Consider the following 57,671-nt stretch of genomic DNA (forward strand, 5'->3'; position numbering starts at 1 on the left):
TAATTTCTGATTCAACCACTTGGCGGCCAGCGTTTCAGCGATAAAGCTGAGCTGTGTTTGAGTGGCGATGGTGTTCCCTTCGACACCATCATGCCGTGTCTGAAATTCTGACCAGAAGGCATTGGGATCACAGGCCTCATAAACGACCATTGACATGTGATTCAGCAAAGTGGCAACGAGCGGGTCAGCTCCGGGAGCATCGGCTAAAGTGGCAGGTTTGCCAGAAGTCCGGGGTAATGGTGACGAATTGATTATCGATTGCCTGATTAACAGGATGACACCGTCATCGTCATAAAAGATGTTCTGACCCGGCAAGTCTGAGTCAGCAAAGATAATGCGAATATTCCGGTGTATATGGTGCGGAAATAAATCTGACTGTTCTATTAACCAGAAGGCTCTGCCAATGGCTGTCTTGACAGCACTGATGTGCGCAGGCGTGGCAAAAGCCGACCCTGGCCGATCTATCGACAGAGTGATTTTAAACGAATCGGTATCAACAGTGGCCGAGTAAAACCAGCCATCGCTGGTCTCAAGCCACTGTCTTTCGGGAGGACGATTGGTAGGATTCGTATCAGTTTGATTGGCAGGCATACGTGAAGCTCTCCGGAACTAACAGGTAATTCAGGACTGGGCTGATTCCATTACGTTGCGGCGTCGGCGCTCAGGAGTGGGACATACAACGCACCGTGCGCCGCTTGTGTCGTTGTTATCAGCTAGCGCTTATCGTAGTCAAAGGTTGAGGAGTCGTCAGGTTTTGTATCATTCCCTGGCTGGCTGACGACATAAACGATGGGCTCCCGTCACTGCGATTGCCTGACAGGGCACTGAGGTCTTGCACCAGACGCTGGAAGTGCCGGTTCAGCTCTGTGTCGTTCAGGCTTGCCACCCCTTTCTGCTCACTCTTTACCATATCCGCGTCATTGTCGTTTTTCCCGCCTCCGGCCAGGCTGCTCAGGTAATTCACCAGCCGTTGTCCCCTGCGGATGATCCTGTTCAGAAAGCTGAGGGCTCCGTGATCTCCACCGCGACTGTCGTCTACGGCCAGTGCGCTCTGGTTGCTGTTGATCACCGCCATGGGGCTCAGGCTGACTTGTCCTCCTTTAAAGTGCAGGCTGGACAGTACGTCCGTTTTCACCAGCGCCAGCGTCTGGTTAGTGTGGGTGTTGATGATCCTGACGGTCTGGCTCCCGAGGGGCAGGGAGCTGTTGCTGTGGGCGAGGTGGCTGCTGTTGTTGCTCTGCTGCTCGTCACACTGACTGAAATCCACCTGCTCCGCGGTCAGGTCGGTAAAGAACAGTGCAGTGCTGTTATGGCCAGACAGCAGGCGTAAATCCGCCTTTGACCCGGACGACAGGAGGACATAATGCTTGCCATGGCCGTCTATTGTTCGGGCCGGTCTGCATGCCCGCAGGTCATAGACGTCATGGCCAACCCCACCGGCCAGGGGGCGGGTCCAGTCCACGATGGCTTGCCACAGGCTGCTGTTGCCGGGTGCTTCCAGCCTTCGGTTGTCACATCGATCGCTCCGTGTCCAGTTTGCCAGCACGTTTGGCCTTGCGGCTGTGTTTCCGGACGTCCCCAGCAGCAGCAGGTCATTACCGCCCCGCCCCGGGAAAGACCACTGCCGTGCATTGGCACTCACATACAGGACGTTATTACGGTCATTGCCCCTTGCTCTGTTGCCTGTGGCAGACGAGCTGATCACGGCGGGTATAAATGGCAATGGACGGTAACGGCTGTCGGGTTTCGGCCCTCTCACCTGAACACTGCCGGGTTCCCAGCCACACTGCCCTGTGCCAGTAATAAACACTCGTCGCATTATATGTATAGGGTTTAATGGCTCCAGCGTCAGTCTAATGCCGTCCATAGCCCGGTGTGTGACGATTTTTACTGGCCGGTCTTGCTCTTGCTGGATGTACAGGGGATTGCTGGCTGTGGCGTGGATGAATCGAAGGCGATCCGTCCGGTTGCCCACCGTTAATGGCATCACCACTCCCTGATCAGAGAGCATCACTCGTGCCGCCAGGTCGAATAATGGCAGCTCAAGGTCAATGAACGCCAGCGTCGTCGGTTGCAGGAAGTGGTTGTTCATTTTGGCCCAGACTTCCTGGATCTCGATCTCAGCGTCGCCTGTCGTAAACCGGGTAGACAGGACCAGTCTCTCGTCTCGGCGAGTGGCACGGAAGAGGAAGGCCGGTAAATTCAGTTCTATGCGGGTTTGTGCCTGGTCATGAACAGCGGTTTTTTCTCCAGCAAGTCCGGGATGGAGGATGATTCGGGCAAAAAACGACAGGTCGGTCTCATCCAGTTGAATCACATCCGAACCACCCTGGCCCTCCACCACGACCCCAAACCGTTGGCGATTGCCCTCCTTGACAAAGGCTACCTGGTGCTCGCGGTAGTAAGTGTCCAGCTGCAACGCTTTCAGGCTGATCCGGTCGGCTCCGGATGTCCCTGACAGCAGCAGGCCCTCAGCCATCACGGCCACCCTGTCAAAGGTGCCCAGGGACTGATAGCCCATGGGGTTGATCTGGTAAAGCATTTGGTGGTTTGGGCTATAAACAACCGTAGCCGTAGGCTGAAGGAACCAGAAATTTCGGGAGATGTTTTTTTTCCAGACGCCGGTGGTTTGTCCAATCAGTTGCTGAAGACCATGCTCCTTGTCAGGCAGGCCGAACAACAGTCTCTGTTGACCAGAATGCCTGCCCCAGTACTCCACCCAGGCCACCTGGGTTGAGGTATAGCCGGGGCGAAGTTTGAGAGCGATCAGTCTGGTGTCGGCCCGCCGTCGAACGCCCATTGGCACGGATCTCAAAGCCCGGTTGAAATCCAGCCAGGTCCGGTAGCTTGGGTCACCGGAGGCTTTTCTGGGCCCCATCAGGCTGAGGTCCAGCGCCACCAGGGCCAGATGTTTCCGATTGGCCAGGTATTCAGCCTGCGGGGTCCGAATTTGCCATGCCTTGGCACCGGGTTTCCACTGGTAGTGTCCTCGCAATTCGATGCCGTCCGGCAAGGTGTAACGGCAGGGAATGGAGAGCAGGGCATTAAACTCGCTGGGTATCCCGGTCAGAACGGCACCAGCCTTCCCGCAAAAGGGATGACCTTTGGTACCCTGATCAGGCCGGGTAAAAAACTGGAAGGCCTGCTTTTTGCGGGTATCTGAGAGGGCGAGCAGCTGACCGTCTTCATTGACATTGACCATAATCTGGAATCGGTCGCGGGTTTTAGCCGCCAGCAGGGTGTCATCGTCCGGTAAGTACCAGAAATCCAGTTCCCTTAAGGGGCTTAACAGGGTGTGGTTGGTGACCGGTGTTGTCAGGGGCAGTGGCAACAGACCCACCGTTGCTGAGAACTCCTGCCGGGCCTGTGCCACCTTAGTGCGCAACTGTCCCTTGAGGTCACTGATGAACACCTGGGCACTGGCGTTGGTCCAGGCCGTGTCGGGGTGGTCCAGGGTTACTTTGGCGAAGACCAGATTGACCAGTTTGCTCAGATCCAGGCTCGTCATCGCCACGCCGGATCGTGGGGTGAACTGGCGCACACTCAGGGTATCGTTAGACTTGGCGACGGTCTGCCCGGTGGCCTTGACTTGCCAGTGCGCAAAGGATTTTGATTCCACCGGCAGGATTTTGCTGACCAACCGGGTGTTGTCCCAGGTCTTGTCCGGTATCCATAGCTGGAAGCCACTGTGGGTATCGGCCAGGAGACTGCCGGAGTGCGCCTGCACACGGGAAAAGACCCGGTGGCTGGCCATCTCTGCCACCGTCCGCTGCTCGCCCGCCGGGCGGATCACCTGCAAACCGGAGCTCAGCCGCTGGATGCCCGCAGGGCGATTTACGTCGGTGCTCAGGTAATACAGGTTGCCGGAATGCTGACTGAATAAAAGGTAGTAGATCTGCTGGCCCACTACCTTGTGCACTGGCAGGTGGTTCTTGTGCAGTTGCTTCTGGACAGGCTCACTGATCTGCAGAAGACTGCTGCCGTCGTCCCCATAGATCAGCCGACCGCCGTCCAGCAGGCTGCTCAGGAAGGCAATATAGGTTTGGGTGGACCCGTCATAAAAACCGGCCCGCAGGATACGTCGACTGTCGTAACTGTCGACGACCTGAAAGGGAATCAGCCCTTTGTCTGTTGCCGCTATGGGGGTAGCGCTGAGCTGGCTATCCAGAGCCTCTGCCGCAATCACACGGTGAGCCAGCTGACCGGATCGGGTGGCCGTCAACAGGTAATAATAGGGGGCCTCAAACACCAGCAATTGGGAGTCATCTTTGCCCGGCACTGTCCTTGATACCTTGCGACCAAACACGGCGCCCTGCTCGCTGGCGTCAAACTCACGAAAATGCCGGATGCCCTGGTTCAGGGCACTGGCGTTCCTGAATAACACCTGACTGTTGACGGAGTCAAAAAAATAGTAGCCGATGGTCGGGTTCCCCTGTACCGGTTGTAACCGGTCATTGGGGACGATGAGCTGGATTTCCTTATGGTGACGGGTATCGTACCAGAGCTTCACCCGGTCTAGCTTATCCCAATCAGTTTTGGCCAGTCCCAGCTTGTTGGGGAAACAGGAATAGGGTGTTTCAAGATATTCTTCGGCCTTTTTTTGACAGTACTTCTGGTATTCCAACCATTGCGGGTTCAGCTTAGACACGCTTCCGGGTGTTACATCACGGAAACCGATCACCACCCGCCCGTGAGGTCTGATCCACTGCACTGGCGCCCCGTCCATGCAGCGTGCAAGGAACGAAGTGTTGCATTGCTTCAGTTCCAACGGCAGAAACCGGCTGGCAGCGGTGTTATGGGCCGTCATTCTGAGCAGTTTCTGTGCCCTTGGCCCGCTGTTATTCAGTTCGCTATTGTCGTATAAGCGGTGAATCACTTTGCGATCCACTTCGCGATCCACTTCGCGATCTGGTGGCAGCCACTCAAATCGTGCGTTAGCATTCTGGACTATTACTCTGTAGGGGGCGTCCGGTGTCGGGGCAGGAAACTGGAAACGGGTCTCACCCAGTGTGAGTGTCCAGGTTTTTTTGTTCTGGTCCAGCCTGGATGAACAGCGTTGCTTCCAGCCGCCCCCGGCAAGGCAGCTATAGGGGAGCGGCCCATTGTAGTTCAATACCCAGGTAGAGGCCGTCTTGCCACGGGGGTGAATGCGGATGAAGTGACCACCGTTGGACATCAGGAGGTAGGTGTTGCCAGCCCCTTCAGGGCTGTACAGGTCGTAACTCAGCAGCCGGGTGAATTCGGCAGAGATCTTGCTAAAGACGATGATGTAATTTCTTTTATCTAAATCCAGGCGGCTGCGTGAGGAAAGGTACTTGAAGTCGCCCGCACGGGTGAACATCTGGCCAATGTATTTATCTGTGTGGACGATTGTACGTTTAGAACTAAAGTGTTCCCCGCGATATTGGGTGAGCCTGATGTTTTTCACCTTTTTCTGGTATAACCGTTGCAGCTTGTCATTGCCGACGGCATCCAGAAATTTCGCTCCGGGAGAACGGCTGTCTGGCGCACTCCCTCGAGAGGTCTGGTCAAATTGGTCGTATAAGAGCTTGACCTGCCACTCGGGCACAGAAGGCATTAAAATCATCTTTTTGTCGGCCATCTGATCCAGGTTGTGGAACACCCCGTTTCTGCATTGGTACCCGATTAAACGCGACTCTGTCCGGCACAATGTCTTCAGGGCATCCTCGATCAGGTTAAAGGGAACCTTGGAGTACTCCAACCGGTTGATGTCGCTGGCGCATTCATGGACGGGGCCGTTCTTTACATAGGTCGTATCCTTACACTTGGCCCAGTCGTTTTTTTTCCCGGCGATGAAGGTTTGCGAGAATGAGAAGCCGCCCCCGAAGGTCAGGGTCCGGTTCACCAGGTCGATGGACTTGATGTTCAGGGTCAGGAGATTTTTGCCATCCCCGCTCATCAGAGCATTGAGGGTCTGGTTTTTGGCCAGGAAGCTTGTGGGGTCCAGTTGGGCGTGAATCGGGTTAAAGATGTGGACCGCCTTACCCGAGGCGTCCCGTAATTTTTTATAGATCAGCTTGTTTAACTTCCTTTGATAATGTCGATTAAAAATACCCCTGACGAAGTGCATGATACCGTCAATGATGAACCCGGCAGGTCCGGCCAAATCTGAAAGGATGGAGACAGCGGTATCCACCGACTCGAAGATCACCCTGGATTCCATGAGTTTCTTGACTTCAGGGTCTTTTTCTTTCTCATATTCCATCACGGTCAGGGTGAGACTGCCTGCTGACACGCCGAGACCCAGAACGGGTAAAAAATGTCCAGCTTTTTTACCCAGCACCTTGGCCCTTTTCAGCCCCCCGGACAACTTGCCCGAATGGGTACCGGGTAGCTTTGGCGCGGTCTGGCTGGAAGAAAATGGCTGCTTGAAGGTTGGGGTGAACAGCTTGAGCCCCTTTACCCCAAGAGAGGTCAGGTCAGCCCCTTCCAATGTCACTGCGGCATAAAAAAGTGTCTGGCGCCCGATATGAATCTGCCGTTCGGTGTCCGTCATATTCTGGGTCGGAGTGTTTTTGTAATGATGTCCCACGGGGGCAATCCCGGCGATCAGGTCGTGAAGACCTATAAAAGACCTGAGTCTTTCCAGACCGCCGGTGGCTGTTTTTTTCCCTTTGACCTGCGATGGTGATGGACGACCGGCATTCTGGAGAAAGCCCTGAAAGCGCTTAAAGGCTGCGGACGTAAAGTGGATGTTCTTTCGGGCCAGGGTATCGGGCTCCATAAAGTCCATGCGCCAGCCCTGGCCATCCCGACGGAGGGTATCCAGCATGGGAAGGATGTTATCGGGGAGTGAGTGCCGGGTTTTAAGGCCTTTGAGGGTGGTGTCAAAATCCAGCAGTCGCTGCCTGAATTCGCTTCGTTCCCTGGCGACAGCGGATAGACTGTTCACCGTATCTGTCTGGGGCTCCGCGGGCACTGAAAGGCGGCTGGACGGCAAATTCCGGAGGGCTTTTGAACCCGTTGGCCGGGGTGGTATCAGCACTTTGGTTTCGCCGGGAAACAGCCAGTACTCAGGTCGTCCGGTGGCCGGGGAGCGCAGCACCAGGGCTCCTATTGCCGGGCGGTCCTTTGGCATCAGGCGCTTGGTATCCCTCACCAGTCTTTTGAAAACAGAATTGCTGTGGCTCTGGGGCTCGATCACCAGCTTGCCCACCAGGGGCTTGCCGTTAGCAGGCGCGCGGGCGATGAAGGTTTTCAGGGCATTCAGGACGTTGATTCCACTGGAATGGTTGCTACCGGGAAGATCACTGACGGTCAGGCTGCTGATGTGGCTGTCAGCGGTGAAATCTTTGACCAGTGTCGTCAATGCCCGGGTGATCAGTCTGGCTGGCTGGCCTATCACAGTGACCTGGTTGCCGTCTCCCCCGGCAATGGCCGACTGCACCCGGCCCTCGGGAGTGAGCAGCACATAACCGTAAGAGGGAGTGGCTTTCAGCAACAGGGGCTGGCCACTCAGAGTCCCGGCTTTTATTTGTTGTTGGGCCCGGGTAAACGAGGCGTTGTCCAGGGCAATGACGTAGTGCTTGCCCCGGGTGCGTGCCAGGTCTGCCTTGCCTTCCTTGCGACGGAGGTCTGTGTAAAATATCTGAAGCCGCGAGAGCGTCGAATCGTTGGCAGTATCAAGCAGGGCGATATCGGTGGTGCGGTCCCGGATATAGAGTTGGGTGTTAGCGTCGGACAGTAACCGGAGGGCACTGGCCAGCTCTCTAAGTCGGGCTTCACAACCGCCGGTATCGGCTGATCTTCGACGCCTGCTACAGGAGCCCGATGGCAGGTTTGTGAAAACGCTGATGTTGTTGAAATCATTTTTGTATATCGCGTTAAGCGCGGCGACATCCTTTATCTTTGTAAGATCGAGGGGGAAGATATCGTATGACGTTGCCTTTATCCGTCTTTTGAGGTTTTCGAAGGCCCTGTTCTTTGCTTCTTCACTTTGGAAGGTGTTCATTTCCCGCTCAAGCAGGTTGACTTCGTTAGATTCGGTGAAACGCCTCTCGTAGCGAGCAAGCCATTCCCTGTAAGATGAAGACAGCAGCGCCGTGCGGAGTGTGTCTTCCAAACGATCAGTTTCTTTCTTGTCCGGATTGACGAAAGCCACTTTTTCAGTCGCCGGTTGCGCAACTAATCCATGTAAGATCGCGCTTTGAAAATCATCGTGTAATGAGTAGTGTCGAGCATCTTTTCTGGGATCTTGGGGATCATAGTCGTTTGTGGACTTGCGCACCTCATCTTCCGATAGGTCAGAGGCAGATTCACCTTCGGTCGAACTATCCACTCTATTTGCTTCGAGTCCGTCATCGTTGAACTCAAGTTCGAGTATGGCTTTGACCAAAATTTCTTTGAGTCCTGAATCGATAGACTCATGTTGCAATATGGTTGCGACCAAATTCTCCTTGATACTGGCATCGATAGGCTTATTTCTGACGATGACTCCGATCAAATCCTCTTTGAGTCTGGCTTCGATAGACTCATGCTCGAGTATGACTTTGATCAAAAACTTTTTGGCTCCGGTATCGGTATTCTTAACTTCGGGTCTGGTATTGGTGTGCTCAACCTCGATTCGGGTGCCGGTAAACTTAATTCGGGGATCGAGGGAGGCCAACCCGAATCTGGCCTGGTATGCAACGATGCTCTCTTCGTTCAGGGTAAAAACAATACGGTTGAGTTCAGAATGGGGTGCATCTGCAGAGGTTGACGGCCTATCAGGATCAACGGCCGTTTGTTGAGGAATGCTTGCTGACAGCGATCCCCTAACCGCAACAGCTGAATTTGCAAAGACACCTTCTTTGGCCAACTCCCTCAGAACTTCAGGTATAACATAATCTTTTTGGCTGGCATCCAATGTACCCTCAAAACCCGGAATGTCTTGTGCAGAGTTATCAAAAAAGAATACTATGCTTTGAACGACGGTATTCTGGGGGATTGCCGTACTTAAATGCGATGTTAGCTCTGCCACTATTTCCCGTGAGTAGGAAGAAGAACGTTCATTCGATATATCGGGGAAATAAAGAGTTCCAGTGATTATGACTTTAGTGTCTCTGCCAATTTTATTGAGTGGTACGCCTTTTATTGTTTTAAGTTCTTTACTTCCCTCTGGAGCAGTTTTAACAACGTCGTACAAAACGCTATTTTTTTCAGTGAGATACAGTTTATAAAGATTAGAAGACTTTGTTAAAGATTGGCCTTTATCGTTCGAGTTATCAGAAAAGTTAAGTATTATTAGTTTGTCGTAGGGTTGTTCGGGCACTATTTGTAAGTCGTCAATATCAGGGTCGTAAGACTTCCTGTTATAGAAGGGGGTGTTTGCCAAGAAGTTATCAGTTAGCTGAATTGAAGGTCTTTCTTTTAAATTTATGTTTATTAATCTTTCAAAAGCTTCGTAACCCAATTGATCGATAATGTGGTCGTCAGTCCCTTTGGTATCATCTGCCAGGGCAGTTAACATCGTTGTAACTTTATCAATGTTATCGCTGGAGACAATGACATTGCTTTCTCGATAAAAATTTTCGATCTTCTCCCTTGTTTTTGATATGAGTTCTTGTTTACTTATTGCTGACTTTCTTAAATTTTCTGCAGTTTCATGAAGGAAACGGGTTTCATCAAGTATCATTTTTAATACTGAATTTCTTGATCTGGATGTCACCATTATTGGTTGGATTGAAGCATCAAGAGATCGAGGAAAAATATTATCCTCAAAATTTACTTTTTTATTTAAGAATAATCTATGACGGTTGCTTCTTTTTAAATTATATTCTTCCAGTTCATGGAATAGATCACCCATGCTGGTGTTCTCTATGATATCTTTGATCCGATTAAACTCTTCCTTCGGAAGGATTGTGTCGTATCTATCAAAATAAGGAGCAGGGTCTGTAATCATTCCATCTGAAAACATTTTTTCTAAAAGAGCACGTATCTTGGCTCTGTCGAGCTCCTTTCTATCCTCATTACTTGCTGCCATCCCCGATATAGGGTTGAGCGAATCGCTTCTTTTTAGAAAGGGCTTACTCTTAAGCTTTGGCATTAGTCCTTTATCAATATATACTCCTCCAAGATCATATTCATGATACAGTCCTATAAATCTTTCGATTGTTAACGTGTTACTAAAGCCTAAACTGTACCTGATATATTGACTATTGATTTTTTCAAAATGACTGGTCTCTCTATGAACGTGAGCATTGCTGATGGATGTTTCAATTTGATTTAAGGCTGTATTGATTTTGGTCAGTTGGCTGGTAAACGCCTCCTTTACGTTATCTGAAAAATCAGATTTCTCTATATCCAGACTTTCTATGTCAGCGTCTTCACCCATAAAATGATCGACTTTTGCCCAGATGCTATCTCTCAACTGCGCAAGATCAGCAGGGTAATCTTTTTCAATAGTTATTTTGTTTCTCTCAGAAAAAAGCAGCGAATATAGAATTTTTTGGTATATCAAACGTTTGGGGGCCCATACATGGATTGTATGGTCTGTGTTCACCTTGGCCCATATTATCAGAAAACTAAACTCCCAGCCTGCAACAGGGCCGACGATAGTAACATGAATATTCTTGGGTATTTTGTTGATTGGAAGTGGCATGATAATACCTGATAGATTGAACTGCATGAATTTCGGAAGGGGCGCAATACCTGGCTTCTCAGCGGCGTGATTCAGAGGAGCTTAAATGTATAAAAATTGCAACACGCAGTTTAGTACAGGATTCAGTTACGCTCCTCTGCGAATTTGCACGCCTTTCGTGATCGAAAATGGAGGTCAACAGGGCGAATGTGTCCATACAGATGACGTTGAAAAGTGGCAGGCTGAAAGCTTATGGTTTTATTTACGTCAGGTGTTGTTTTTGTCTCCACTGTGCGAGCCAGAGTGAAGAGGACGTCCACGGATTTTCGCTGAGGCACACTGGCCTGCCGGGGATTCAGAATCGTGACAGCCTCTTTACGGTGGGGACTCTACGTTTTGGCAGGCGTTGCAAGAGTGATGATTGTGAAATAGAGGATCATGTTTGAAAGGTATTCAGTGGCAGTGTTTTGTTTCAGTGGTCCGTAGTGGACCACTGGAACAAAATGATCAGGTCACATCAATCATGGTAACACTGCCATCCGGCATCACTTCGGCCATCTGACCCTTGGGTTCTTCCATCAGGAACAGGGTTAAGAAGCCCAGTACTGCGGTGCCTGCGATAACCATAAAGAAAGTGGAGTAGTCTACCAGAGACAATACCGTCAGGTAGAAGACAGCCCCTACGTTACCATAGGCTCCGGTCATACCGGCAATCTGACCTGTCAGTCGACGTTTGATCAGGGGGACGGCTGCAAATACGGCACCTTCACCGGCCTGCACAAAGAAGGAGCAGGCCATAGCAGCAACCACAGCCAGAACCAGAGGCCAGCCGGAGTCTATGATGCTCATCATGTAGTAACCACCGGCCAGCCCTGCAGTCAGAACAAGCAAGGTGATCTTACGACCAAACTTGTCGCTCAGTAATCCTCCACCCGGACGAGACATCAGGTTCATAAAGGCATAAGCGGAAGCTACCAGACCTGCCATGACCGGATCTAATTCAAAGGTATCTGCGAAGAACAGGGGCAGCATAGAAACTACTGCCAACTCTGAGCCGAAGGTGGCGAAGTAGAGCACGTTCAGAACAGCCACCTGCTTGAACTGATACTGGTGAATGGCTGGGACAGGCTCGGAGAAAATCTGCTTGTTAACCTGCCAGACTTTCCAGGCGTCAAACAGATAGATGGCCGTCAGGCCTGCATATATAGCCGTTGAAATCCCGGCACTCAGCATGGCAACACCTTTTGGTGAAAGCTTCCAGGTCAGCAGAGCCAGTGCGGCATACATGGGTATCTTCATGATCAGCAGCAGGACAAAATCGCCCTTGCTGGTGACTTCCATGGCACCAATGTTCTTGGGCCGGAAGTAGGTGGAGCCTTTAGGGGTGTCAGTGACGTTCATGTAGAAGACGACACTGAACAGCAGGGAGATTAATCCGGTCAGGCCGATTGCGTAGCGCCAGCCATCTTCTCCACCAAAGAGCAGGGCAATGGTGGGCAGAGACATAGCGGCAGCGGCAGAACCAAAGTTGCCCCAGCCACCGTAAATCCCTTCAGCGGTACCCAGTTGGCGGGCCGGGAACCACTCAGACACCAGACGAATACCGACTACAAAGCCTGCACCAATAGTTCCCAGCATAAAGCGGGCTATGGCGGCCTGGGTGAAGTCATCCGCCAGGGCATACATAAAACAAGGAATACTGCAGATGGCCAGAAGTCCGGAATAGACTTTTCTGGGACCGTAAACATCGGTGAGCATACCAATGATGACTCGAGCCGGAATGGTGAGGGCCACGTTCAGAATCAGCAGGGTTTTAAGTTCTTCACGAGTGAGGCCCAGAGACTCAGAAATAGCCAGGGCCAGTGGCGCATGGTTAAACCAGACCACAAAGCTAATAAAGAAGGCAATCCAGCTAAGGTGCAGAATCTTGGTTTTCCCGCTAAATGAAAACAGGTTAAACGAATCGGGGTTGCTCATACATCCTCCTTGTTTAAGAGATTTCCCAATCAAAAGCAAACATCAGGCCAATATGGTAAATGCTTGAATTTAAGTTGCATTTTTATTCGTTTTTAATGAATTTTCTCTTATGTATAGGGGAGTCCTTTATTTAAGTATGCAAAGTCTCTAACTATTATTTTTCTTCTCACCAAAATGGTGCTTGTCAGCGGTTTGGTTATTTCCGGGTGCATTATTTTTGTGCAGGCACCTGGATTGCCCCGAGATATACTCCTGTTTTTTAGCGTGTTTTGAAAGTGGGCACGACAGTTGCTTAAACACAACCATCAGAAAAGAGGCTGGCTCTAATGGATGTAGTTGTTCCGGCCCAATGCGTCACATTGAAGAGGATGTCCGAGATGATCGGAAAAGAAACCCTGGTGGTAGTCGGTAATGGTATGGTCGGTCACCGCTTTCTTGAGAAGCTGGTCGACGCCGGAGGCCTGAATCGTTTCGAAGTGGTAGTGTTTGGCGAGGAAGTCCGTCCTGCCTATGACAGGGTTCATCTCAGTGAGTTTTTCACGGGGCGCTCTGCGGAGGACCTGTCTATGGTTTCTGAAGGCTTTTATGAGCAGGAAGGCATCAATCTTGTTCTTAATGAAGCCATCATATCGATAGATCGTAAGTCCTGTGAAGTAAACACGGCCAGTGGCATTACTCAAAAGTACGATCAGTTGGTACTGGCTACAGGCTCCTATCCGTTTGTTCCTCCTGTGCCCGGGCACGACCGTGAAAACTGTTTTGTCTATCGCACCATCGAAGATCTCGAAGCTATTAAGGAAGCTGCCCGTAATGGCAGAGTCGGTGCCGTTGTTGGCGGAGGTCTGCTGGGGCTGGAAGCAGCAAAAGCGCTTAAAGATCTGGGGCTGGAGACTCACGTGGTTGAATTTGCTCCTCGTCTGATGGCTGTTCAGGTGGATGACGGCGGTGGTGCCATGCTCAGACGCAAGATCGAAGGTCTGGGGGTCACCATTCATACTTCCAGAAATACCCGTCAGATTGTTGATGGTGAAGGCGCTGTTCATCAGATGCAGTTCGCTGACGGCGAACAGCTGAATACCGATATCGTGCTGTTTTCAGCAGGTATTCGCCCCAGAGACGAGCTGGCGAAAAGTTCCGGTCTGGAACTGGGTGAGCGTGGCGGTATCGTTATTGATAACGACTGTCGTACATCGGATAAACGCATTTTTGCTATTGGTGAGTGCGCCCTCTGGAGTGGTCGTATCTTTGGTCTGGTGGCACCGGGCTACCAGATGGGGCAGGTGGTTGTGGATCAACTGACAGGCAGGGACGGTAATCAGTTTTCCGGTGCTGACATGAGCACCAAACTGAAACTGATGGGCGTCGATGTTGCCAGTATTGGTGATGCCCATGGCAATACCGAAGGTTGTCTGAGCTACCAGCTGATTGATGAAGAAAAAGAAGTTTACAAAAAACTGGTGGTTTCCAAGAATAAGAAAAAGGTTTTGGGTGCTGTTCTGGTCGGTGATGCCGAAGAATATGGCAGCCTGCTGCAAATGATGTTGAATGATATGCGGCCTCCGGAAAATCCAGCCGAACTGATCCTGCCTCAGACCGATGGCTCCGCTGCAACGGGTCTGGGTGTCGCGGCTCTGCCAGAAACGGCTCAAATCTGTTCCTGCTATGACGTCAGCAAAGGTGATCTGGTTAACGCGGTGGCCGGTGGCTGCATGGACATGGGCGCACTAAAGGCTGAAACCAGTGCCGGAACCGGCTGTGGTGGCTGTACGGCTCTGGTCAAGCAGGTTCTTGATCATGAACTGACTGAGCTGGGTGTTGAGGTTAAAAAAGATATCTGTGAGCATTTCCCTCACTCCAGACAAGAACTCTATCATCTGGTCCGTGTCGGTGAATTAAAGTCTTTCGACGAAGTTCTGGCAAAGCACGGTAAGGGGCGAGGCTGCGATATCTGTAAGCCCACCATTGGCTCCGTTCTGGCTTCCTGCTGGAACGAATATGTGCTTAAAGATCAGCATGCTCAAGTGCAAGACACCAACGATTATTTCCTCGGCAACATGCAGAAAGACGGTACTTACTCCATTGTGCCCAGGGTTCCGGGGGGAGAAATTACTCCCGATAAACTGATTACCATTGGTGAAGTAGGTCGCGATTTTAACCTCTACACGAAAATCACCGGTGGTCAGCGGATCGACCTTTTTGGTGCCCGTGTGGAACAGTTGCCGGAAATTTGGAAACGGCTTGTCGATGCAGGTTTTGAAACCGGTCATGCCTACGGCAAGTCACTGCGTACCGTGAAATCCTGTGTTGGCAGTACCTGGTGTCGTTATGGGGTACTGGACAGTACCAGTATGGCCATCGCCATTGAAAATCGTTACCGGGGTGTACGCTCTCCGCACAAGATCAAAATGGCTGTCTCCGGTTGTACCCGTGAATGCGCTGAAGCCCAGAGTAAAGATGTGGGTGTTATCGCCACGGAAAAAGGCTGGAACCTTTACCTTTCTGGTAATGGCGGTATGAAGCCGCGTCATGCCGACCTGTTTGCTACCGAGCTGGATGATGAAACTCTGGTTAAATACATTGATCGTTTCCTGATGTTCTATATCCGCACCGCTGATCGTCTGCAACGTACTTCAGTCTGGATGGATAATCTGGAAGGCGGTCTTGATTACCTGCGTGAAGTGATTATCGAGGACAGTCTGGGGATCTGTCAGGAGCTGGAAAATGAGATGACCTATCTGGTGGGTACCTATCAGTGTGAATGGAAAACCACCCTCTCAGATCCTGAAAAGCTCAAACGTTTCAATCATTTTATCAACAGTGATGAAAGCGACAGTAACGTAGTGTTTGTGAACGAGCGTGATCAGATTCGTCCTGCTACCCATGACGAAAAAATCGCCCTGAAACAGCTGTAAACGAAGCGAATAATAAGGAGACATTAACCATGACTCAAGTGCCCGCAGCCAATCAAGTGCCCATAGCTAATAAAGTTTGGACAACCGTTTGCAGTGAAAGTGATCTTATTCAGAACTTGGGTGTCTGTGCTCTGGTGGAAGGCGTTCAAGTTGCCCTGTTTAAAGTAGACGACCAAGTTTATGCAGTGGATAACCACGATCCATTCAGTCAGGCCAATGTTATCTCCCGTGGTCTGGTAGGAGATCTGGAAGGGCGTCTGGTGGTAGCGTCGCCCATTTATAAACAGCACTTTGATTTAAGCACCGGTCAGTGTCTGGAAGATGAAACCGTGGCGTTAAATACTTATCCCGTAGAAGTCGTGGACCAGAGGGTCCAGGTCTCACTGGTGTCGGTCACTATCGAGGCAGCCTGATATGACAGCGGCGTTACAGGCGGCGAGCGTCAGTCGTCATCCGTCATTGAAGCGAAAGCTGCTGGTGGTGGGAAATGGCATGGGCTCAGTTCGCTTTCTGGAAAAGCTTACTGAGCAGAATAGCCGTGAGTATCAGGTCACCGTTCTTTCTGAGGAATCCTGCCCCGGGTACAACCGGATTCAGCTATCCAAGTTATTGGCAGGCAGTGTCGATCTTCAGGGTATTCAACTGCAACCTGAATCCTGGTATCGGAACCAGGATATCAGCCTGTTTTCGGGCAGCGACTATCGGGTTGATGGTCTTGATCTTGAGTTGAAGCGAGTCGAGACAGTGGGTGGTCAAAGTTTTGATTACGATCATCTGGTTCTGGCAATGGGTTCTCTACCCAATCGTATTCCTGTACCCGGAGCTGATCTGAAAGGAGTTATGGCTTTCAGGAATCTTGATGATGTTGAGCAGATGCTTACAGCTTCATCCAGACCCCGGGCAAAGGCCGTGGTAATTGGCGGCGGACTCTTGGGTCTTGAATGTGCCAGTGGCCTCGCCAGTCGGGGTATGAAGGTCACCGTGGTGGATACCATGTCCATTCCTATGGCCCGACAGCTGGATGAAAAGGCCGGAAAGCTTTTGCAGAAAGCACTGGAAGAAAAAGGTATTGAGTTCCGTTGCAGTGCCATGCTGGATTCCTATACGGGTGATGATGGAAAAGTGACCGGCGTGCAACTGAAAGATGGCGAGTGGTTACAGGCTTCGCTGGTGGTAGTGACAGCGGGGGTTCGGCCCAACATAGAACTGATCAGAGGTACTGGTCTGGCGTGTGATAGAGGTATTCTGGTGAACGACAGAATGCAAACCTCAGACCCTTCAGTAACGGCGATTGGCGAGTGTGTGCAGCTGAACAACGATCTGTTTGGTCTTGTGGCGCCGGTTTATGGGCACGCTCAGGTGGCTGTGCATCGACTGTTGGGCTCGTCGGGAGAGCGGTTTGAGCCAGTTCCGATACCAACCAGCCTGAAAGTAGACGGTATTGATCTGTTTTCCAGTGGACAGTTTGTTGCAGAAGAGAGTGATGAAGAAATCATCATTGATGCTGCAGGAGTTGGCATCTATCGAAAACTGGTGATCCGTGATAACGAGTTGAAGGGGGCTCTGCTCTTTGGCGATGCTTCAGATGGTCTCTGGTATCAGGAATTGATGGAAACAGGGCGAGATATTTCAGATATCCGCGACCAACTTATTTTCGGCAAACGTTATCTGAATGCAGATGCACTGAAACACTAAGAAATTTCCAATGAAGGAAGTATGTCTATGGCTGACAGCATCGATATATGCAATCACCCTCAGCAAGTCATCAATACGACGTGTGCCTATTGTGGTGTTGGCTGCGGTATCAAGGCGACGGTCACCGATAAAGAGCTCCATCTGGTGGATATAGAAGGCCGGAAGAACCACCCTGCTAATTTTGGACGTCTTTGTTCAAAAGGCAGTGCACTCGGAGAAACGGTTTCTCTGGAGAATCGTCTCCTGACCCCTTATATAGGTGAGCAGAGAGTCAATTGGGATGTTGCCCTGGATGAGGTTGTTTATCGACTGAAAACCACAATAGAAGAGTACGGTCCTGAAGCGGTGGCTTTATACGGCTCTGGTCAATTACTGACAGAAGATTACTATGTGGCTAACAAACTGATGAAGGGTTTTATTGGTTCCGGCAACATAGACACCAACTCACGCCTTTGTATGGCTTCTACGGTAGCAGGTCAAAAGAGGTCATTCGGTTCTGATACTGTGCCTGGTAACTATGAGGACCTTGAATTAGCCGATATGATCGTGCTGGTCGGTGCCAATACAGCCTGGTGTCACCCGGTATTATTCCAGAGAATAAGGGCTGCAAAAGAGCAGCGTCCAGACATGAAGGTGGTTGTCATCGATCCTCGTGCCACTGACACCTGTGACATCGCCGACCTGCATCTTGCTCTGAAATCAGGAACGGACACCGCTCTCTTCAATAAGTTATTTAGCTACCTTGATAAGCACAATAAGTTGGATCAGGCATACATTGATCAGCACACCCAGGGTTTTAATGAGGCTCTGAACGCCGCCAGAAAAGTAGGGAGTTTTTCAGCGGTTGCCGAACTTTGCGGGATTGATAAAGCTGCTCTCAAGCAGTTTTGTGAGTGGTTTGCAGAGACCGGAAAAGTCGTTACTGCCTGGTCTCAGGGTGTGAATCAGTCCGTTGCCGGTACCGATAAAGTCAATGCCATCATCAACTGTCACCTGATTACGGGACGTATTGGCAAGCCGGGATCTGGGCCATTGTCACTTACTGGTCAGCCAAATGCGATGGGAGGTCGGGAGGTTGGAGGCTTGGCCAATCAGCTGGCTGCTCATATGGATTTTCACACGGACGATGTGGATCGGGTCAGGCGATTCTGGAAGGCACCGAATATTGCTACATCACCGGGTAAAACAGCCGTAGATTTGTTTAATGCCATGAATAACGGCGACATAAAATTTGTCTGGATTATGGGTACTAACCCTGTGGTCAGTATGCCTGATAGCAATACGGTGATCAGTGCCCTGAAAAAGTGTCCGACGGTCGTCGTGTCTGATTGCATTGAAAAAACAGATACTTCTGAGTTTGCCCATATCCGTTTGCCCGCCGCTGGCTGGAGTGAAAAGGACGGCACGGTCACCAACTCGGAGAGAAGAATTTCGAGGCAGAGAGCTCTGTTTGAACTTTCCGGAGCCGCCAGACCTGATTGGTGGATTATTTCGAAGGTGGCAGAAAAGATGGGGTTTGGTGACGCCTTTAATTATCAGAGATCTGCTGATATTTTCCGCGAACATGCCGCTCTCTCTGCTTTTGAGAATAATTCTAAGGGGCGTACAAGAGATTTTAATATTGGTGCTGTGGCTTCCATTTCGGATGCGGAATACGAAGCACTTGATCCATTCCAGTGGCCACTGGTGACAGGACAAACGTCTACTCAGCCACATACAAGATTGTTTGCTGATGGCGGCTTTTTCACAGAAACAGGTCGGGCGAATATTGTTTCAACGGAGTTTAGGGTTTCCTACCATCAGCCCAACGCCGACTATCCGCTGTTGCTGAATACTGGCAGGGTTCGTGATCATTGGCATACCATGACGCGTACAGCACTGTCGCCCAGGTTAAGTCAGCACATTGATGAGCCTTTCCTGGAAGTTCATCCTGAAGATGCTCAGAAGTACGGGCTGGCTGACCAGGGATTGTGTCGATTGACTACAGCCTTTGATGCCATTTTGGTCAGGGTTGCTGTCACACCTTCAGTGGGTAGGGGTAATGTTTTCATGCCCATGCACTGGACACGGCAGAACAGCAAAAGCGGTCACTGTGGTGTTTTGGTGAAGCCAGAGGTAGACCCCTGGTCAAAGCAGCCGGGTTGCAAGCACACTCCTGCCTGCATTGAAGCAGTTTCTCTGAAGCAACAGGCGGTTTTACTAAGTCGCAAAAAGCAGGACTTTGAGCCGTTTGATTATGCCACAGAGGTGAAATTCCAGCAGGGGTTCCGATATGAGGTGGCAGGCCAATCCATTGATTCTACAATGCTGGAGTGTGTCGGCTCAGGCAAGGAAAGAATTGATTACACTGATCTGAAGACAGGCAGTGCCCGTAGTGCCTGGTTTGCATCTGGCCAGCTGCAGGCTCTTCTTATTGTTGGAGAGTCATTGCCCGACAGTGATCGTGTATGGCTACAGGCTGCTTTTGAAAAAGAAGATATTCCTTTTTCAGAGCGCTGGCGATTACTGGCAGGCATTCCACCGAAGGGAGAAGATACTGGCAAAGTGGTTTGTGCCTGTTTTGGTGTGGGCGAGAAAACCATCTGTCGTGTGATTGAAGAGGAAGGCTTTACTGACCCTGTCGAGGTGGGTCAGTCTTTGAAGGCAGGAACAAACTGTGGATCCTGTATTCCTGAGATTCGCAAGCTGATTACCCATACAGCAGAGTTGGTATAGACACGCACTCTGTTCGTCCCGGGCTTGTTGAAGGTCAGTGGCACTGCACTTGGACAAGCTCTGTGCGAGCGGAATCAAGCATAAGATTCGGCGGCACTAGATAATACCTGAACAGACTTCATTTTCCTCTAATATCGGATATAGATCAGCATCAGGTAATTGATAATGCCACCATTCATTTTCAAGAGCGTCGAATCCAGCCACATTCATGGCGCCTGCCAGGATTAACCTGTTTTTCTGTGCGAGCTCGGTAATCTGGTCATTGCCATGGTGAGCTAATGGGCGGAAGTCATCCAGCTCTGTGCCCATTTCCAATGTATGTCCGAACTGATCAACCAGCGTGAGATCAACAGCTATCCCTCTGCAGTGGGTACGTAACCCGGTTTTCGGGTGGGACACATATTGAGGGTCCGGTACACATTGAAAGAGTTCCTGCTGGGCTTCCAGTGGGCGATAGGCATCCCATATTTTTAATTTGAGCCCCATGGGTTGAAGAACTTCAATGGCGTTTTGCAATCTGTTGGCGGCTTCTTCGTGCATCAGGCACAGAGGTTTTTTATAAACCTGCTTACCAGTGAAGTTCCTCGTGGTAGCGTAAACTATCTCGAGCAAAAGATCGTGACTTTGTGGTGTGACTTCAACCAGTGAGTGCGAGTTCTTCATAAATTAATCTGGCCTTCAGATATTTTTAACGCAGGGTAAGGATAATTGTCTGGAAAGCTCTTAAGATTCGGGCTTTACAGGTTTCAAAAGGTTGACAGCCAGAGCTGTTACCAGTGCACCGGCGATGGTGGCCAGAATATACCAGGGGCGACCATCGACAACCGGCAGAACGATCCAGCCACCCCAGGGAGCATGATTGATGACTTCGGCCATGAATCCTATTACATTGCCGGTAATTCCTCCCAGAACTATGGCGGGTATGACTCGTATTGGGTCAGCAACAGCAAAGGGGATTGCTCCTTCTGATATGCCTATCATACCCATAGCCAGAGCAGCCTTGCCAGCCTCTCGCTCTTCAGCAGAGTATTTCCCGGGGGAGAGCAGGGTGGCCAGCCACATACCCAAAGGTGGGGTGCAAATGGCCACCCCGACACCACCCATTAGATAGGGGTGATCTTGTATCTGAGTTTGAGCGAACAGGGTGGCGACTTTATTGATAGGACCGCCCATGTCAAAAGCGGTCATGCCGCCAAGAATGGCGCCAAGTGAAACCTTGGATAATCCCTGAAGACTATAGAGCCACTCGTTCAGGTGATTCATCATATTGGCGATGGGTTGTCCAATTACCCAAATTACCAATGCTGAGGTCAGAAACGTGCCTGCCAGAGGGTAGATAAAGATGATAGCAATAGGTCGCATGGTCGGTGGAAAGGGGATTTTCTTGAGGGCATTAACAATATAGCCTGCAATGAGTCCTACAATCATTGCTCCCAGAAAGCCACAACCGAACTGACCTGCCAGCCAGGCTCCAATCATCCCGGGTGCCAGAGCGGGACGGCTGGCAATGGACCAGGCTATATAGCCTCCGAGTACGGGGATAAAGAGGGTAAAGCCAGCAACCCCCATGTCCCACACATCTTTGAGTAAACCGGACTCCGGGGGTTCTCCTCTACCATGCAGCATGACAGACAATGAAAGAAGGACGCCTCCAGCCACCACGAAGGGAATCATATGGCTAGTACCTGTCAGCAGGTGGGACCTGAGCGTAATGAGCTCTGCTTTTACGCTATTCATCAATCTTACCCATTTTAGTCAATAATGCCTTCTGGTGTGCCTGACTGCCAGGATCTTCGGGTTTGGTCAACAGGCCCGGGAGCGGGTGGCTTTGTGTGATTCCGGATCATTGAATTTCGGTGTTTATCATCATTCAGACAGAAATGGCCAGAGAAACCATTTCTGAAAGGATTGGGTCTCATGGGTACCTGTCCGAGGTTTAAATGTGAAAGCTGAATTCTAGCAGCTCAGACGGATTGTCAAGTATGAAAGCGGGTTTTGCTGCTTCAAGGGTTGAGCGGTCGTGCCAGCCCCAGCTGACTGCAACGGGAATAGCTCCGGCTTCACGGGCCTCATTAAGGTCTCCTGAGGTGTCGCTGACGAAATAACAGGGCTGGTCTGGGTGCTGTTTCATCACTGTCCGGATTTTGTCCGTCTTGATGACGCCTTGCTCCATTCCCATAACTTCCCTGAAACACCCGATATTCTGTTTTGTCAGGAAATGTTCTGCCGCTTCGGTAAAGTTGGAGGTGATCAGGTAAAGGGGGTAGTGTTGAGCAAGGTGCTGAAGACTTTCACTGACGTCAGGAACAGAAGGGCACTCTTTCATAAACTTTAAGTGGGCGAGCCGCGCGCTATTCAAAAAAGCGGGCTGCATCCAGTCACCGGGGATTTGCTGGCCTAGCTTTTTGAAGAAATTGCCTTCAAAGAGGGCGAGAATTTGCGCTTCAGTCGCGAGGTTATCTGCGCCCATTTTGATCAGGATCTCTGACCAGTAATTGAAAAAGGGTCGCCAGGAGTCGGCAATCACGCCATCCATATCAAAAAGAATCGGGCAGGACATAAAAGCTCCAGTAGTCAGAGGGTGTTGCTCAATAAATGGAGAATACTTTCCTGTTACTTGTTTTGCTCCGATCGCAAACGGCCATTGAGCATCTCGACGGCCAGTGAAAACGCCATGGCAAAGTAGATGTAGCCTTTCGGGATATGAAAGTCCAGAGCTTCTCCTATCAAAGAGACACCCACCAGAACCAGAAAGGAAAGCGCTAGCACTTTGAAGGAAGGGTGGTTGTTGACAAATTCTCCAACAGGCGCCGCTGCAAGCATCATAATGCCTACCGAAATAACAATGGCGGTAATCATAACCCAAAGGTGTTCTGCCAGCCCTACTGCGGTGATGACTGAATCCAGGGAGAAAACAATATCGATGAGGGCAATCTGGATAAGAGTTATAGCATACCCTCTTGGTTTAAGGTGAGGTCCTTCATCTTCGCCGGGTTCAAGAGCGTCATGGATCTCATGAGTGGCTTTGGTGAGCAGAAAGAGCCCGCCACCGAGAAGAATCAGGTCCCGACCGGATAGGGCATGGTTGAACAGATGGAATAGCGGGGCAGTGAGTGTCATGATCCAGGTAATGGAGAGTAGCAGGAGGATCCTTGTGAACATTGCCAGTAATAGTCCCAGTCTGCGGGCATTGTTGCGTTGATGTGCAGGCAGTTTGTCGACAACGATTGTAATAAAAATGATGTTGTCGATGCCCAGAATAATCTCCAGGACGGTAAGAGTTGCCAGAGCAATCCAGGGCTCTGGGTTCAGGAAAAGTTCAGTCATTGTTTTATCGTATTAGCTCTATCGTACTAGCCGTTCATGCCGGGACACTACTCCCTAAGCTACTCATAGGTAATATCGGTTAAAAGTAGACGAGACTGAAAGCATCTAAAGAATGTTTTGGCCCTTGTCCGTTTGACAGGTTCAGCCAGCATTACGATTAATCAGTCCGGAACGATGTTTTTGGTCCCCCGGGAAATAGTGGCAGTCATGTTTCAAAGGCGTTGAAATGACACAAAAAGTCTGAGGCAGGTGAAACAGAGGAGGTCTGAAAGCCGATAATAGCACCGGCTTTCAGGAGGCTGCTTAGCGGTCAGATACCGGAATAAAATCTCTGGAAGTTTCGCCGGTGTAAAGTTGGCGCGGACGACCAATGCGGTATTCACCGCTGATCATTTCATGCCAGTGAGCAATCCAGCCCGGTGTACGACCGGTTGCAAAGATTACAGTGAACATCTCTGTTGGAATGCCCAGAGCTTTCAGAATGATACCGGAGTAGAAGTCCACGTTCGGATACAGCTTCTTCTCAACGAAGTATTCGTCTTCCAGGGCGATCTTTTCCAGACGCTTGGCGATCTTGAACAGAGGATCGTCTTCCAGGCCCAGTTCGCTCAGTACTTCGTCACAGGTCTGCTTCATAACCTTGGCACGTGGGTCAAAGTTCTTGTAGACGCGGTGACCAAAGCCCATCAGACGGAAGGGATCGTTTTTGTCCTTGGCGCGGTCAATGAACTCATCGATGTGTTTCTCATCACCGATTTCATTCAGCATAACCAGTACCGCTTCGTTGGCACCACCGTGAGCCGGCCCCCACAGAGCTGCAATGCCAGCAGCAATACAGGCGAATGGGTTGGCACCACTGGAGCCTGCCAGGCGCACAGTCGATGTTGAAGCATTCTGTTCATGGTCTGCATGCAGCAGGAAGATACGATCCATGGCACGAGCCAGAACTGGATTAACTTCGTACTCTTCACAGGGCGTAGCAAACATCATATGCAGGAAATTGCCACCGTAGCCCAGATCGTTGCGCGGGTAGACGAACGGCTGTCCGATGGAGTATTTGTAGGTCATAGCTGCCAGGGTTGGCATCTTGGAAATCAGGCGATAGGCGCAAATTTCACGGTGACGTTCGTTAGTGATATCCAGTGAATCGTGATAGAAGGCAGAGAGAGCGCCTACTACGCCGCACATCACGGCCATAGGGTGAGCGTCGCGACGGAAGCCGGAGAACAGGTCTACCATCTGTTCATGAATCATGGTATGACGCATGATGGTGTCTTCAAAATGCTTTTTCTCCTTCCTGTTGGGAAGTTCACCATAAACCAGCAGGTAGCAGGTTTCCAGATAGTCAGAGTGCTCAGCAAGCTGCTCGATAGGGTAACCACGGTGCAGAAGCACACCCTTTTCACCATCTATGTAAGTGATCTTTGACTCGCAGGAAGCTGTAGATACGAAACCGGGGTCGTATGTAAACAAACCGTTGGCAGTCAGGCCGCGAACATCAACAACATCTGGGCCGAGAGAGCCCGTATGTACAGGAAGTTCCAGTTGTTTGCCGTCAATCGAGAGGGTTGCTTTCTTTTCAGCCATCATAGGCTCCTGTCTTGCCGTTTATTCTGCCGTTATCTTAGTCTCGGACCCAAATTATTGTGCTCACAGAATAAGTTTTTTTATGGTTGGGCCCCTTTCACGGTTCGACCACTATAGGGCCAGAAATCTGTTTGTCAAACATGTGTGTCGTTGAAAAAGTCTGCGCAATAAACTCAGAGGTCTATAGTAAATTTGCTTAGTGGGTTAATCAATTGTAATTGAAAACCGAACTGTTTATACTTCACAGCCGAAGTCGTGGAGGGCTTCATGAGGGGGGGTGAGAAGAGAACGTTAACAACAATTAACGCGGTTTCTTAGCCTGCAGTCAGGGTGGCCTGTTCAGGTAAACCTGATGATAGAGGGCATGATCCCGAGTAGGTCATAACCTCTGGATAATGTTGCTGATTCAGCTGTGCACGCCTCGGGCGTTGGGACAAAAAACGTGAATAGCAAAAGACCTGTCAATCTAGACATAACCACAATCAAACTACCTCTGCCAGCTTATACCTCGATCCTGCACAGGATTTCGGGCATATTGCTATTTGTCGGAGTTGGTTTCCTGCTGTATGCACTGGACCTGTCGCTGTCTTCGGAACAGTCCTTTGCGAAACTGAAAACACTCATGTCGGGTGGCCCGGTCAAATTTATTGTCTGGGTGCTGCTTTCCGGTCTGATTTACCACTTTGTTGCAGGTGTCAAGCATCTGTTAATGGATGTGGGTGTAGGTGAAGGTAAAGAGTCAGGCAAGGCTGGTGCGATCATCACCATTATTCTGTCGGCTGTATTGATTGTGCTCGCGGGGGTGTGGGTATGGTAACCAATATTACCAACTTGTCTCGAAGTGGACTTTACGACTGGATGCTGCAGAGACTGTCTGCCATTATTCTGGCTGCCTATACGCTGTTTATAGGCGGCTATGTTCTTGTAAATCCCGGTCTGGATTTTCAGCAGTGGAATGGTCTGTTCGAACAGGCCTGGGTTAAGGTGTTTACCTTGCTTGCCATTCTGTCCATTGCTGCCCACGCCTGGGTAGGGATGTGGACTATAGCCACTGACTATCTGAATGCCCGTGCATTCGGAAGTAAGTCTGTTCTGATTCGTTTCCCCTTCCAGCTGATCTGTTTTGTTGCAGTATTCAGTTACATCGTCTGGGGCATTCAAATTCTCTGGGGGAATTAATCTATGTCGGCTCTACGTACACTGACTTACGACGCCATCGTAATCGGCGGTGGTGGCGCTGGCATGCGCGCTGCACTGCAACTGACTCAGGCGGGTATCAAGACGGCCTGTGTAACCAAGGTATTTCCAACCCGCTCTCACACTGTGTCTGCACAGGGTGGTATTACTTGTGCTATTGCCAGCGCAGATCCACAGGATGACTGGCGTTGGCACATGTTCGATACTGTAAAAGGCTCTGATTATATCGGTGATCAGGATGCTATCGAATACATGTGCTCGGTAGGTCCCCAGGCTGTTTTTGAGCTGGAGCACATGGGGCTGCCTTTCTCGCGTACAGAGGAGGGTCGTATCTATCAGCGTCCATTCGGTGGTCAGTCCAAAGAGTTCGGTAAGGGCGGTCAGGCTGCCCGAACTTGTGCCGCAGCTGACCGCACAGGTCACGCTCTGCTGCACACCCTCTATCAGGCCAATCTGAAAGGCGGTACTACTTTTCTGAATGAATGGTACGCTGTTGATCTGGTGAAGAATCAGAATGGTCAGGTGGCCGGTGTTATCGCGATTTGCATGGAAACGGGTGAGTCCGTTTATATCAAATCCAAAGCGACTGTTATGGCTACCGGTGGTGCCGGGCGTATCTATGCTTCCACCACCAATGCGTTGATCAATACCGGTGACGGAATTGGTATGGCTCTGCGGGCCGGTTTCCCAATGCAGGATATGGAAATGTGGCAGTTCCACCCGACCGGTATTCATGGTGCGGGGGTTTTGGTGACTGAGGGTTGCCGTGGTGAAGGTGGTTACCTGATCAACAGTGAGGGTGAGCGCTTCATGGAGCGTTATGCGCCCAACGCAAAAGATCTGGCTGGTCGTGACGTAGTAGCCCGTTCCATGATTCTGGAGATTTTGGAAGGTCGTGGCTGTGGACCTGATAAGGATCACGTTCTGCTGAAGCTGGATCATCTGGGTGAAGAAACTCTCAATCTGCGTCTGCCTGGTATTTGTGAACTATCCAAGACATTTGCACATGCAGACCCGGTTAAGGTGCCTGTTCCTGTAGTACCAACCTGTCACTACATGATGGGCGGTATCCCGACTAACGTGGGTGGCCAGGCTTTGTTTCCTGATGCTGAAGGCAATGATCAGGTGGTTGAAGGCCTTTACGCCTGTGGTGAGGCTGCCTGTGTATCCGTTCACGGTGCTAATCGTCTGGGTGGTAACTCTTTGCTGGATCTGGTGGTGTTCGGTCGTGCAGCAGGTATCCAGATAGAGAAAAACCTGAGAGAAGGTTTTGATGGTGTTGATGCTTCTGGTAGTGATATTGAGGCCGCCATGTCTCGCCTGGATCGTCTGAATCAGTCCAGTAGTGGTGAAAAAGTTGCTGACGTTCGTAAGGATCTGCAAAACACCATGCAGCTTTACTTTGGTGTATTCCGTGAAGGCGATAGCATGCAGGAAGGTCTGAAAAAGCTGAATGAGCTGGGTGAGCGTCTGGAGAATGCTCATCTGGAAGACAAGAGCCAGGCGTTCAATACAGCGCGTATTGAAGCACTTGAGCTCGAGAACCTCTATGAAGTAGCTTATGCTACTGCGGTTTCCGCCGAAGAACGTAAGGAATCCCGTGGTGCACACGCTCGTAACGATTTTACCGAGCGTGATGATGAAAACTGGTTGGCGCATTCCCTATACTTTCCGACTGAAAAACGGGTCGGCAAACGTCAGGTTAACTTTGCACCAAAGACCATGGACGCTTTCCCACCGAAAGCCAGAACCTATTGAGGAGGAGGCAGGAATATGTTGGGTAGTTCGTTAAGTGTTAGCGTCTATCGCTACAACCCGGAGGCTGACTCCAAACCTTATATGAAAGACATTGAGGTAGATATTCCTGAGGGCAAAGACCTGATGGTGCTTGATGTATTGAACCTGATCAAGGAGAAGGACGAAACACTGGTGTATCGCCGTTCCTGTCGCGAAGGTGTTTGTGGCTCGGATGGTATGAGTATCAATGGTACCAATGGTCTGGCTTGCGTAACCTCCCTGTCGGAAGCCATGGGCAGCAAGAAAAAGTTGATACTACGCCCGCTGCCGGGTCTGCCAGTCATCCGTGACCTGATCGTGGATATGAGTCTTTTCTACAAACAGTACGAAAAGATCAAACCGTTTCTGATCAATGAAGAGCCAGCACCGGCTATCGAACGTCTGCAGAGTCCTGAAGACCGTGAGAAACTGGATGGCCTGTACGAGTGTATTCTCTGTGCATGCTGTTCTACCGCCTGCCCATCTTTCTGGTGGAACCCTGACAAGTTTGTCGGCCCGTCCGGTCTGCTGCAGGCGTATCGCTTTCTGGCTGACAGCCGTGATACTGCGACTGAAGAGCGCCTTGCAGATCTGGATGATCCATTTAGCGTGTTCCGCTGTCGAGGCATCATGAACTGTGTTGCTGTATGTCCAAAAGGTCTGAATCCAACCAAAGCTATTGGTCATATTAAACAGATGCTATTTGATAGTGCCACCTGATCTGGTACCTTAGCAGACTGATGCCAATAAACAGGCAACAGAGGTCTCTTATATTGCTGCATAAGAGGCCCACTGGAAGGAATGGCTGTTGGGGGCGAGCTTTCAGATATAAGTTGAGGCTGGTCCCTTGGCATGAAATGTGCGCGTACTGTGTGTGCGTACGTTTTTTTCTATCAGCAGCATCTACACTGATTCTCAAATTAAAGATTCGGAGGCTGATACCAGAGTTTTGGAGAAGCGAATGATCCGAAGTGGAATTTCTTGCTATAGTTGCACTGTCGCACGAATTAGGTGGAACTGTAGTTTACTCTAGAGTCTGGCTGACTACTGACCCCATAACCTAATGACGGGCAGGGCAGGCAGGTTTTAATAGCGGGGCGGCCGGTCGATCACCGGTCTATCTGTGGGGTTTGAATAAGCGGGGGAGGCGAAAGTCCCGGTTTTCAGCGTTTTGCCTGTCAGGAAAATGGACAGCAGGCCACAGTGCGACTCTCATGATTAGACAGCCCTTCATTCACGGGGTAGTGATGATGCAAGAAGGTGTGATGCAGCAAATGTGGGATACCTCACATATTTCCGGGGGGAATGCTGCATACGTCGAAGAACTATACGAACAATTCCTTCGTGACCCGAATTCGGTCTCTGAGGAATGGCGTGATTATTTTGAAAAACTTCCTCAGGTCAACGGTGGTGGTCCGGACGTGCCTCACTCGACCATTCAGGAGAATTTTGTCTTGATGGCGCGTCAGCGCCAGAGCACCCGCCCAATCGAAGCCGGAACCATTTCCAGTGACCATGAGCGTAAGCAGATTCAGGTACTGCGTCTGATCAGTGCTTTTAGAATCCGGGGGCACCAACAGGCCCGAATCGACCCTTTGGGTTGCATGCAGCGCGAACAGTTTCCCGATCTGAGTTTAGAGTATCACGGGCTTAGTGAAGCAGACCTGGACACTGAATTCCAGACCAGTACCATTTTCATCGGTAAAGAGCGTGCGGTACTGCGTGAGATTATCGATTCCCTCGTGGCGACCTACTGCGGTTCGATTGGTGTTGAATACATGCATATCGTCAACACTGAAGAGCGTCGCTGGTTTCAAAGCCGCATGGAAAGTGTACGGGGTCGACCTGAAGTGGGCTTTGAAGGTCGACAGCATCTGCTGGAGCGTCTGACAGCCGCAGAGGGTCTGGAAAAATACCTGGGTACCAAATACCCGGGCACCAAGCGGTTTGGTCTTGAAGGAGGGGAATCCCTGATTCCTATGCTGGACGAAATTATCCAGCGTTCTGGTTCTTATGGTGCCAAGGAAATCGTCATCGGCATGGCTCATCGTGGGCGCCTGAATGTATTGGTTAATATTCTCGGAAAGAACCCCTCCGAACTGTTCGACGAGTTCGAAGGCAAGAAGATGGCCGACACCGGCTCCGGTGACGTGAAGTACCACCAAGGCTTCTCATCCAACGTCATGACACCGGGTGGAGAAGTTCATTTGGCACTGGCATTCAATCCATCTCATCTGGAAATTGTTTCCCCTGTGGTAGAAGGCTCTGTTCGTGCCCGTCAGGATCGTCGTAACGATTCAGCCCGTGGTCAGGTTATCCCGATTGCCATTCATGGTGATGCGGCTTTTGCCGGCCAGGGGGTTGTCATGGAAACCCTGCAGATGTCTCAGACCCGAGCCTACAAGACCGGTGGTACTCTGCATATTATCGTCAACAATCAGGTGGGTTTCACTACCAGTAAACAAGAAGATGCCCGTTCTACTGAGTACTGTACGGATGTAGCCAAGATAGTGGGGGCTCCTATTCTCCACGTGAACGGTGACGATCCTGAAGCCGTTCACTTTGCAACCAAACTAGCGCTGGATTACCGAATGGAATTCAAGCGCGATGTTGTTATTGACATGGTCTGCTACCGTCGTCGTGGTCATAACGAAGCGGATGAGCCTTCTGGTACTCAGCCACTGATGTATCAGATTATCAAGACTCACAAGACAACCCGAGATCTGTATGCTCAGAGACTGGTGGAAGCTGGCGTCATGGATGCAGAGCAGGACAAGGTGCTGGTAGACAGCTACCGTAATGCTTTGGACAATGGTGGTCATGTTGTTAAATCACTGGTAAAAGAACCCAATAAAGAGCTCTTTGTTGATTGGGCACCTTATCTGGGTCACGAGTGGACCGCGCGTCACGATACTCGCGTAGCTTTGGCTACTCTGCAGGGGCTGGGTCAGAAGCTGTGCAAGGTACCTGAAGGTTTTGTCGTTCAGCGACAGGTCAGCAAGATTATTGATGACCGTCTGAAAATGGCTGCAGGTGCGCAATCCATTAACTGGGGTGCGGCAGAGACACTGGCTTACGGTACCCTGATTATGGAAGGTCATCCGGTTCGTATTACCGGTCAGGATGTTGGTCGAGGCACTTTTTCCCACCGTCATGCTGTATTGCACAATCAGAAAGACGGCTCTACCTATGTACCCCTGGCCAATATTTCCGAAAATCAGCCTGCCTTCCAGATCTGGGACTCCCTGCTGTCTGAAGAAGCAGTACTGGCTTTTGAATATGGTTATGCGACCACAACACCAGGCGCATTGGTCATCTGGGAAGCCCAGTTCGGTGACTTTGCTAACGGCTGTCAGGTTGTTATCGACCAGTTTATCACCAGCGGCGAGCACAAATGGGGCCGTCTCTGTGGTCTGACCATGCTGTTGCCTCACGGTTATGAAGGTCAGGGTCCAGAGCATTCATCAGCCCGTCTTGAGCGTTACCTGCAACTGTGTGCTGAACACAATATTCAGGTTTGTGTGCCTACCACTCCGGCTCAGGTGTTTCACATGTTGCGTCGTCAGGTGCTGCGCCCGCTTCGCAAGCCATTAATCGCTTTTACACCGAAAAGTCTGCTAAGGCACAAGCTGGCGGTTTCCACTCTGGAAGAGCTGGCTGAAGGGAGTTTTCAGACCGTCATTCCAGAGGTTGACGAGCATGAAACCGGCGATATCACCCGCCTGATCATGTGTAGCGGCAAGGTTTTCTACGATCTGCTTGAGTACAGACGTGCAAATGAACTGAAGAATACAGCGATTATTCGTATCGAACAGCTGTATCCTTTCCCTCAGGATGACTTGGATGAGGTGATTTCCCGCTATCCAAACCTCAAGGATGTTGTCTGGTGTCAGGAAGAGCCCATGAACCAGGGCGCTTGGTATTGCAGTCAGCATCATATGCGACGTGCTCTGGATAATCACACTAATAATCTGCGTCTGGTTTACTCAGGTCGTGAAGCATCAGCGGCACCCGCTTGTGGTTATATGTCCAAGCATGTTGAAGAACAGCAAAAGCTGGTAGAAGACGCTTTTAACGTATAATTGATGATGCCCCGGTAGCTCCCGGGGCGATAGGTCGCAACCCCGAAAGGATCCATAATGGCCACTGAAATAAAAGCACCAACATTTCCGGAATCTGTCGCTGACGGTGTGGTTGCCACATGGCACAAGAAGATCGGAGAAGCTTGCTCTCGTGATGAGCTGTTGGTTGATATTGAGACCGATAAGGTAGTATTGGAAGTCGTCGCTCCAGCCGATGGTATGCTGAAAGAGATTCTCAAAAACGAAGATGATACCGTTTTGAGCGAAGAAGTTATTGCCATTTTTGAAGCCGGTGCGGCGGCTGCGGCTACCGCTCCGGAGGCTGAATCAGCGCCGGTAGTTTCTGATACAAATGTAAGCGCAGAAGAGCCAATCCTGAGCCCGGCCGCCCGTAAGATCGCTAATGAAAAAGGCATTGACCCGGCGGCCATTTCCGGTACAGGTAAAGGTGGTCGCGTCACCAAGGAAGACGTCGTTCGTCATGCAGAGCAGCGGCCAGCTCCAACACCTGCAGCTCAGGTTTCTTCAGCGCCCAGGGTAGAAGCTACTACTCCGGTTTTTGCTGGCGAACGCACGGAAAAACGTGTACCAATGACACGTCTGCGTGCTAGAGTTGCTCAGCGTCTGATAGAAGCGCAGCAGACAGCCGCCATGCTGACCACGTTCAACGAGGTCAACATGAAGCCGGTAATGGAACTGAGATCTCGTTATAAGGAACAGTTCGAGAAGCGTCACGGTATCCGTTTAGGGTTTATGTCCTTCTTTGTCAAAGCCTGTGCTGAAGCCCTGCGTCGATATCCTGCAGTGAATGCCTCTATTGATGGTAATGACATCGTTTACCACGGCTATCAGGATATTGGCGTGGCAGTCTCCAGCGATCGTGGTCTGGTTGTACCTATTCTGCGTAATGCTGAAAACATGAGTCTGGCTGACATTGAGGCGAAAATCCGTGAATACGGTAAAAAAGCTCAGGGTGGCAAGCTGGATATTGAGGACATGACCGGAGGAACCTTTACTATTTCCAACGGCGGTGTGTTTGGTTCGCTCTTGTCTACACCGATTCTGAATCCACCTCAGTCCGCAATTCTGGGTATGCATAAAATTCAGGAGCGCCCCATGGCCGTCAACGGTCAGGTGGAGATTCTGCCCATGATGAATCTGGCTCTGTCCTATGATCACAGGTTGCTGGATGGCAAGGAAGCAGTCACTTTCCTCGTTACCATTAAGGAACTGTTGGAAGATCCAGCCAGAATCCTGTTGGAATTGTAAGTGTTCATGGGTTTTGCGGCGGCTCAAAAGGCCGCCATTCTCATTTTCTTGGAATAGAAGATATGGCAAATCAGTTTGACGTCGTTGTCATCGGCGCAGGTCCTGCAGGTTACGTTTGTGCAATTCGTGCTGCGCAGCTGGGTCTCAAGACTGCGTGTATCGAAAAGTGGACTGATGACAAAGGCAAGACAGCCTTGGGTGGAACCTGTCTGAACGTAGGTTGTATTCCCTCAAAGGCGCTGCTGGATAGCTCTCACAAGTTTGTTGAAGCACAGAAAGACTTTAAGCTGCACGGTATCAATCACTCCGGTGTTGAAATGGACGTGCCGCAAATGATCGCTCGCAAGGACAAGATTGTTAAGACTCTGACTACCGGGGTTGGTGGTCTGTTCAAGGCAAATGGCGTAACTCTGCTGGAAGGAGCTGGTAAGGTACTGGCGAACAAGCAAGTTGAGCTGACCAAGGCTGATGGTTCTGTTGAAGTTTATGAAGCGGGCAATGTTGTTATTGCAACTGGCTCCCGTCCGGTAGAAATTCCTCCAACTCCGACTGATGGTGATCTGATTGTTGATTCCACCGGTGCCCTGGAGTTTCAGGAAACCCCCAAGCGTCTGGGTGTCATCGGTGCCGGTGTTATTGGTCTGGAACTGGGTAGCGTATGGGGGCGTCTGGGCTCTGAAGTGGTAGTTCTGGAAGCCATGGATCGTTTTCTGGCGGCTGCCGACGAGCAGATCTCTAAAGAATCCATGAAGATCTTCAAGAAGCAGGGGCTGGACATCCGTCTGGGTGCCCGCGTCACGGGTTCTGAGATCAAGGGTAAGGAAGTACACGTTACCTATGCGGATTCAAACGGCAATGAACAAGTTGTTGTATTCGATAAATTGATTGTTGCTGTAGGTCGTCGTCCATATACCGAAAGCCTGCTCGCTGCAGATTGTGGTGTGAACATGGATGAGCGCGGCTTTATCTTTGTAGATGATCATTGTGCAACTGACGTACCGGGTGTATATGCGGTTGGTGACGTCGTTCGTGGCCCAATGCTGGCGCACAAGGGCAGTGAGGAAGGCATCATGGTTGCCGAAATCATTGCTGGCCAGAAAGGCCATATGAACTATGATCTGGTTCCTTCTGTGATCTATACCCACCCTGAGATTGCATGGGTAGGCAAGACCGAGCAGGAACTGAAAGCCGAAGGTGTTGATTACAAATCAGGTACCTTCCCGTTCGTCGCCAGTGGTCGTGCTCTGGCGGCTAACGAGACTGAAGGCATGGTTAAAGTGATTGCAGACAAGGCAAGCGATCGTATTCTGGGTGTACATGCAGTAGGCCCGAGCGCTGCTGAACTGGTTCAGCAGGGTGTTATTGCCATGGAATTTGCTGCCAGTACTGAAGATCTGGCTCTGACCATCTTCTCTCATCCAACACTGAGTGAAGCTCTGCACGAGGCGGTTCTGGCTGTAGACGGTCATGCGATTCATATTCCTAATCGCAAGCGTCGCTAACTGAAAGTCTGAGGGCTGGTCCGATTTTGATGAGTCAGTCGGACAGGCGCCAGACCAGGAAGTTAATTTCGACACCTGAGGGGTCGAAATAAAAAAACCTTTTATCCACGGATGTGGGTAGGAACTTGATTAAAACAACAATGGTAGCTTCAGTATGAATCTCCATGAATATCAGGGCAAGCAGCTGTTTGCTGAATATGGCCTGCCGGTATCCAAAGGTATTGCCTGTGATACACCGGAAGAAGCAGCTGCGGCCGCAGACCAAATTGGCGGAAATCAGTGGGTTGTTAAAGCACAGGTTCATGCAGGTGGTCGCGGTAAGGCTGGCGGTGTAAAGCTGGTCAGCTCCAAGGAAGAAATCCGTGAATTTGCTGAAAAGTGGCTAGGCAAGAACCTGGTCACTTACCAGACAGATGAAAATGGTCAACCGGTTAGCAAGATTCTGGTAGAAAACTGCACCGACATCGCTCAGGAGCTTTACCTGGGGGCTGTTGTGGACCGTTCTACCCGTCGCATCGTTTTCATGGCTTCCACTGAAGGTGGCGTAGAAATCGAAAAGGTGGCAGAAGAAACACCAGAGAAGATTCTGAAGGCTACAGTCGATCCTTTGGTAGGCGCTCAGCCCTATCAGGGGCGTGAACTGGCTTTCAACCTGGGTTTAAACGCTACCCAGGTTAAGCAGTTCACCAAGATCTTCCTGGGTCTGGCCAAACTGTTCCAGGATCTGGATCTGGCTCTGTTGGAAATTAATCCACTGGTTATCACTGAAGCTGGCGATCTACACTGCCTGGATGCCAAGCTGAACATCGATAGCAACGCCCTGTACCGTCAGCCCCGCCTGAAGACCATGCATGATCCTTCTCAGGAAGACGCTCGTGAAGCTCACGCTGCTCAGTGGGAACTGAACTATGTAGCTCTGGATGGCAACATCGGTTGTATGGTAAACGGCGCTGGTCTGGCTATGGGTACCATGGACATCGTTAAGCTATCCGGTGGCGCTCCTGCTAACTTCCTGGACGTGGGTGGCGGTGCCACTAAAGAACGTGTCAGTGAAGCATTCAAGATCATCCTGTCTGACGACAGTGTTAAAGCGGTACTGGTTAACATCTTTGGCGGTATCGTTCGTTGTGACCTGATTGCTGATGGCATCATCGGTGCGGTGAAAGAGGTCGGTGTTGAAGTGCCTGTGGTTGTTCGTCTGGAGGGCAACAACGCTGAACTGGGTGCTCAGAAGCTGGCTGAAAGTGGACTGGACATCATCGCTGCAAGCAGTCTCTCCGACGCTGCAGGCCAGGTAGTAAAAGCAGCGGAGGGTAAATAAGAATGAGCGTCCTGATTAACAAAGAGACTAAAGTAATCTGCCAGGGCTTTACTGGTTCTCAGGGGACTTTTCACTCTGAACAGGCTATTGCTTATGGTACTCGGATGGTCGGTGGTGTCACTCCGGGTAAAGGTGGTCAGGAGCATTTGGGTCTGCCTGTATTTAACACTGTCGCTGAGGCAGTGGCTAAAACTGGCGCTGAAGCTTCCGTCATCTACGTACCTGCTGCTTTCTGTAAGGATTCCATACTTGAGGCTGCCAACGCCGGCATCAAGCTGATTGTTTGTATCACTGAAGGTATTCCTACTCTGGACATGCTGGAATGCAAGGTTCGTTGTGACGAGCTGGGTGTTACCCTGATTGGTCCTAACTGCCCGGGTGTCATCACACCGGGTGAGTGTAAGATCGGTATCATGCCAGGTCACATTCACCAGCCTGGTAAAGTCGGTATTGTTTCCCGTTCCGGTACCCTGACTTATGAAGCAGTTAAGCAAACCACTGACTTTGGTTTCGGGCAGTCTACCTGTGTTGGTATTGGTGGTGATCCGATTCCCGGGTCCAATTTTATCGACATTCTGAAGCTGTTTGAGGAAGATCCGCAGACAGAAGCGATCGTTATGATCGGTGAAATAGGTGGTACTGCTGAGGAAGAAGCGGCTGCTTACATCAAAGAGAACGTAACCAAGCCCGTTGTTTCCTACATTGCCGGTGTTACTGCACCCCCGGGAAAGCGTATGGGGCACGCAGGTGCGATTATCTCTGGTGGCAAGGGTACTGCTGATGAGAAGTTTGCTGCTCTGGAAGAAGCCGGTGTTAAAACCGTTCGCTCACTTGCAGAAATTGGTCAGGCACTGAAAGAGAAAACAGGCTGGTAAGAGTCTGACCCGGTCAGCTTTAAATGATTAAACGGCTCATCTCTCAGGAGGTGGGCCGTTTTGTTTTGTGCGCTGAGTATCGCGCGTAGCGCCAAATGGCGCTGTTCCGTTACGCACTGTGGCGGCTCGATGACTGGGTGGTGAAAGTTCATTGTCAGTCTGGCAAGGGTTACCTCGGGAGGTCTGCCATCCTGCCACAGGCTACCAGTGTCGTGAGGCATTGCGATGGGGCGGCAGAATTCAGAAGAAGTCGTAGTAGCTTTGTTACCTCAAGCTGAAGGACGGAACAGGTTAAATGGATTGAGAGCCGATGACGACAGGAGCAGCAGTAAAGTCTGTTGAGATGCAGACACTCAGTGCAAAGTGGGTCGATCAGCCTGTTGAATTTGGAAGTCAACCACTGAGGCAGCTCGACGCTGAACACGACGTTGTACGTGCATGGCAACTGGTCTGATGGATCATCGTCGCTCCCGGTTGCAGGCTATGAAGGATCGGCGCCGAATCTCAGTAAGGCTCATCAAACTCTCCTCTTTAGTAGCACAAGAAGCGATCCTGTCCCGCCTTCTGAAGGCGGTGCTGAGCAGAATGCCAGAACTTCCGGAAGCTGCCGTAGCCAGTGATTGACATGGCTTTTCAGTGTGTTTTGACGATTTGCACTACGGTGTGATTTGCCGTGGATAATTCGAACGCACTGCATGCCTTCATTACGACAGAACAGCAGGAAATCTGATACCAGTTCCCTGGCCTCCTCAATCTTGTAGCCGTGAAGATCCAGTTGATACTGGATGGGTAGTGATCCCTGACGTAATTGACGCATGCGGGTATGTTGAATGCCTGATCTGCTGAAATCCAGTTTTTGCTCTGGTTCAATGGGTTCGATCCAGGCTTCCGACAGGGCGGCACCTTCAGGTTTGTTTTCCATCTGGGCTGCCCGTCGACGGGCCCTGAGTGTGCAGTCCGGGACGGTGGTCGGTTTCCTGAGCTCTACGGAGCGGTTGGCTTTCTTTAATGGCCGCACGTCCACCATGGCCTCTTTAAACAGGCCTTCCTGATCTTCATTATCGTCTTCGGTCATTGCTCTGAGCTCATCTTTAAACAGGTTTTTCAGCTCCGGGGAGTTTGAAATACAGGGTATTCTATCCTGTATTACAGCCTGACAATACTATGGCAGGCTGATCATACCCGTTTGCGGCGAAAAAGTGGTTCTTTGCCTGTGCCCGAATATGCTACCTTATGACGGTTTTGCAGGGGAGATCCTGATTGTGCTTCCTGAGGAGAGAGTGTGACTGAAATCAGTGAGATGCATACTGGCGAGCCATACTGTGCCAACGAGGCTTATGGTGGCCTGGTCAGTATTCGGGACTTCATTCGCTGGGCTGCATCACGATTTAATGAGGCCGAGCTGTTTTTCGGGCATGGCAGTGATAACGCTCTGGATGAAGCTTTCCATCTGGTTTTTCAGGTATTGCAGTTACCTTGGGAATTACCGGAACCTTACATGGATTGCCGACTTTCCCTGACTGAGCAGAAGAGAGTGGCAGAACTGATCGAGCGCAGAGTTTCAGAACGCAAGCCCTTGGCTTACCTGGTCAACCGGGCCTGGTTCTGCGGTCGACCCTATTACGTTGATGAACGGGTATTGGTGCCTCGTTCACCGATAGCCGAACTGATTCAGCAGCAATTGCAACCCTGGCTGGGGGATATCCGGGTCGAAAAGGTGCTGGATCTGTGTACGGGTTCCGGTTGTATTGGTATTGCAGCGGCTCATGAGTTTCCAGAAGCCACGGTCGATTTGCTGGATATTTCGGAAGATGCCCTGGAAGTGGCTGGCATCAATATCGATAGTCATGAGCTCTGGGGCAGGGTTCAGGCCATTCGTTCTGATCTTTTTGAAGCGATAGACCATGCTCCGGAAAAGCCGAAGTATCAGTTGATTGTCAGCAACCCGCCCTATGTGGATGCTGAAGATATGGCAGATTTTCCGGATGAGTTCGGCCACGAACCGGAGCTTGGTCTGGCGGCGGGAGAAGATGGTCTGGATATGGCCCGCGTAATTTTGGCTCGTGCCGCTGACTTTCTGGATGAGAAAGGGCTGTTGGTTCTGGAAGTGGGTAACAGTCATTGGGCTTTGAGAGATGAGTACCCTGCTGTGCCCTTCATCTGGCCAGAGTTTGAAACAGGCGGGCATGGCATCCTGATACTGGATGCCGGGAACTGTCGTAAGTATCAGCCTCTGTTTAGCAGCCGTGAGCGAAGAAAGCAGGCTTAAACAGCCATGAGTGACTGAAACCTTATTCTGGAAAAAGGTTTCAAAGTAAAGCATTAAACCCCTGACGGCAGCAACGACAGACAACCGTCAGAGGAGGGGGAAGTCAAAATGGCAGGCAATAGCATTGGCCAACTGTTCAAGGTTACAACCTTTGGTGAGTCCCACGGTATTGCCCTGGGCTGTATAGTGGACGGCTGTCCTCCGGGCATAGCTCTGAGTGAAGCGGATCTGCAGAAAGATCTTGATCTGCGTAAGCCCGGTACCTCCAAATATACGACACAGCGTCGTGAGCCGGATCAGGTTAAGATCCTGTCTGGTGTTTTTCAAGGCAAAACTACCGGCACACCCATTGGTTTGCTCATCGAAAATGTGGATCAGCGCTCCAAGGATTATTCCAATATCATGGATCTTTTCCGTCCAGGCCATGCTGACTATACCTATACCCATAAATACGGTTTTCGTGACTACCGGGGTGGAGGGCGTTCTTCTGCTCGAGAAACCGCCATGCGTGTCGCAGCCGGTGCGATTGCCCGTAAATATCTGCAGAGTCAGGGCGTCGAAATTAAAGGTTATCTGTCCCGGTTGGGCACGATCAGTATTGACAAGATTGACTGGGATGAAGTTCGTAATAATCCTTTCTTCTGCCCGGATGCGGATAAAGTGCCCGCCATGGAGCAATTGATCGACGACTTGCGTCGTGAGGGTAATTCCACCGGTGCCAAAGTGACCGTGATGGCTACCGGCGTGATGCCGGGACTGGGTGAGCCTGTCTTTGACCGACTGGATGCCGATTTGGCTCATTCTCTAATGAGCATTAACGCCGTTAAAGGTATTGAGATAGGCGATGGCTTTGAGTCTGTGGCACAGAAAGGTACAGAACATCGCGATGAACTGACGCCTGAAGGTTTTCTGTCCAATTCTGCTGGTGGTGTTCTGGGAGGTATCAGCTCGGGTCAGGATATTGTTGCTCATATTGCCCTGAAACCCACTTCCAGCATGACTGCACCTGGCAAGAGCATCAATATGCAAGGTGAACCGGTTGATGTGGTCACAAAGGGGCGTCACGATCCTTGTGTCGGTATTCGTGCCGTACCCATTGCTGAAGCCATGATGGCGATCACCCTGATGGATCACCTGATGCGTCATCGAGCTCAGAATGCTGATGTTGTCAGTCCAGCTCCGGTTATTCAAGGTTAGACCTGAATAATCTGGTACCCGGGCTCGGGGGCTTCCTTATACACGGTTAACACCTGTCAGTGGCTTACTATTTCCCAAACTGGTTGATGTCTTCGGCATCCCAGGCGTAGTTAATCCAGTAATCGTGAATGTCCTCTCCGGTGAAGAAGTGGCTCAACTTCTCTGGCAGGGTGCCTTTCTTTTCTTTCAGTTTGTTATGAACGACGAATGCGGCAAACTCAGTTTCAGGGTGTGTTTCATAAAGGTGGTTTAGCGTGAACTGAAGTGTGGTTCTTTCATCATCGACTTCGTCAATGACCAGAACTTTTTTCCCGTCGAGGTGGGTGCCTGTTTCCAGCCACTGAAGTTTGACCGGTGTCTCTGAAGGTGCAGTACCTGTCTCGTCGCTATAGCGGGAGAGGGATACAATCAGAATCGGTTTGTTGATGTAAGTGCGCATGATGCGTGCCGGAATCAGACCACCGCCACCAATGGCCAAAAGGTAATCAGGCTCAAATCCAGAGGCTTTGATCTTTTTCGCTGAGGCGCAAATGGTGTTATGGATATCGTTATAGGTGAAATTATATTGCTCCATGAGCACTTAAACCTTTAGATGAAGGAAGGGTCTGTTGACAGACCAATAAAACTGGAGCCGGGAAGGATAGGCGATTTACTGCCGATAAGCCAAGTAGGGCTTTCCACTGTAGCAGTGAGAGGCCATCCTGTTTGAGAATGGCCTCTCCGGGAGATCAGGATGACGTGGCCGGTGTGTACATGGCTTCAATTTCTTTGCGGAAACGTTCCATAATGATCTTTCTGCGTAATTTCAGCGTTGGCGTGATCTCTCCCATTTCGATGGAGAATTCACGGGGTAGCAGGGTGAACTTCTTAACTTGCTCGAATCGAGCCAGCTCTTCCTGAATGTGATCCAGCCGACCCTGAAACATGGCCTGGATATCGGCATTGTGGATCAGGTCCATTTTGTTTTCATAATTCAGGTTAATGCTTTTTGCGTATTCTTCCAGTGCTTCAAAGGCAGGAACAATCAAAGCAGAAACATAGTTTTTGGCATCAGCAATGATGGCGACCTGTTCAATAAAACGATCCTTGCCCAGTGTGCCTTCTATGTATTGGGGGGCAATATACTTGCCGTTGGACGTTTTCATTAGCTCCTTGATGCGTTCGGTAATACGCAGCTGACCTGTTTCATCGATCAGACCTGCATCGCCGGTTTTTAACCAGCCGTCAGCGTCAAAGGTTTTGGCTGTTTCATCCGGTTTTTTGTAGTAGCCGCGCATCAATGTCGGTCCTTTCACCAGAATTTCGCCTTCCTGTCCGATTTTAACTTCAGTGCCGGGAAGTGGTGTGCCGCAGCTGCCAAACCGGTAACCGGTATCGCGGAAGCAGGTTACCGTCGCCGTGGTTTCAGTCATGCCATAACCTACTTTGACATTGATGCCCAGGGCGTGGAAGAAACGGTTGATGTCGTCATCCAGTCGGGCACCGCCACAGGGCATGAAACGAATGCGCCCACCCAGCTTCTCCTTGATTTTGCTGAACACCCTTTTATCGGCGAGCTGGTTCAGGCTTTCCAGATAGGCAGGTACTGTTTTGCCCTGGCGCTTCAACTCCATAGTGGTGCGACCGACCTTCATGGCCGTTTTGAAAATAAAGCGTTTAACCGGAGAACTCTTTTGGATCATAGTGTTCACTCCGGTATAAATCTTTTCATAGAAGCGTGGTACGGCACAGACGACTGTTGGCTTTAGCGCTGGCAGTACCTCTGCAATTCTGGTCGGATCTTTGAGGTAACAGTTAACAGCTCCCCGGGTCAGTACATAATAACTCCAGGCCCTTTCAAAAATATGGCTCAGAGGCAAAAATGCAATGGATACATCGGTGTGATCAATATGAATCAGAAGATCGTGTGACTCAAAAGATGCGCCGATGCTGTTGTAATCCAGCATAACGCCTTTTGGTTGACCGGTTGTACCTGAGGTGTAGATCAAAGTGTAGAGGTCGTCCAGAGACTGATTTTCCAGACGTTCCGTCAGTATGTTGGATTCGGCAGGAGCACTGGCCATAAAGTCACTGAAATACAGAGCCTGACTGCAGTTTTTCAGATCAGTCCGGGAGTCAAATACAATGACTTTTTTCAGGCATTCGCACGTGTCCAATAGTTTCAGTGCGCCATCGAACTGCTCCTGTTCGCCGACGAACAACACGGAAATCCCGGCATCTTCAATAATGTAACGAGCCTGCTCAGCGGTATTGGTTGGGTATATGGGCACGGTGACGCAGCGTGTTTGCAGAATGCCCAGATCAGCAATAGTCCATTCAGGAAGGTTCTGCGACCAGATTCCGATATTACTTTGAATGGGCAGGTTATCTTTAAGCAAACAGCGGGAAACACAGTCGATCTTTTCTCCCAGCTGTTGCCAATTCATGGATTGCCATTGATGGTTTTCAGAGAAACGAATAGCCGTTTGACTGGAATGGTTACGTGAGCGCTGACGAATCAGGCTGATAAGGTGCGACGGAGGATGGTCATTCATTGGCAAGCAATATAAATATTATGGAAGTGACTGTTTTTCGCAATTCAAAAAAACGACACCTTCTGCTTATGGCTGATAATATCAAGCATTAAACAGATGGAAGCCAGTCTTCAATGGTTTCGTTTGCGGCGAAGAATACTACAGGAGTATCAATAAATACTATTTGATTTGCATCAGTTTTTCGAAACGCTGACAGTGCAGTTAAGTGCTGATCTCCTGACACGATCTTTATTGAACGGTCTGGTTATCCTTTCAGAGGTCAGGAAGACCCGTTGGGGGTGAAAGGATATCCAGACAGACAGGATGTAAACTTGTCAATGTTTCCAGAATGCTGGAGTAAAGAGTACCAGAACGGTAATAACTTCCAATCTGCCCAGCAGCATTCCCGCGCTCAGTAACCACTTGGCTGTATCAGGCAGCGATGAAAAATTGCCTGCTGGTCCGATGATATCTCCAAGTCCGGGTCCAACGTTGGTGACGGCCGTCATTGCACCGCTTAGGCTGGTGACAAGATCCAGCCCCAGCAGGCTCAAAAGCAGGGTGAGAATGGTGGTCAGAAGTACGAAAAAGAAACAGAAAGCGATCAGGGATCTCAATATGTCGCTGCTGATTTGATGGCCGTTATAACTTTGTACAAAACAGGCCCTGGGATGAGCCAATTGTTTCAGTTGAATCCCCAACAGGCGTGCACCAATCTGAAAACGGAAAACTTTTATTCCGCCTGATGTGGAGCCTGAACAACCGCCAATACCCGTCAGGCAAAGAAACAGGGTGGCTGCAAATCCTCCCCAAAGGGTGTAGTCCGTCAATGCATAACCTGTCGTGGTGATAACAGAAACGGTATTAAAGGCAACCAGGGTCAAAGACTTGAACAGAGAATAGTCACTGTTGATAAACAACCAGAGAGTGAAAAGCCCCCAGAGTATTATCAGGAACTTGAAATAAGCCTGTACCTGATTATCTCTCAGCATCGAGTGAGGATCCCCCCTGAGGAATTTGACAAACAGAACGAAGGGGAGAGAACCACAAATCATGAACACTATAGCAACCCAGTGAATGAAAGGGTTTTGGAACTGAGCCATAGAGTTGTCGGAAGTTGAGTAGCCCCCGGTGGAAAGAGTGGTCATAGCGTGATTGATGGCTTCAAAGCCAGTCATGCCTCCCAGAAAATAAAGATACGCACAAAAAACGGTCATACCCAGGTAGATACAAACAATACGCTTGGCGATGCTGCCTGAGCGAGGCATGGCCTTGTCTGACCAGTCGGAAGACTCGCTTTGGAACAGGCGCATACCACCCACTTTCAGGAAAGGCAGTACCGCAACAGCCAGAACAATAAAGCCAATGCCACCCAGCCATTGAAGCAGTGAGCGCCACAGGAGCACCCCGGTATTCATCTGGTCAAGTCCACTGAGCACGGTAGAACCGGTTGTTGTAATCCCGGACATGGTTTCAAAAAATGCGTCGGTATAACTGATATCCAGTTGTATATACAGAGGCAGGGCTGCGAAGGCACTCATTGTGAGCCAGGAGGTATTGGTCAGCAGGAAGATTTGTCTTGGGTTGAGATTGAATTCTGGTACACGACAAAAGTAGTAAAGCGGTGCACCTGCCAGCAGGGTGATCAGGGCCGACAAAGTGAATGAATAAACCCCTTCCGCGCCAATAACGAAATCATGCAGGGCTGGCAGTAGCATCAGTACTGATAACATCACCAGAAACAGGCCTATGACGAGGAGAACGGGGCGGAAATTCATGGTTGTTTTTGTTTAATTAGTTAAACATCGAACTATTACACTTGAAGGATTCGAAGTAATTAAGGGTTAGTACTTAGCGGCAGGTCGCGCTAACTGAATGTTTGGTCCTCAATCTTCTGACATGAAAGCATATTACCGTCAGATCCATGGAGTAACCTTGAATAAGACGGCAACATGAAAAGATGAGTTGGCCGAAAAATAGCAGAGCGAAAGGCTCGAATTTTATAGATTCTACTTAATTAAACGATCAGGTTAGATTTTTACGATCATACGACCGGTTACCTGACCCACAGTGATGGCTTCAGCGTATTCAGCAACTTCTTCCAGAGAGACTTCCTGACAGGCCAGGTTGTAGAAATCTTCGGGCAACAGCTCCATCAGTCGTTCCCAAGCCTGAATACGTTTTTCTGTTGGACACATTACTGAGTCAACCCCCTGAAGATTCACGCCTCTCAAGATGAATGGCATCACTGTGGTTGGAAGGTCAAAGCCCCCCGCCAGGCCACAGGCTGCAACAGCACCACCGTAGTTCATTTCCGAGAGAACCTTGGCGAGCAGTTTGCTGCCAACCGTATCGACGGCACCAGCCCACATTTGTTTATCCAGTGGGCGGGCGGGCTCTTCAAAGCGGCTTCTTGGCAGGATTAGTTTGGCCCCCAGGTTGATCAGCATGTCGGAGTTTTCAGGACGGCCTGATACAGCGACAACGTCGTAACCCAGTCTTGCCAGTAGGGCGACAGAAGTAGTGCCCACGCCACCACTGGCGCCAGTGACCAGAATCTCGCCTTTTTCAGGTGTGACACCGGACTGCTCCAGAGCCATCACGCACAACATAGCTGTGAGACCTGCTGTGCCGACTATCATGGCTTTTTGGCTGTTGAGTCCGTCTGGCATTTTCACTAGCTGACAGGCTTTAACCCTGGCTTTTTCAGCCATACCGCCCCAGTGGTTTTCACCCACGCCCCAGCCGGTGAGAATGACCTTGTCACCTTCGGAAAATTCAGGACCGGAGGAATCGATGACTGTGCCGGCAAAATCGATGCCCGGAACCATGGGGAAATTGCGGATAACCTTGCCCTTGCCGGTGATGGCCAGGCCGTCCTTGTAGTTGAGAGAGGAATATTCCACCGCTACCGTCACTTCCCCTTCGGGTAGACGACTGTCGTCCAGTTCCTGGACAGAAGATACAGTGGCATTGCCTGCCTGCTCTAGCAACAGTGCCTTGAACATACGGCGCTCCATCGGTTCAATGAAAGATGGTGAAATTATAGGGGTAACTCTGCGAATAACAATGGTCAGTCAGATTCCTGATTCAGAAGATTCAGAAACGCATTGGTCGCATTGGATAAGGTCCGCTCTCTGTGGGTGATGTAACCCAGCTCTCGTGAAGGCGTACGGCATTGTGTTTTCAGTGCAACAAGATCGTCGTCCAGCATTGAAGCGGGCAAAATGGTCCAGGCCAGTCCGATAGAGGCCAGCATCCGGATCGTTTCAAGGTAATTGGACGTCATGGCAGTTTGCAGAGACAAGCTTTCTTGTTCGAACAATTTACGAACCAGCCGGTGAGTAAATGTGTTTGAGCTTGGCAGAATCGCCTGGTGTTCACTTAATTGCTGAGTGCTGACTTTTTTTAGACCCGACAGGGGGTGGTCTTTGGCCGCCATGAACATCAACGGATCATTCCAGATCAGTCGGGATTCAAAACGATCCGGATTGTCAGGAGAGAGTGTTACGATACCGAATTCAATGTCACCCCGAATCAGCATTTCGTAAGCCACTTCAGAATCCACAAAACGAATGTCGAGTCTGACCTCCGGATAGCGACGAGAGTATTCCCTCAATATACCTGGAAGCCTGCGCAGGCCTATGTGGTGGCTGGTGGCCATAGCCAGAGTGCCTTTTACCTGAGTCTTCAGGTTGCTGATTTCCTGACGGGAATCCTTCATCAACGCCAGCATTTGCCGGGCTTTGGGCAAAAGGATGCGCCCAGCTTCGTTCAAATTGATCTGTCGACCGATGCGATCAAACAACTGGGTATCCAGTTGGCTTTCCAGGGAAGCAATACGTTTGCTGACAGCTGGCTGGGTCAAATGCAGCTTTTCTGCCGCCAGAGAGAACGAGTTGCACTCAGCAACGGTCAGAAATGCGGTAAGGCTTGGTATATCCATGGTTCAGTTTTTTGTGAAGAGCTAACAATTGATAACTTATAGTTATTAATAGCATAAAAAAGATGAATTTGAGTAATCTGTTCTCTCGTTCTAGGATACCCGTATAACGAAAATGCGGTAATGAGGATTCAGCTAATGGCAGGTAAGACGCTCTATGACAAGCTGTGGGACAACCACCTTGTTCGTCAACGGGACGATGGTTCGTCTCTGATTTACATTGATCGTCAGCTACTTCATGAAGTCACCTCTCCACAGGCGTTCGAAGGTCTTCGCCTTGCTGGCCGCCAACCCTGGCGTATTGATGCCAATCTGGCAACGCCTGACCATAATGTGCCGACTACCGTTGATGAACGCAAAACCGGCATTGATGGTATCGAAGATCCTGTCTCCAAAATTCAGGTCAAAACACTGGATGATAATTGTAATGATTTCGATATTGTTCAGTTCGATATGATGGATACCCGTCAGGGTATTGTTCATGTTGTGGGCCCGGAGCAAGGCGCAACCCTGCCGGGTATGACTGTAGTTTGTGGTGATTCCCATACGTCGACCCATGGCGCTTTTGGTGCTCTGGCCCACGGTATTGGTACCTCCGAAGTCGAGCACGTCATGGCGACCCAGTGTCTGGTTGCCAAGAAAATGAAGAACATGCTTGTGCGTGTTGATGGCGAGCTGGGTCTGGGGGTTACGCCTAAAGACGTGGTTCTGGCCATTATCGGTAAGATCGGAACTGCCGGTGGCACGGGCTTTGCCATAGAATTTGGCGGTGATGTTCTGCGTGCCATGAGCATGGAAGGTCGAATGACCGTCTGCAATATGGCCATTGAAGCAGGTGCCCGGGCGGGCATGGTCGCGGTTGATCAGACCACGGTTGATTATGTGAAAGGTCGTCCCTTTGCACCCAAAGGTGATTTCTGGAACAAGGCAGTAGACGCCTGGTCCGACCTGTACTCTGATGCCGATGCTGTTTTTGATGAAGTGGTCGTTCTGCAAGGTGAAGACATCAAGCCTCAGGTGACCTGGGGCACCTCTCCTGAAATGGTTCTGCCTGTAGATGCCAACGTACCCTCCCCGACGGATGCTGAAGGTTATGAAAGAGCCCTGGAATATATGGGGCTGACAGCAGGCATGCCGATCACGGATATTCCTGTTGATCGTGTCTTTATTGGTTCCTGCACCAACTCACGTATTGAAGACCTCAGAGAGGCGGCTGCTGTCGTAAAAGGCCGAAAGGTAGCCGACACCGTTAAGGAAGCACTGGTGGTTCCGGGCTCGGGTCTGGTAAAAGAGCAGGCAGAGAAGGAAGGGTTGGATAAAGTCTTTGAAGCCGCTGGTCTGCAATGGCGTGAACCAGGCTGTTCCATGTGTCTGGCCATGAATGCTGACAAGCTGGGAGCCGGTGAACATTGTGCTTCCACTTCTAATCGTAACTTTGAAGGTCGTCAGGGTTTTGGTGGTCGAACACATCTGGTCAGCCCGGCTATGGCGGCAGCGGCTGCAGTAACCGGCCATTTTGTTGATGTGCGACTTTTCATTAATAAAGAAGTGATGGGACAGGGGGCTCAGACACTATGAAGGCATTTACTATTCATACCGGTTTAGTGGCGCCGCTTGATCGTGCCAATGTTGATACCGACATGATCATTCCCAAGCAGTTTCTGAAATCCATCAAGCGCAGTGGCTTTGGTCCGAATCTGTTTGATGAATTGCGTTACCTGGATGAAGGGCAGCCAGGTCAGGACTGTTCAAAACGTCCGGTGAATCCAGACTTTGTTCTGAATCAGGATCGTTATCAGGGTGCATCCGTACTGATTGCCCGGCAAAACTTTGGTTGTGGCTCCAGTCGGGAACACGCGCCATGGGCTCTGGATGATTTTGGTTTCCGCTGCGTCATTGCGCCCAGCTTTGCCGATATTTTTTACAATAACTGTTTCAAGAACGGCATTTTGCCGATCACTCTTTCGGAAGACGCTGTTGATGCGTTGTTCAGTGAAATTGAAGCACAGGAAGGCTATCAGCTGAAAGTCGACCTTGAACGTGAAAAAGTGATCAAGCCAGATGGCAGTGAGCTTGGCTTTTCGATCGATGAGTTCAGACGTCACTGCCTGCTCAATGGTCTGGACGACATAGGTTTGACATTACAGGACGCTGATGAGATCAAAGCCTTTGAAGAACGTCATCGCAATAATCAGCCCTGGTTGTTTGATGCTATCCGTTAAATCCGGTCAGTTTACAAGACAGTATTTTTAATCAGAGGTAAAGGTAAGTGAGCAAGCAGATTTTATGCCTGGCGGGTGACGGTATTGGTCCTGAGATTGTCGCTGAAGCGCTGAAGGTTCTGGATGTCGTTAAAGCCCGCTTTGGGTTGACTATTGAAATCAGTAAAGGTCTGGTGGGTGGTGCTTCTCTGGATGTTCATGGTGTTCCCCTGACCGATGAGATTCTGGCCGAAGCGAAAAAGTCTGATGCCATCCTGTTTGGCTCTGTGGGCGGTCCCAGGTGGGATGACCAGCCTATGATGAACCGCCCTGAGCGTGGACTGCTGAAGTTGCGTGCCGAACTGGGACTGTTCGCTAATCTGCGGCCAGCAATGTTGTTCTCGCAGCTGGCTGAAGCATCCAGCCTCAAGCATGAATTGGTGGCGGGTCTGGACATTTTGATCGTCCGTGAGCTGACCGGCGGTATCTACTTTGGTGAGCCAAGAGGTGTACGAACACTCGAGAGCGGTGAGCGTGAAGGTTACAACACCTACGTATATCGTGAATCTGAAATCAGGCGCATTGCCAAAGTAGCTTTTGAAGCGGCACAAAAGCGAGGTGGTCGACTGACATCGGTGGATAAATCCAACGTGCTTGAAGTGACCGCCCTCTGGCGTGAAACAGTGACTGATATGGCTTCTGATTACCCTGACGTGGAACTGAGCCATATGTATGTTGATAATGCGGCAATGCAGCTGGTGCGTGAACCCAAACAGTTTGATGTGATGGTCACCGGCAACATGTTTGGTGACATTCTGAGTGACTGTGCCGCCATGCTCACCGGTTCCATTGGCATGCTGCCGTCGGCTTCTTTGAACGAAGCCAACCAGGGTATGTATGAGCCTGTGCACGGTTCTGCCCCGGACATTGCCGGTCAGGGTAAAGCGAACCCACTGGCCCAGATTCTTTCTTTGGCGATGCTGCTCCGTTATTCTCTGGGGGAAATGGCAGCGGCTGATGCGATTGAAAAAGCAGTCAGCGATGTTCTGGATCAAGGACTGCGTACCGGAGATATTGCCTCAGAAGGTTGCACACTGGTAAGCACCTATGAAATGGGTGACGCCGTTGTGGCTTGTTTGAAGGCTTGAGCATTTAGGGGGTAGTTATGAAAAAAGTCGGTTTTGTTGGCTGGCGGGGAATGGTCGGCTCAGTGTTGATGGATCGTATGCGTGAAGAAAACGACTTTGCGATTATCGATCCGGTCTTCTTTACCACATCCCAGCACGGTCAGCCCGGTCCACTTATGGGTAAAGATCACAGCAAGCCTGTTGCAGCGCTTCAGGACGCTCATTCGATTGATGCGCTGGCCGCGATGGATATCATTATTTCCTGTCAGGGTGGCGATTACACCAATCAAGTCATTCAGCCCCTGCGTGACAGTGGTTGGCGGGGTTACTGGATTGACGCTGCTTCTTCTCTGAGAATGAAGGACGACAGTGTTATTGTTCTGGATCCAGTCAACCGTCCGGTTATCGACCGGGCCATTGACGCCGGTGTTAAGAACTTTATCGGTGGTAACTGTACCGTCAGTCTGATGCTGATGGCGATTGGCGGACTGTTTCGCGAAGGTCTGGTGGACTGGGTCAGTGCCATGACTTACCAGGCTGCCAGTGGCGCCGGTGCCCGTAATATGCGTGAACTGATCACACAGATGGGTGTGATTCGTGACAATGTTGCTGAAGAACTGGCTGATCCTGTCAGTGCCATTCTTGATATAGACCGCAAGACCTCTGATCTGCTGCGCAGCTCGGATTTGCCACAGAATGAATTCGGTGTACCTCTGGCAGGCAGTCTGATTCCTTACATTGATCGTCAACTGGAAAACGGGCAGAGCCGGGAAGAGTGGAAAGCTCAGGCAGAAACCAACAAGATTCTCGGTCTGGACGGTCAGGCTCTGGTGCCGGTGGATGGTGTCTGTGTTCGCATTGGAGCCATGCGTTGTCATAGTCAGGCGTTGACGATCAAACTGAACAAAAATGTTCCAATGGCTGATGTGGAAAGCCTTGTTGCCAGTGCCAACGACTGGGTTTCGCTGATCCCCAATGACCGTGAGATGACCATGGAGAAGCTGACACCCGCAGCAGTGACCGGTAGTCTGGATATTCCAGTGGGTCGTGTTCGCAAATTGAATATGGGGCCTGAATATCTGTCTGCCTTTACGGTAGGAGACCAGCTGTTGTGGGGGGCTGCCGAGCCTCTGCGTCGAATGCTGGGTATTTTGCTCTGATCTTTTGGCTGGCAGCCTTAAGTCCGACAGGCTGCTGGACCAACTTTTTCTATCTCTCTTGCTGGATATTAAGTCCTGCCTGTTTGCTCAATAGCTCCAAAACAACTCGTTTACTCGTTCCCGCGCTCCAGAGGATGTCATTTCACTGAGTGAGGTCACTGTTCCGGTGTACATCAAAAAGCTTGCGTTTTCGATGTATTCTTTTATGATTCGTCAGGTCAAAAGCATTCTTGCAAATATTCCCGCATGGTCTCTGCAGACCGTCCTCTCCGACCACTGTCGTATCGCAGGTTTGTGGTCCGCTATGGTCTCTTCTTTTGTGGACCAACAGGGCGTTGCTATTATCGAATAGCTTTCCGCATGGCCACGGCCGACCATCCCCTCCGATTAGTGTTACTTCGCAGGTTTTTGGCCCGCTATGGTATAAGCTTTTGTGACTCGACAGGCTTGAAGCACTCTTACACACCGCCCCGCACGGCCGCTGCTGCCCATCCTTCCCCATTACAGTTTCCTTACAGGTTTGTTGCCCGGTGTGATCTTTTCTTATATGTACCATCATTGCCTGATAACTCTTGTAGACCTTCCCGCATGGCTGCTGCTGGCCAATCTCTCCGGCCATGGTCACTTTACAGGTTCGTTTCCCACTGTGCACTCTGCTTTTGTGACCCGAAAGAGTTTGAGCGTTACTGAAGACTGATCCGCATAGTCGCTTCTGGCCATCTTTCCCAACTACAGTTACGTCACAGGTTTGTTGTCCAGTGTGGAAGGTTCTTTTGTGATCCGTCAGGGCTTTAGAGCTTTTGCAGTCCGCCCCGCATCGGCGACGCTGGCCATCCTCCCCGATCACGGTTACGTCACAGGTCCGTTGCCCGCTATGGTAACTGTTTTTGTGAGCTGAAAGGGCTTTAGCATTCTTGCAGATTGAGCCACATGTCTGCGGTTGGCCATTCTTCCCGATCACCATCACGACACAGGTTTTTTGCCCGGTATGATATCTTCTTTTGTGACCCGACAGGGTTTTAGTACTCTGGAAGACCATTCCGCATGGCCGTGGCTGCCCATCCTTTCCAACTACTGTCAGGTGACAGGTTTGTTGCCCGCTATGGTATGAGTTTTTGTGATTCGACAGGGCTTGAACACCATTGCAGACCTTACCGCATTGTCGACGCTGGCCATTCTTCTCAACCATAGTCACGTTACAGGTTTGTTGCCCGGTGTGGACATTTCTTTTGTGATAAGTGAGGGCGTTAACATTCTGGAAGACCATTTCGCATGGCCGTGGTTGGCCATCTTCCCCGACTACTGTTACGTCACAGGTTTTTTGCCCGGTATGGTATTTGATTTTGTGAGACGAAAGTGATTTTTGATTCTTGTAGACTTTCTGGCATTGCCGCAGTTGGCCATCCTCGCCGACTAAGATCACGTTGCAGGTTGTTTGCCTGCCAGAGTCAATGGTACCCGCTGCCCCTGCACCCATTGAGTCTGCGATCCTGTCTGAGGCGATCCCGTCTCCAGGGCTGCAACGATAGCAGTATCTATTAGCCACGTGGGAGCATGAACTTTCTCCGGATGTTTCTTCAGTGTCGTATGTCGAACTTTTTTCACAATCTGGCACTATGCTGTCGGATGAGTCGGAAGATGGTCGGAATCGACAAACACCATTACAGGGATAGATATAACAATTTAAGCCCACGGTATGCAGTTGCCAGTCAGGATCTTCATTACCGTCAGCAGAGTCAGAAAACAGGAGACTGGTGAAATAGCCTCTGATGTGAGTACTGGCTTGTGGGGCATGCTGGTCTGATGATTCTGATGGCTGATAATGAGGTGGGTCTTGTTCAGAGCCTGGCATCATAGCGGTGATAGCAAACCGGTGATTTTGACTTGCTTCTTGTTGCTTGATCGGCTTAAACAGTGGTGAATAGGCGTTCCAATAGTTTTTTAAAAGCCAAACGACAGTGGTAACTGCTTCTACAGTTAAGTATGAATTAGGGTTTGGGTATAGAGAAGCATCTCTGGTGGTCAGAATAAGCTCATAAGCAACCAGCAGATTCGTCGCGTAAAGCCATCGCGACGAAATCAGCTCTATGAAAGTTGTTTTCATTTCCTGACTGTGAGGTCTTTGTCGTTTGTCATCAGATGATGAGTCTGGTTCTACATTGCCGTTTGTGTCGACAATGTCTAATGGGTTGCCTGACAATGTTTGTCGGTTAAGCTTTATAGAAAAGTTCTGGTCAGGAAAATCTGCATTCTTTTCAACCTCGACAACAAAATGTCTTGCCAGCGGTTCAGACTGGCAGACGACAGAAAACGACAGTAATAACAGCAGTGCCGCAAAAAGTGAGTGTTTAATAATTCTATCCTTGTCCTCTGGTTTACAGAGAAGAAGGATAGATCAGGAAAACAAGCGTGTTTTTTATCTCTTCATCAAGAAGGTGTTGCAAAATATCTTTTCTCCTGCTCCTTCCGAGAAGCAAAAGCTACGCATAACCCGTCATTCATCACGGTAATTCATTCATCCTGATGCCGGTGAGATCTTTTTGTCTGGCCATCCTTGCCGACTGAAATTACGTTGTAGGTTGCTTGTCCAGAATAGATATAACAATTTCTATCTTACAGGTAAGGATGAATAAGGGTTTGAGCATAGAAAGACGTCTCTGCTGGTCAGAATAAAGAGTGTTTTTGTGTCTTCTTCATGAAGGGCGGGTGCCATTTCAAGGCGTGAGGTCATTGTTTCGTTCTACATCAACAAGCTTGCGTTTGCGATGTATTCCTTTATGTCGCGTCAGTTCAAAAGCATTCTTGCAGACAGTCCCGCACGGCCTCTGCAGACCATCCTCTCCGACCACCGTCATATCGCAGGTTTGTGGCTCGCTGTGGTCTTTTCTTTTGTGGATCGACAGGGCTTTGGCATTATCGAAGAGCTTTCCGCATGGCCATGGTCGGCCATCCTCTCCGGTTAGTGTTACATAGCAGGTTTTTGACCCGGTATGGTATGCGCTTTTGTGAACCGAAAGGGCAAAAGCACTCTTACACACCGCCCCGCAAGGCCGCTGCTGCCTGTTCTTCCCAATTACAGTTTCCTCACAGGTTTGTTCCCCGCTGTGATCTTTTCTTATGTGATCCCTCAGTTCCTGATAACTCTTGTAGACTTTCCTGCATGGCTGCTGCTGGCCATCCTCCCCGGTCATGATCACGTCACAGGTTCGTTCCCCGCTGTGCATTCTGCTTTTGTGACCCGACAGGTTTTGAGCGTTCTTGCAGACTGCCCCGCATAGTCGCTTTTGGCCATCTTTTCCAACGACGGTTACGTCACAGGTTTGTTGTCCAGTGTGGGAGGTTCTTTTGTGAAACGTCAGAGCATGAGAACTTGTGCATTCCTCCCCGCATCGACGAGGCTGGCCATCCTCCCCAATCACGGTTATGTCACAGGTTCGTTGCCCGCTATGGTGATTGTTTTTGTGAGCTGACAGGGCTTTAGCATTATTGCAGAGTGTCCCGCATGGCTGCGGCTGGCCATTCTTCCCGATCACCATCACGACACAGGTTTTTTGCCCGGTATGGCATCTTGTTTTGTGACCCGCCAGCGCTCCAACATGCCGGAAGACCATTCCGCATGGCCGTGGCTGGCCATCCTCGCCGACTACTGTTACATGACAGGTTTTTTGCCCGCTATGGTATATCCTTTTGTGATTCGACAGGGTTTGAACATTATCGTAGGTCTTTCCGCATGGTCGCTGCTGGCCATCTTTCCCAACCACGGTCATGGTACAGGTTTGTTTTTGTTTTACGGTGTGGACGCTTCTTTTGTGATAAGCGAGGGCATTAGCATTCTGGCAGACCATTCCGCATGACCGTGGCTGGCCATCCTCCCCGACAACCGTTCCGTCACAGGTTTTTTGCCCGGTATGGTATCTGGCTTTGTGAGACGTAAGTGATTTTTGATTCTTGTAGACTTTCTGGCATTGCCGCAGTTGGCCATCTTCACCGACTAAGATCACGTTACAGGTTTTTTGCCCGTTAGAGTCAATGGTACCGGCTGCCCCTGCACCCATTGAGTCCGCGGTCCCGTCTGAGGCGACCCCATCTACAGGGCTGCAACGATAGCAGAGTCTGTTGGCCGCGTGGGAGCATGAACGTTCTCCGGATGTTTCTTCAGTGTCGTATGTCGAACTTTCTTCATAATCTGGCACTACGCTATTGGATGAGTCGGAAGATGGTCGAAATCGACAAACACCATTACAGGGATGGATATAACAATTTAAACCCATAGTATGCAGGTGTTGTTCAGGATCTTCGTCACCGTCGGCAGAGTCAGAAAACAGGAGACTGGTGAAATAGCCTCTGATGTGACTGCTGCTGCCGTGCGGGGCATGCTGGTCTGATGATTCTGATGGCTGATAATGAGGTGGGTCTTGTTCAGAGCCTGGCATCATAGCGGTGATAGCAAGCCGGTGATGTTGACTTGCTTCTTGTTGCTCGATCGGGTTAGACAGTGGTGAATTGGCGTTTCGATAGTTTTTTAAAAGCCAACCGACAGTAAATGCTTCTACAGTTAAGCATGAATAAGGGTTTGGGTTTAGATGGGCATCTCTGGCGGTCAGAATAAGCTCATAAGCAACCAGCAGATTCGTCGCGAAAAGCCATCGCCACGAAATCGACTCTAAGAGAGTTGTTTTCACTTCCAGACTGTGAGGTTTTTGTCGTTTTTCATCAGGTGATGAGTCTGGTTCTACATTGCCGTTAGTGTCGACAATGCCTGATGGGCTATCTGACAATGTTGGTCGGTTGAGCTTTACAGAAAAGTTTTTGCCAGGAAAATCTGCATTCTGTTCAAACTCGATAACAAAATGTCTTGCCAAAGGTTCCGCCTGGCAGACGACAGAAAACGACAGTAAGAGCAGTGCCGCAAAAAGTGAGTGTTTAATAATTCTATCCTTGTCCTCTGGTTTACAGAGGAGAAGGATAGATCAAGAAAACAAGCGTGTTTTTTATCTTCTTCATCAAGAAGGTGTTGCAAAACTCCAACAACTGGTTCCCACGCCCCAGCGTGGAAATACATACCTCCACTGAAAACCCGGCTCTAAAGCTTAGATAAGGTACGGGTTCCCAATCTGGAGCATGGGAGGCAGAGTTATGCGACACCCTCCTTAACAGCCGGTCAATGAACTTGTTAATGGCAAGCAGGGAATTACTCCAGGCAGCGCTTTAAATCTTGCCCGATTCTTTTGCATGTCAACGGATTCCCGGCTTAATTTGCAATTGCACTGGGATTTATACAAAGTTCAGCAGACCGAAAAATACGACATTGAGCGAACAGAAGCCTTCCGGCAAAAAAACAGCTTAATGCCTGATATACGGCATCGCCCTGATTGATCACCTGCCTTTACTCTGAGTTTTCTTAACCAGGTTGAGACATTATCCGGATTGGCAGCGGTGTTATGCGGAGTCAGAACGGTTGAGTATTGAAGTATAGTCGTCACGATTTGTGAATCTCAATCACCTGACAGTCTGCTGAACCCTGGCTGAATCGTGCCGTCACCCGTTCACCTTCCGTCAGTTGCCCGGCCTCTCGAATAAATTCATCGCCCCTGGCCACAATGCTGTAGCCTCGCGACAGTGTTGCCAGGGGGCTGACGGCATCCAGCATGCCGGTCAGTTGTTTTAAGCGACTTTCTTTCTGCTTTAAAAGTACTTGTATGGATGAATCCAGTTGATTTTTCAGCAGATTCAACTGGCCTTGCAGCCGCTCAATGCTTCTTGAAGGTGAAGACTGCAGGAGTCTGTCGTTGAGTCTCTGGTGCCTTGCAGAATGGAACTGCAGGGCGATGGTCATGGATTGCTGAAGCCGAATGTGCAGATCTTCCAGCCGCTGGTGATGCTCTCTCAGGCGTTCGCCCGGATGACGCAGGCGCAGACTGGTGTTATCGAGCGTCTGGGACAGGACTTGCAGACGATGCTTCATTAAAGCCTGAAGCTTGCGGTTCAGTAAGGCGAGCTTATTGAGAATATCCTGTTGGTCAGGACTGAGCACCTCAGCTGCTGCCGATGGCGTAGGGGCCCGGTAATCGGCGACAAAATCAGCAATGGTAAAATCAATTTCATGGCCCACAGCACTGACCACGGGAACATCGGAAGCTGCTATGGCTCTGGCGACCCTTTCTTCATTGAAAGGCCAGAGGTCTTCCAGTGAGCCACCCCCGCGACCGACAATAAGAACGTCAAACAGCCCGCTGCGATTGGCCATTTCAACGCCTCTGACCAACTCGTTGGCAGCTTCTTTACCCTGGACTGCACTGGGAATGACGGTAATGGGTATGGAGGGGAAACGTCTTCTTAGTACTGCCAGGATGTCGCGGATAGCGGCACCTGTTGGCGAGGTCACGACACCGATATGAGAGGGCAAGGCCGGCAGAGGCTTTTTATGCTCTGAATTGAACAGACCTT

At 50.3% G+C, this 57,671-nt stretch carries 39 protein-coding genes (1 of these 39 running past the window's edge); 21 read left to right on the top strand and 18 right to left on the bottom strand.

Going from position 1 to position 57,671, the window contains the following annotated elements; genetic code table 11:
* The 3 genes from KBW69_RS18080 to KBW69_RS18090 all read right to left on the bottom strand — a co-directional run.
* Nucleotides 1-591, bottom strand: a 591-nt coding sequence (locus tag KBW69_RS18080; protein ID WP_257281760.1) for a hypothetical protein, incomplete at its 3' end; no start/stop codon positions are given.
* A 118-nt stretch (nucleotides 592-709) separates the two neighbouring features.
* On the bottom strand, nucleotides 710-10,600 hold the full coding sequence (locus KBW69_RS18085; protein WP_257281761.1) for a hypothetical protein: 9,891 nt from the start codon (nucleotides 10,598-10,600) through the stop codon (nucleotides 710-712).
* A gap of 486 nt (nucleotides 10,601-11,086) precedes the next feature.
* On the bottom strand, nucleotides 11,087-12,556 hold the full coding sequence (locus KBW69_RS18090; RefSeq protein WP_257254658.1) for a NarK family nitrate/nitrite MFS transporter: 1,470 nt from the start codon (nucleotides 12,554-12,556) through the stop codon (nucleotides 11,087-11,089).
* 377 nt (nucleotides 12,557-12,933) lie between these two features.
* Between KBW69_RS18090 and nirB the strand changes: the two genes are divergently transcribed.
* Genes nirB through KBW69_RS18110 form a run of 4 tightly spaced genes read left to right on the top strand, consistent with a single transcriptional unit; the run spans nucleotide 12,934 to nucleotide 19,878 of the window.
* Nucleotides 12,934-15,468 (top strand): nitrite reductase large subunit NirB, encoded by a 2,535-nt coding sequence (nirB, locus tag KBW69_RS18095; RefSeq protein WP_306670909.1) that lies wholly within the window; start codon nucleotides 12,934-12,936, stop codon nucleotides 15,466-15,468.
* A gap of 29 nt (nucleotides 15,469-15,497) precedes the next feature.
* On the top strand, nucleotides 15,498-15,881 hold the full coding sequence (gene nirD / locus KBW69_RS18100; RefSeq protein ID WP_257254657.1) for a nitrite reductase small subunit NirD: 384 nt from the start codon (nucleotides 15,498-15,500) through the stop codon (nucleotides 15,879-15,881).
* 1 nt (nucleotide 15,882) lies between these two features.
* A complete protein-coding gene (locus KBW69_RS18105; protein ID WP_257254656.1) occupies nucleotides 15,883-17,163 on the top strand; it encodes an NAD(P)/FAD-dependent oxidoreductase in 1,281 nt (426 codons plus the stop codon).
* 27 nt (nucleotides 17,164-17,190) lie between these two features.
* Entirely contained in the window at nucleotides 17,191-19,878 is a 2,688-nt protein-coding gene (locus KBW69_RS18110; RefSeq protein WP_257281762.1) for a nitrate reductase, read from the top strand.
* A gap of 96 nt (nucleotides 19,879-19,974) precedes the next feature.
* On the opposite strand, the gene ddpX is transcribed toward KBW69_RS18110, so the two are convergent.
* The 6 genes from ddpX to gltA all read right to left on the bottom strand — a co-directional run bounded on the left by ddpX (nucleotide 19,975) and on the right by gltA (nucleotide 24,792).
* Nucleotides 19,975-20,541, bottom strand: a complete 567-nt coding sequence (gene ddpX, locus KBW69_RS18115) for a D-alanyl-D-alanine dipeptidase (RefSeq protein ID WP_257254654.1) — start codon at nucleotides 20,539-20,541, stop codon at nucleotides 19,975-19,977.
* Nucleotides 20,542-20,601: 60 nt separating this feature from the next.
* The gene (locus KBW69_RS18120) at nucleotides 20,602-21,615 is read right to left on the bottom strand and encodes a PTS fructose transporter subunit EIIC (RefSeq protein WP_257254653.1); all 1,014 of its coding nucleotides are present in this window, start codon (nucleotides 21,613-21,615) and stop codon (nucleotides 20,602-20,604) included.
* Nucleotides 21,616-21,629: 14 nt separating this feature from the next.
* On the bottom strand, nucleotides 21,630-21,797 hold the full coding sequence (locus KBW69_RS18125; protein ID WP_257254652.1) for a hypothetical protein: 168 nt from the start codon (nucleotides 21,795-21,797) through the stop codon (nucleotides 21,630-21,632).
* A gap of 17 nt (nucleotides 21,798-21,814) precedes the next feature.
* The gene (locus KBW69_RS18130) at nucleotides 21,815-22,438 is read right to left on the bottom strand and encodes an HAD family hydrolase (RefSeq protein WP_257254651.1); all 624 of its coding nucleotides are present in this window, start codon (nucleotides 22,436-22,438) and stop codon (nucleotides 21,815-21,817) included.
* Between the two features lie 53 nt (nucleotides 22,439-22,491).
* The gene (locus KBW69_RS18135) at nucleotides 22,492-23,205 is read right to left on the bottom strand and encodes a TerC family protein (RefSeq protein ID WP_257254650.1); all 714 of its coding nucleotides are present in this window, start codon (nucleotides 23,203-23,205) and stop codon (nucleotides 22,492-22,494) included.
* Between the two features lie 303 nt (nucleotides 23,206-23,508).
* Nucleotides 23,509-24,792, bottom strand: a complete 1,284-nt coding sequence (gltA, locus tag KBW69_RS18140) for a citrate synthase (protein WP_257254661.1) — start codon at nucleotides 24,790-24,792, stop codon at nucleotides 23,509-23,511.
* A gap of 442 nt (nucleotides 24,793-25,234) precedes the next feature.
* Here gltA and sdhC point away from each other — a divergent pair, with 442 nt between their 5' ends.
* The 10 genes from sdhC (at nucleotide 25,235) to KBW69_RS18190 (ending at nucleotide 37,268) form a co-directional block, all read left to right on the top strand.
* Nucleotides 25,235-25,609, top strand: coding sequence for a succinate dehydrogenase, cytochrome b556 subunit (gene sdhC, locus KBW69_RS18145; protein ID WP_257254649.1), 375 nt, complete (start codon nucleotides 25,235-25,237; stop codon nucleotides 25,607-25,609).
* On the top strand, nucleotides 25,603-25,971 hold the full coding sequence (gene sdhD / locus KBW69_RS18150) for a succinate dehydrogenase, hydrophobic membrane anchor protein (protein ID WP_257254648.1): 369 nt from the start codon (nucleotides 25,603-25,605) through the stop codon (nucleotides 25,969-25,971). The genes sdhC and sdhD overlap by 7 nt, the downstream gene beginning before the upstream one ends.
* 3 nt (nucleotides 25,972-25,974) lie before the next feature.
* On the top strand, nucleotides 25,975-27,747 hold the full coding sequence (sdhA, locus tag KBW69_RS18155) for a succinate dehydrogenase flavoprotein subunit (RefSeq protein WP_257254647.1): 1,773 nt from the start codon (nucleotides 25,975-25,977) through the stop codon (nucleotides 27,745-27,747).
* A gap of 15 nt (nucleotides 27,748-27,762) precedes the next feature.
* Nucleotides 27,763-28,485 carry a succinate dehydrogenase iron-sulfur subunit gene (locus tag KBW69_RS18160; protein WP_257254646.1) on the top strand — a complete coding sequence of 241 codons (723 nt, stop codon included), beginning with the start codon at nucleotides 27,763-27,765 and terminating at the stop codon, nucleotides 28,483-28,485.
* Nucleotides 28,486-29,015: 530 nt separating this feature from the next.
* Nucleotides 29,016-31,847: a 2-oxoglutarate dehydrogenase E1 component gene (locus KBW69_RS18165; RefSeq protein ID WP_257281773.1), complete on the top strand. Its 2,832-nt coding sequence runs from the start codon at nucleotides 29,016-29,018 to the stop codon at nucleotides 31,845-31,847.
* Between the two features lie 57 nt (nucleotides 31,848-31,904).
* Nucleotides 31,905-33,116 carry a 2-oxoglutarate dehydrogenase complex dihydrolipoyllysine-residue succinyltransferase gene (odhB, locus tag KBW69_RS18170; protein ID WP_257253930.1) on the top strand — a complete coding sequence of 404 codons (1,212 nt, stop codon included), beginning with the start codon at nucleotides 31,905-31,907 and terminating at the stop codon, nucleotides 33,114-33,116.
* A gap of 62 nt (nucleotides 33,117-33,178) precedes the next feature.
* The gene (lpdA, locus tag KBW69_RS18175) at nucleotides 33,179-34,618 is read left to right on the top strand and encodes a dihydrolipoyl dehydrogenase (RefSeq protein ID WP_257281763.1); all 1,440 of its coding nucleotides are present in this window, start codon (nucleotides 33,179-33,181) and stop codon (nucleotides 34,616-34,618) included.
* Nucleotides 34,619-34,772: 154 nt separating this feature from the next.
* Nucleotides 34,773-35,939, top strand: coding sequence for an ADP-forming succinate--CoA ligase subunit beta (gene sucC, locus KBW69_RS18180; RefSeq protein ID WP_257254494.1), 1,167 nt, complete (start codon nucleotides 34,773-34,775; stop codon nucleotides 35,937-35,939).
* Between the two features lie 2 nt (nucleotides 35,940-35,941).
* Nucleotides 35,942-36,814, top strand: coding sequence for a succinate--CoA ligase subunit alpha (sucD, locus tag KBW69_RS18185; protein ID WP_257254493.1), 873 nt, complete (start codon nucleotides 35,942-35,944; stop codon nucleotides 36,812-36,814).
* 310 nt (nucleotides 36,815-37,124) lie between these two features.
* Nucleotides 37,125-37,268: a hypothetical protein gene (locus tag KBW69_RS18190; protein WP_257254491.1), complete on the top strand. Its 144-nt coding sequence runs from the start codon at nucleotides 37,125-37,127 to the stop codon at nucleotides 37,266-37,268.
* Nucleotides 37,269-37,331: 63 nt separating this feature from the next.
* On the opposite strand, the gene KBW69_RS18195 is transcribed toward KBW69_RS18190, so the two are convergent.
* The gene (locus tag KBW69_RS18195; protein WP_257254490.1) at nucleotides 37,332-37,889 is read right to left on the bottom strand and encodes a Smr/MutS family protein; all 558 of its coding nucleotides are present in this window, start codon (nucleotides 37,887-37,889) and stop codon (nucleotides 37,332-37,334) included.
* Nucleotides 37,890-38,096: 207 nt separating this feature from the next.
* On the opposite strand from KBW69_RS18195, the gene prmB reads away from it, so the two are divergent.
* Both prmB and aroC read left to right on the top strand, forming a co-directional pair.
* Complete coding sequence (prmB, locus tag KBW69_RS18200) at nucleotides 38,097-39,083, top strand: 50S ribosomal protein L3 N(5)-glutamine methyltransferase (RefSeq protein WP_368736495.1); 987 nt, start codon at nucleotides 38,097-38,099, stop codon at nucleotides 39,081-39,083.
* 108 nt (nucleotides 39,084-39,191) lie between these two features.
* Nucleotides 39,192-40,280: a chorismate synthase gene (aroC, locus tag KBW69_RS18205; protein WP_257254489.1), complete on the top strand. Its 1,089-nt coding sequence runs from the start codon at nucleotides 39,192-39,194 to the stop codon at nucleotides 40,278-40,280.
* A gap of 67 nt (nucleotides 40,281-40,347) precedes the next feature.
* Here the strand turns inward: aroC and KBW69_RS18210 are convergent, their stop codons facing one another.
* The 5 genes from KBW69_RS18210 to KBW69_RS18230 form a co-directional block, all read right to left on the bottom strand.
* The gene (locus tag KBW69_RS18210) at nucleotides 40,348-40,854 is read right to left on the bottom strand and encodes a phosphoribosyltransferase (RefSeq protein WP_257281764.1); all 507 of its coding nucleotides are present in this window, start codon (nucleotides 40,852-40,854) and stop codon (nucleotides 40,348-40,350) included.
* 154 nt (nucleotides 40,855-41,008) lie between these two features.
* Nucleotides 41,009-42,814, bottom strand: coding sequence for a long-chain fatty acid--CoA ligase (locus KBW69_RS18215; protein WP_257281765.1), 1,806 nt, complete (start codon nucleotides 42,812-42,814; stop codon nucleotides 41,009-41,011).
* 314 nt (nucleotides 42,815-43,128) lie between these two features.
* Nucleotides 43,129-44,571: a TrkH family potassium uptake protein gene (locus KBW69_RS18220; RefSeq protein ID WP_257281766.1), complete on the bottom strand. Its 1,443-nt coding sequence runs from the start codon at nucleotides 44,569-44,571 to the stop codon at nucleotides 43,129-43,131.
* A gap of 252 nt (nucleotides 44,572-44,823) precedes the next feature.
* On the bottom strand, nucleotides 44,824-45,801 hold the full coding sequence (locus KBW69_RS18225) for an MDR family oxidoreductase (protein WP_257281767.1): 978 nt from the start codon (nucleotides 45,799-45,801) through the stop codon (nucleotides 44,824-44,826).
* Nucleotides 45,802-45,866: 65 nt separating this feature from the next.
* Nucleotides 45,867-46,739, bottom strand: a complete 873-nt coding sequence (locus KBW69_RS18230) for a LysR family transcriptional regulator (RefSeq protein ID WP_257252562.1) — start codon at nucleotides 46,737-46,739, stop codon at nucleotides 45,867-45,869.
* Nucleotides 46,740-46,874: 135 nt separating this feature from the next.
* Here KBW69_RS18230 and leuC point away from each other — a divergent pair, with 135 nt between their 5' ends.
* Genes leuC through asd form a run of 4 tightly spaced genes read left to right on the top strand, consistent with a single transcriptional unit; the run spans nucleotide 46,875 to nucleotide 51,224 of the window.
* On the top strand, nucleotides 46,875-48,314 hold the full coding sequence (leuC, locus tag KBW69_RS18235; protein WP_257252565.1) for a 3-isopropylmalate dehydratase large subunit: 1,440 nt from the start codon (nucleotides 46,875-46,877) through the stop codon (nucleotides 48,312-48,314).
* On the top strand, nucleotides 48,311-48,958 hold the full coding sequence (leuD, locus tag KBW69_RS18240; RefSeq protein WP_257252560.1) for a 3-isopropylmalate dehydratase small subunit: 648 nt from the start codon (nucleotides 48,311-48,313) through the stop codon (nucleotides 48,956-48,958). Before leuC ends, leuD begins: the two co-directional genes overlap by 4 nt.
* Before the next feature lie 47 nt (nucleotides 48,959-49,005).
* The gene (gene leuB, locus KBW69_RS18245; RefSeq protein ID WP_257252559.1) at nucleotides 49,006-50,085 is read left to right on the top strand and encodes a 3-isopropylmalate dehydrogenase; all 1,080 of its coding nucleotides are present in this window, start codon (nucleotides 49,006-49,008) and stop codon (nucleotides 50,083-50,085) included.
* Between the two features lie 17 nt (nucleotides 50,086-50,102).
* Entirely contained in the window at nucleotides 50,103-51,224 is a 1,122-nt protein-coding gene (asd, locus tag KBW69_RS18250; protein ID WP_257252558.1) for an aspartate-semialdehyde dehydrogenase, read from the top strand.
* Between the two features lie 142 nt (nucleotides 51,225-51,366).
* Here the strand turns inward: asd and KBW69_RS18255 are convergent, their stop codons facing one another.
* The gene (locus tag KBW69_RS18255; RefSeq protein ID WP_257281768.1) at nucleotides 51,367-53,328 is read right to left on the bottom strand and encodes a hypothetical protein; all 1,962 of its coding nucleotides are present in this window, start codon (nucleotides 53,326-53,328) and stop codon (nucleotides 51,367-51,369) included.
* 25 nt (nucleotides 53,329-53,353) lie between these two features.
* Between KBW69_RS18255 and KBW69_RS18260 the strand changes: the two genes are divergently transcribed.
* On the top strand, nucleotides 53,354-53,734 hold the full coding sequence (locus KBW69_RS18260; RefSeq protein ID WP_257281769.1) for a hypothetical protein: 381 nt from the start codon (nucleotides 53,354-53,356) through the stop codon (nucleotides 53,732-53,734).
* A gap of 204 nt (nucleotides 53,735-53,938) precedes the next feature.
* On the opposite strand, the gene KBW69_RS18265 is transcribed toward KBW69_RS18260, so the two are convergent.
* Together KBW69_RS18265 and xseA are read right to left on the bottom strand one after the other, a co-directional pair.
* Nucleotides 53,939-56,086 (bottom strand): hypothetical protein, encoded by a 2,148-nt coding sequence (locus KBW69_RS18265; RefSeq protein WP_257281770.1) that lies wholly within the window; start codon nucleotides 56,084-56,086, stop codon nucleotides 53,939-53,941.
* A gap of 617 nt (nucleotides 56,087-56,703) precedes the next feature.
* On the bottom strand, nucleotides 56,704-57,671 hold the 3' portion of the coding sequence (gene xseA / locus KBW69_RS18270) for an exodeoxyribonuclease VII large subunit (RefSeq protein ID WP_257281771.1). 409 nt of this gene lie beyond the right edge of the window; 968 of the gene's 1,377 nt are visible here — the last part of the coding sequence; its start codon lies off the right edge, out of view — the gene reads right to left on this strand; its stop codon occupies nucleotides 56,704-56,706.

The organism is Endozoicomonas sp. ISHI1, from assembly GCF_024606225.1.
Taxonomy (GTDB): Bacteria; Pseudomonadota; Gammaproteobacteria; order Pseudomonadales; family Endozoicomonadaceae; genus Endozoicomonas_A.

Excerpts from the sequence above, each read along its gene's own strand:
- sucD (WP_257254493.1), top strand. The coding sequence starts at position 35,942 with ATGAGCGTCCTGATTAACAAAGAGACTAAAGTAATCTGCCAGGGCTTT.
- KBW69_RS18090 (WP_257254658.1), bottom strand. The coding sequence starts at position 12,556 with ATGAGCAACCCCGATTCGTTTAACCTGTTTTCATTTAGCGGGAAAACC.
- KBW69_RS18160 (WP_257254646.1), top strand. The coding sequence starts at position 27,763 with ATGTTGGGTAGTTCGTTAAGTGTTAGCGTCTATCGCTACAACCCGGAG.
- KBW69_RS18215 (WP_257281765.1), bottom strand. The coding sequence starts at position 42,814 with ATGAATGACCATCCTCCGTCGCACCTTATCAGCCTGATTCGTCAGCGC.
- KBW69_RS18255 (WP_257281768.1), bottom strand. The coding sequence starts at position 53,328 with ATGAAAACAACTTTCATAGAGCTGATTTCGTCGCGATGGCTTTACGCG.
- KBW69_RS18220 (WP_257281766.1), bottom strand. The coding sequence starts at position 44,571 with ATGAATTTCCGCCCCGTTCTCCTCGTCATAGGCCTGTTTCTGGTGATG.
- KBW69_RS18085 (WP_257281761.1), bottom strand. The coding sequence starts at position 10,600 with ATGCCACTTCCAATCAACAAAATACCCAAGAATATTCATGTTACTATC.
- gltA (WP_257254661.1), bottom strand. The coding sequence starts at position 24,792 with ATGGCTGAAAAGAAAGCAACCCTCTCGATTGACGGCAAACAACTGGAA.
- odhB (WP_257253930.1), top strand. The coding sequence starts at position 31,905 with ATGGCCACTGAAATAAAAGCACCAACATTTCCGGAATCTGTCGCTGAC.
- KBW69_RS18230 (WP_257252562.1), bottom strand. The coding sequence starts at position 46,739 with ATGGATATACCAAGCCTTACCGCATTTCTGACCGTTGCTGAGTGCAAC.
- nirB (WP_306670909.1), top strand. The coding sequence starts at position 12,934 with ATGATCGGAAAAGAAACCCTGGTGGTAGTCGGTAATGGTATGGTCGGT.
- KBW69_RS18130 (WP_257254651.1), bottom strand. The coding sequence starts at position 22,438 with ATGTCCTGCCCGATTCTTTTTGATATGGATGGCGTGATTGCCGACTCC.
- KBW69_RS18135 (WP_257254650.1), bottom strand. The coding sequence starts at position 23,205 with ATGACTGAACTTTTCCTGAACCCAGAGCCCTGGATTGCTCTGGCAACT.
- KBW69_RS18125 (WP_257254652.1), bottom strand. The coding sequence starts at position 21,797 with ATGAGACCCAATCCTTTCAGAAATGGTTTCTCTGGCCATTTCTGTCTG.
- leuC (WP_257252565.1), top strand. The coding sequence starts at position 46,875 with ATGGCAGGTAAGACGCTCTATGACAAGCTGTGGGACAACCACCTTGTT.
- aroC (WP_257254489.1), top strand. The coding sequence starts at position 39,192 with ATGGCAGGCAATAGCATTGGCCAACTGTTCAAGGTTACAACCTTTGGT.
- lpdA (WP_257281763.1), top strand. The coding sequence starts at position 33,179 with ATGGCAAATCAGTTTGACGTCGTTGTCATCGGCGCAGGTCCTGCAGGT.
- leuD (WP_257252560.1), top strand. The coding sequence starts at position 48,311 with ATGAAGGCATTTACTATTCATACCGGTTTAGTGGCGCCGCTTGATCGT.
- sucC (WP_257254494.1), top strand. The coding sequence starts at position 34,773 with ATGAATCTCCATGAATATCAGGGCAAGCAGCTGTTTGCTGAATATGGC.
- KBW69_RS18110 (WP_257281762.1), top strand. The coding sequence starts at position 17,191 with ATGGCTGACAGCATCGATATATGCAATCACCCTCAGCAAGTCATCAAT.
- KBW69_RS18120 (WP_257254653.1), bottom strand. The coding sequence starts at position 21,615 with ATGAATAGCGTAAAAGCAGAGCTCATTACGCTCAGGTCCCACCTGCTG.
- KBW69_RS18165 (WP_257281773.1), top strand. The coding sequence starts at position 29,016 with ATGCAAGAAGGTGTGATGCAGCAAATGTGGGATACCTCACATATTTCC.
- KBW69_RS18190 (WP_257254491.1), top strand. The coding sequence starts at position 37,125 with ATGACGACAGGAGCAGCAGTAAAGTCTGTTGAGATGCAGACACTCAGT.
- KBW69_RS18225 (WP_257281767.1), bottom strand. The coding sequence starts at position 45,801 with ATGTTCAAGGCACTGTTGCTAGAGCAGGCAGGCAATGCCACTGTATCT.
- nirD (WP_257254657.1), top strand. The coding sequence starts at position 15,498 with ATGACTCAAGTGCCCGCAGCCAATCAAGTGCCCATAGCTAATAAAGTT.
- ddpX (WP_257254654.1), bottom strand. The coding sequence starts at position 20,541 with ATGAAGAACTCGCACTCACTGGTTGAAGTCACACCACAAAGTCACGAT.
- sdhA (WP_257254647.1), top strand. The coding sequence starts at position 25,975 with ATGTCGGCTCTACGTACACTGACTTACGACGCCATCGTAATCGGCGGT.
- KBW69_RS18210 (WP_257281764.1), bottom strand. The coding sequence starts at position 40,854 with ATGGAGCAATATAATTTCACCTATAACGATATCCATAACACCATTTGC.
- KBW69_RS18195 (WP_257254490.1), bottom strand. The coding sequence starts at position 37,889 with ATGACCGAAGACGATAATGAAGATCAGGAAGGCCTGTTTAAAGAGGCC.
- KBW69_RS18105 (WP_257254656.1), top strand. The coding sequence starts at position 15,883 with ATGACAGCGGCGTTACAGGCGGCGAGCGTCAGTCGTCATCCGTCATTG.
- asd (WP_257252558.1), top strand. The coding sequence starts at position 50,103 with ATGAAAAAAGTCGGTTTTGTTGGCTGGCGGGGAATGGTCGGCTCAGTG.
- sdhD (WP_257254648.1), top strand. The coding sequence starts at position 25,603 with ATGGTAACCAATATTACCAACTTGTCTCGAAGTGGACTTTACGACTGG.